Annotated in this window: 50 protein-coding genes and 1 tRNA gene (2 of these 51 cut by a window edge); 26 read left to right on the top strand and 25 right to left on the bottom strand. The window is 35.2% G+C overall.

Features of this window, described 5'->3' with window-relative positions; translation table 11 throughout:
* Positions 1-95 carry the 3' portion of an FKBP-type peptidyl-prolyl cis-trans isomerase gene (locus tag FHR29_RS10360; protein WP_132771371.1) on the top strand. It extends 613 nt beyond the left edge of the window, so the window shows 95 of its 708 coding nt (coding positions 614-708); the start codon falls outside the window, past its left edge; its stop codon occupies positions 93-95.
* Positions 85-990, top strand: a complete 906-nt coding sequence (locus FHR29_RS10355; RefSeq protein WP_132771372.1) for an aldo/keto reductase — start codon at positions 85-87, stop codon at positions 988-990. Before FHR29_RS10360 ends, FHR29_RS10355 begins: the two co-directional genes overlap by 11 nt.
* Before the next feature lies 1 nt (position 991).
* On the opposite strand, the gene kdsB is transcribed toward FHR29_RS10355, so the two are convergent.
* The 7 genes from kdsB to hutH form a co-directional block, all read right to left on the bottom strand.
* Positions 992-1,735, bottom strand: coding sequence for a 3-deoxy-manno-octulosonate cytidylyltransferase (gene kdsB / locus FHR29_RS10350; protein ID WP_183914415.1), 744 nt, complete (start codon positions 1,733-1,735; stop codon positions 992-994).
* 68 nt (positions 1,736-1,803) lie between these two features.
* The gene (locus tag FHR29_RS10345) at positions 1,804-2,418 is read right to left on the bottom strand and encodes a deoxynucleoside kinase (protein ID WP_021188747.1); all 615 of its coding nucleotides are present in this window, start codon (positions 2,416-2,418) and stop codon (positions 1,804-1,806) included.
* Between the two features lie 18 nt (positions 2,419-2,436).
* Complete coding sequence (trpS, locus tag FHR29_RS10340; RefSeq protein WP_132771374.1) at positions 2,437-3,435, bottom strand: tryptophan--tRNA ligase; 999 nt, start codon at positions 3,433-3,435, stop codon at positions 2,437-2,439.
* A gap of 113 nt (positions 3,436-3,548) precedes the next feature.
* Positions 3,549-4,508 (bottom strand): formimidoylglutamase, encoded by a 960-nt coding sequence (gene hutG / locus FHR29_RS10335; protein ID WP_183914413.1) that lies wholly within the window; start codon positions 4,506-4,508, stop codon positions 3,549-3,551.
* Positions 4,498-6,513 carry a urocanate hydratase gene (locus tag FHR29_RS10330; protein ID WP_183914411.1) on the bottom strand — a complete coding sequence of 672 codons (2,016 nt, stop codon included), beginning with the start codon at positions 6,511-6,513 and terminating at the stop codon, positions 4,498-4,500. Before FHR29_RS10330 ends, hutG begins: the two co-directional genes overlap by 11 nt.
* The gene (hutI, locus tag FHR29_RS10325; protein ID WP_183914409.1) at positions 6,510-7,763 is read right to left on the bottom strand and encodes an imidazolonepropionase; all 1,254 of its coding nucleotides are present in this window, start codon (positions 7,761-7,763) and stop codon (positions 6,510-6,512) included. The genes FHR29_RS10330 and hutI overlap by 4 nt, the downstream gene beginning before the upstream one ends.
* 3 nt (positions 7,764-7,766) lie before the next feature.
* Positions 7,767-9,347: a histidine ammonia-lyase gene (gene hutH, locus FHR29_RS10320; protein ID WP_021188751.1), complete on the bottom strand. Its 1,581-nt coding sequence runs from the start codon at positions 9,345-9,347 to the stop codon at positions 7,767-7,769.
* A 283-nt stretch (positions 9,348-9,630) separates the two neighbouring features.
* Between hutH and FHR29_RS10315 the strand changes: the two genes are divergently transcribed.
* Entirely contained in the window at positions 9,631-10,539 is a 909-nt protein-coding gene (locus FHR29_RS10315; protein WP_021188752.1) for a LysR family transcriptional regulator, read from the top strand.
* 70 nt (positions 10,540-10,609) lie between these two features.
* On the opposite strand, the gene FHR29_RS10310 is transcribed toward FHR29_RS10315, so the two are convergent.
* Positions 10,610-12,154 carry a SulP family inorganic anion transporter gene (locus tag FHR29_RS10310; protein WP_183914407.1) on the bottom strand — a complete coding sequence of 515 codons (1,545 nt, stop codon included), beginning with the start codon at positions 12,152-12,154 and terminating at the stop codon, positions 10,610-10,612.
* Between the two features lie 389 nt (positions 12,155-12,543).
* Between FHR29_RS10310 and metA the strand changes: the two genes are divergently transcribed.
* The gene (metA, locus tag FHR29_RS10305) at positions 12,544-13,488 is read left to right on the top strand and encodes a homoserine O-succinyltransferase (RefSeq protein WP_132841624.1); all 945 of its coding nucleotides are present in this window, start codon (positions 12,544-12,546) and stop codon (positions 13,486-13,488) included.
* A gap of 130 nt (positions 13,489-13,618) precedes the next feature.
* On the opposite strand, the gene mazG is transcribed toward metA, so the two are convergent.
* The 4 genes from mazG to gltS form a co-directional block, all read right to left on the bottom strand.
* On the bottom strand, positions 13,619-14,425 hold the full coding sequence (mazG, locus tag FHR29_RS10300) for a nucleoside triphosphate pyrophosphohydrolase (protein ID WP_183914405.1): 807 nt from the start codon (positions 14,423-14,425) through the stop codon (positions 13,619-13,621).
* Positions 14,426-14,478: 53 nt separating this feature from the next.
* Entirely contained in the window at positions 14,479-15,966 is a 1,488-nt protein-coding gene (locus tag FHR29_RS10295) for a PLP-dependent aminotransferase family protein (RefSeq protein ID WP_183914403.1), read from the bottom strand.
* A gap of 53 nt (positions 15,967-16,019) precedes the next feature.
* On the bottom strand, positions 16,020-16,643 hold the full coding sequence (locus FHR29_RS10290; protein ID WP_183914401.1) for a hypothetical protein: 624 nt from the start codon (positions 16,641-16,643) through the stop codon (positions 16,020-16,022).
* A gap of 68 nt (positions 16,644-16,711) precedes the next feature.
* Positions 16,712-17,911 (bottom strand): sodium/glutamate symporter, encoded by a 1,200-nt coding sequence (gene gltS / locus FHR29_RS10285; protein WP_132841632.1) that lies wholly within the window; start codon positions 17,909-17,911, stop codon positions 16,712-16,714.
* Between the two features lie 461 nt (positions 17,912-18,372).
* On the opposite strand from gltS, the gene acnA reads away from it, so the two are divergent.
* Complete coding sequence (gene acnA, locus FHR29_RS10280; protein WP_183914399.1) at positions 18,373-21,147, top strand: aconitate hydratase AcnA; 2,775 nt, start codon at positions 18,373-18,375, stop codon at positions 21,145-21,147.
* A gap of 108 nt (positions 21,148-21,255) precedes the next feature.
* On the opposite strand, the gene FHR29_RS10275 is transcribed toward acnA, so the two are convergent.
* A complete protein-coding gene (locus FHR29_RS10275; protein WP_183914397.1) occupies positions 21,256-21,918 on the bottom strand; it encodes an ankyrin repeat domain-containing protein in 663 nt (220 codons plus the stop codon).
* Positions 21,919-22,325: 407 nt separating this feature from the next.
* Between FHR29_RS10275 and FHR29_RS10270 the strand changes: the two genes are divergently transcribed.
* Together FHR29_RS10270 and pepF are read left to right on the top strand one after the other, a co-directional pair.
* Entirely contained in the window at positions 22,326-22,718 is a 393-nt protein-coding gene (locus tag FHR29_RS10270) for a response regulator (protein ID WP_183914394.1), read from the top strand.
* 248 nt (positions 22,719-22,966) lie between these two features.
* Positions 22,967-24,877, top strand: a complete 1,911-nt coding sequence (gene pepF / locus FHR29_RS10265) for an oligoendopeptidase F (RefSeq protein WP_183914393.1) — start codon at positions 22,967-22,969, stop codon at positions 24,875-24,877.
* A 117-nt stretch (positions 24,878-24,994) separates the two neighbouring features.
* On the opposite strand, the gene FHR29_RS10260 is transcribed toward pepF, so the two are convergent.
* On the bottom strand, positions 24,995-27,250 hold the full coding sequence (locus tag FHR29_RS10260) for an excinuclease ABC subunit UvrA (protein ID WP_183914392.1): 2,256 nt from the start codon (positions 27,248-27,250) through the stop codon (positions 24,995-24,997).
* A 51-nt stretch (positions 27,251-27,301) separates the two neighbouring features.
* On the opposite strand from FHR29_RS10260, the gene FHR29_RS10255 reads away from it, so the two are divergent.
* From FHR29_RS10255 to FHR29_RS10245, 3 genes are all read left to right on the top strand, one after another.
* Positions 27,302-27,721, top strand: coding sequence for a MarR family winged helix-turn-helix transcriptional regulator (locus FHR29_RS10255; RefSeq protein WP_132771389.1), 420 nt, complete (start codon positions 27,302-27,304; stop codon positions 27,719-27,721).
* 486 nt (positions 27,722-28,207) lie between these two features.
* Complete coding sequence (locus tag FHR29_RS10250; RefSeq protein ID WP_132771390.1) at positions 28,208-28,696, top strand: GNAT family N-acetyltransferase; 489 nt, start codon at positions 28,208-28,210, stop codon at positions 28,694-28,696.
* 495 nt (positions 28,697-29,191) lie between these two features.
* A complete protein-coding gene (locus FHR29_RS10245) occupies positions 29,192-29,914 on the top strand; it encodes a phytanoyl-CoA dioxygenase family protein (protein WP_132771481.1) in 723 nt (240 codons plus the stop codon).
* 23 nt (positions 29,915-29,937) lie between these two features.
* Here the strand turns inward: FHR29_RS10245 and FHR29_RS10240 are convergent, their stop codons facing one another.
* Entirely contained in the window at positions 29,938-30,489 is a 552-nt protein-coding gene (locus FHR29_RS10240; RefSeq protein ID WP_132841645.1) for a 5' nucleotidase, NT5C type, read from the bottom strand.
* A gap of 97 nt (positions 30,490-30,586) precedes the next feature.
* On the opposite strand from FHR29_RS10240, the gene FHR29_RS10235 reads away from it, so the two are divergent.
* Positions 30,587-31,336 carry a DeoR/GlpR family DNA-binding transcription regulator gene (locus FHR29_RS10235; RefSeq protein WP_132771392.1) on the top strand — a complete coding sequence of 250 codons (750 nt, stop codon included), beginning with the start codon at positions 30,587-30,589 and terminating at the stop codon, positions 31,334-31,336.
* A gap of 92 nt (positions 31,337-31,428) precedes the next feature.
* Here the strand turns inward: FHR29_RS10235 and FHR29_RS10230 are convergent, their stop codons facing one another.
* Positions 31,429-31,902, bottom strand: a complete 474-nt coding sequence (locus FHR29_RS10230; RefSeq protein ID WP_132841647.1) for an Lrp/AsnC family transcriptional regulator — start codon at positions 31,900-31,902, stop codon at positions 31,429-31,431.
* A 143-nt stretch (positions 31,903-32,045) separates the two neighbouring features.
* Here FHR29_RS10230 and FHR29_RS10225 point away from each other — a divergent pair, with 143 nt between their 5' ends.
* Positions 32,046-33,458: an MFS transporter gene (locus FHR29_RS10225; RefSeq protein ID WP_132771393.1), complete on the top strand. Its 1,413-nt coding sequence runs from the start codon at positions 32,046-32,048 to the stop codon at positions 33,456-33,458.
* Between the two features lie 211 nt (positions 33,459-33,669).
* Here the strand turns inward: FHR29_RS10225 and FHR29_RS10220 are convergent.
* The 4 genes from FHR29_RS10220 to FHR29_RS10205 form a co-directional block, all read right to left on the bottom strand.
* Positions 33,670-33,743, bottom strand: a tRNA-Ile gene (locus FHR29_RS10220).
* Between the two features lie 292 nt (positions 33,744-34,035).
* Positions 34,036-34,704 carry a hypothetical protein gene (locus tag FHR29_RS10215; RefSeq protein ID WP_183914391.1) on the bottom strand — a complete coding sequence of 223 codons (669 nt, stop codon included), beginning with the start codon at positions 34,702-34,704 and terminating at the stop codon, positions 34,036-34,038.
* A gap of 149 nt (positions 34,705-34,853) precedes the next feature.
* The gene (locus tag FHR29_RS10210) at positions 34,854-35,480 is read right to left on the bottom strand and encodes a YIP1 family protein (RefSeq protein ID WP_183914390.1); all 627 of its coding nucleotides are present in this window, start codon (positions 35,478-35,480) and stop codon (positions 34,854-34,856) included.
* A gap of 191 nt (positions 35,481-35,671) precedes the next feature.
* Positions 35,672-36,448 (bottom strand): NIPSNAP family protein, encoded by a 777-nt coding sequence (locus FHR29_RS10205; protein WP_132841651.1) that lies wholly within the window; start codon positions 36,446-36,448, stop codon positions 35,672-35,674.
* A 530-nt stretch (positions 36,449-36,978) separates the two neighbouring features.
* Between FHR29_RS10205 and FHR29_RS10200 the strand changes: the two genes are divergently transcribed.
* Positions 36,979-38,718, top strand: coding sequence for an alpha-L-rhamnosidase C-terminal domain-containing protein (locus FHR29_RS10200; protein WP_243655448.1), 1,740 nt, complete (start codon positions 36,979-36,981; stop codon positions 38,716-38,718).
* 306 nt (positions 38,719-39,024) lie between these two features.
* Here the strand turns inward: FHR29_RS10200 and FHR29_RS10195 are convergent, their stop codons facing one another.
* Positions 39,025-40,089, bottom strand: a complete 1,065-nt coding sequence (locus FHR29_RS10195; protein ID WP_183914389.1) for a S41 family peptidase — start codon at positions 40,087-40,089, stop codon at positions 39,025-39,027.
* Between the two features lie 913 nt (positions 40,090-41,002).
* On the opposite strand from FHR29_RS10195, the gene FHR29_RS10190 reads away from it, so the two are divergent.
* The 9 genes from FHR29_RS10190 (at position 41,003) to FHR29_RS10150 (ending at position 48,542) form a co-directional block, all read left to right on the top strand.
* The gene (locus FHR29_RS10190; RefSeq protein WP_183914388.1) at positions 41,003-42,388 is read left to right on the top strand and encodes a hypothetical protein; all 1,386 of its coding nucleotides are present in this window, start codon (positions 41,003-41,005) and stop codon (positions 42,386-42,388) included.
* A 3-nt stretch (positions 42,389-42,391) separates the two neighbouring features.
* Positions 42,392-43,396 carry an SPFH domain-containing protein gene (locus FHR29_RS10185; protein ID WP_183914387.1) on the top strand — a complete coding sequence of 335 codons (1,005 nt, stop codon included), beginning with the start codon at positions 42,392-42,394 and terminating at the stop codon, positions 43,394-43,396.
* Between the two features lie 3 nt (positions 43,397-43,399).
* Complete coding sequence (locus tag FHR29_RS10180) at positions 43,400-43,621, top strand: hypothetical protein (protein WP_132771399.1); 222 nt, start codon at positions 43,400-43,402, stop codon at positions 43,619-43,621.
* Positions 43,622-44,163: 542 nt separating this feature from the next.
* The gene (locus tag FHR29_RS10175) at positions 44,164-45,321 is read left to right on the top strand and encodes a TlpA disulfide reductase family protein (RefSeq protein ID WP_183914386.1); all 1,158 of its coding nucleotides are present in this window, start codon (positions 44,164-44,166) and stop codon (positions 45,319-45,321) included.
* A gap of 336 nt (positions 45,322-45,657) precedes the next feature.
* On the top strand, positions 45,658-46,581 hold the full coding sequence (locus FHR29_RS10170) for a Dyp-type peroxidase (RefSeq protein ID WP_168126056.1): 924 nt from the start codon (positions 45,658-45,660) through the stop codon (positions 46,579-46,581).
* A 339-nt stretch (positions 46,582-46,920) separates the two neighbouring features.
* Positions 46,921-47,109 (top strand): hypothetical protein, encoded by a 189-nt coding sequence (locus FHR29_RS10165; protein ID WP_183914385.1) that lies wholly within the window; start codon positions 46,921-46,923, stop codon positions 47,107-47,109.
* Positions 47,110-47,249: 140 nt separating this feature from the next.
* A complete protein-coding gene (locus FHR29_RS10160; RefSeq protein ID WP_183914383.1) occupies positions 47,250-47,699 on the top strand; it encodes a lysozyme in 450 nt (149 codons plus the stop codon).
* A 5-nt stretch (positions 47,700-47,704) separates the two neighbouring features.
* The gene (locus FHR29_RS10155) at positions 47,705-48,085 is read left to right on the top strand and encodes a hypothetical protein (RefSeq protein WP_183914381.1); all 381 of its coding nucleotides are present in this window, start codon (positions 47,705-47,707) and stop codon (positions 48,083-48,085) included.
* Positions 48,039-48,542 (top strand): hypothetical protein, encoded by a 504-nt coding sequence (locus FHR29_RS10150; RefSeq protein ID WP_168126057.1) that lies wholly within the window; start codon positions 48,039-48,041, stop codon positions 48,540-48,542. Before FHR29_RS10155 ends, FHR29_RS10150 begins: the two co-directional genes overlap by 47 nt.
* Positions 48,543-48,754: 212 nt before the next feature.
* Here FHR29_RS10150 and FHR29_RS10145 read toward each other — a convergent pair whose 3' ends face one another.
* Positions 48,755-49,192: a hypothetical protein gene (locus FHR29_RS10145; protein WP_168126058.1), complete on the bottom strand. Its 438-nt coding sequence runs from the start codon at positions 49,190-49,192 to the stop codon at positions 48,755-48,757.
* 447 nt (positions 49,193-49,639) lie between these two features.
* Between FHR29_RS10145 and FHR29_RS10140 the strand changes: the two genes are divergently transcribed.
* Entirely contained in the window at positions 49,640-50,446 is an 807-nt protein-coding gene (locus tag FHR29_RS10140; RefSeq protein ID WP_132771406.1) for a helix-turn-helix domain-containing protein, read from the top strand.
* Between the two features lie 345 nt (positions 50,447-50,791).
* Here FHR29_RS10140 and FHR29_RS10135 read toward each other — a convergent pair whose 3' ends face one another.
* Positions 50,792-52,048, bottom strand: a complete 1,257-nt coding sequence (locus tag FHR29_RS10135; RefSeq protein WP_183914379.1) for a hypothetical protein — start codon at positions 52,046-52,048, stop codon at positions 50,792-50,794.
* 567 nt (positions 52,049-52,615) lie between these two features.
* On the opposite strand from FHR29_RS10135, the gene FHR29_RS10130 reads away from it, so the two are divergent.
* Positions 52,616-53,074 carry a DoxX family membrane protein gene (locus FHR29_RS10130; RefSeq protein ID WP_183914376.1) on the top strand — a complete coding sequence of 153 codons (459 nt, stop codon included), beginning with the start codon at positions 52,616-52,618 and terminating at the stop codon, positions 53,072-53,074.
* 345 nt (positions 53,075-53,419) lie between these two features.
* On the opposite strand, the gene FHR29_RS10125 is transcribed toward FHR29_RS10130, so the two are convergent.
* Both FHR29_RS10125 and FHR29_RS10120 read right to left on the bottom strand, forming a co-directional pair.
* Positions 53,420-54,115 (bottom strand): LytTR family DNA-binding domain-containing protein, encoded by a 696-nt coding sequence (locus FHR29_RS10125; RefSeq protein WP_183914374.1) that lies wholly within the window; start codon positions 54,113-54,115, stop codon positions 53,420-53,422.
* Positions 54,116-54,117: 2 nt separating this feature from the next.
* Complete coding sequence (locus FHR29_RS10120; RefSeq protein WP_183914372.1) at positions 54,118-55,128, bottom strand: sensor histidine kinase; 1,011 nt, start codon at positions 55,126-55,128, stop codon at positions 54,118-54,120.
* Positions 55,129-55,300: 172 nt separating this feature from the next.
* Between FHR29_RS10120 and FHR29_RS10115 the strand changes: the two genes are divergently transcribed.
* Positions 55,301-56,689 (top strand): TolC family protein, encoded by a 1,389-nt coding sequence (locus FHR29_RS10115; protein WP_183914370.1) that lies wholly within the window; start codon positions 55,301-55,303, stop codon positions 56,687-56,689.
* Between the two features lie 10 nt (positions 56,690-56,699).
* Positions 56,700-57,671 carry the start of an efflux RND transporter permease subunit gene (locus FHR29_RS10110; protein WP_183914368.1) on the top strand. 2,319 nt of this gene lie beyond the right edge of the window, so 972 of the gene's 3,291 nt are visible here — the first part of the coding sequence; the start codon lies at positions 56,700-56,702; its stop codon lies off the right edge, out of view.

Below are 57,671 nucleotides of genomic sequence, written 5' to 3'. Positions count from 1 at the left end.
TAGGATATGGAAGTCAAAACATGGGTGTTATTCCTCCCAATAGCATTTTAATATTTGATATTGAGTTATTGGATTTCGTGAAGGATGCAGTATAATAAGTTAGGTAAATCAGCAATCGAGGTTTCCAGTATCGGCTTGGGGTGCATGTCTTTGAAAGGTAGTAAACACAAGCAGGGGGTTGAAATTATTCGTAAAGCTTTTGACAGCGGTATCAATTTTTTTGATACTGCTGACTTATATGAAAAAGGATTTAACGAGATGCTGGTAGGGGAAGCGGTACAGGACTTTAGAAAACGCATTGTTTTATCTACAAAAGTTGGAAATAGCTGGCGAGCCGATGGAAATGGATGGGATTGGAAAGCATCAAAAAGTTATATCGTGAAAACTGTTGAGTCATCTTTGTCTCGATTAAAAACAGATTATGTTGATCTTTACCAGCTTCATGGTGGTACCATTGAAGATCCTATTGATGAAATTATCGAAGCTTTCGAATTACTGGTTAGTGCGGGCAAAATTCGAACTTACGGTTTGTCTTCGATTCGTTCTAATGTTATTCGCGAGTACGTAGCAAAATCTAATATCAGTGCCGTTATGATGCAGTACAGTTTATTGGATAGACGTTTAGAGGAAGAAATGGGAGCTTATTTATTGCATCATCGTATTTCTGTTCTAGCAAGAGGTGCAGTAGCAAAAGGGATGCTGATCAATAAACAAGCTGAGAATTTTTTGCAATATAGCTCAAGTGAAGTACAGCATATCATTCGCAATCTACATGCATTTGCAAAAAAACACCATGTTAATAATCTGACTGTGGCACTTTCTTTTGTTCTTTCGAATGAGGCGGTTACTGCTGCTTTACTGGGTATAAATACACCCTTGCAATTAACGGAATTGATACAGATTAAAGAGCAAGTCCGTTCCTTAACAGGAGCAGAGAAAATAGAGTTACTAAGCGGTGTTCGTGCATTGTATTTTACAGAACACCGTTGATCTAGGATGTGAAGTACATATGTATAATACGTTCTAAATCTTCTTGTGTGTCTACAGCGATTGTTTCATGCTCTGTTTCTGCTGTTTGAATAGTGTATCCGTGCTCTATCCAGCGCAGTTGTTCAAGAGCTTCTGTCTCTTCTAAAATACTGATAGGCAATTGCGTTAACTCTTTTAAAACATCAGTTCTATAGCCATAGATTCCGATATGTTTAAAATAGTTATGTTTTGATAACCAATTCTTCTGTTCGATTCCTCTTAGATAGGGGATGGTCTGTCTTGAAAAATAGATTGCTTGTCCGGCAATATTGCGAACCACTTTTGGTATATTTACATTAAACAGTTCGTCTTCTGTATGGATTTTTTTGACGAGTGTGGCAATCTGTGTTTCTTCCTTATCGAAGCAGGATGCTAGCAACTCGATCTGTAACGGATTGATGAAGGGTTCATCACCCTGTATGTTGATGACGATATCAAATCCACTTACCTTGGCTATAACTTCTGCACAGCGGTCTGTTCCTGACTGATGCGAAGAGGCGGTCATGATGACATTTCCTGCGAAGCTCTTTACATGTTCAGCTATTCTGTCATCATCTGTCGCAACGATTACTTCATGTAAACAGCTCGTATTTTTAACTTGTTCATAGACACGCTGAATCATGGATTTACCACCAATATCAACTAATGGTTTACCAGGGAATCTGGAAGAGGCATAGCGTGCTGGAATAATACCGATTACTTTCATTTTTTCAGTTTTAAAAGTAAAGCCAGTCTTGCATTAAAACTGGCCTTTCAATGATCTAAATTTTTTGATTAAAACAAACCAAATAATTGCGATTCAATTTTTTCAACGATAGTACCTAAATCTTCCGGGTTTTTCGTGAAATCTAAATTATCTTTATCAAGAACCATTAATTTACCATCCTTATAATTATCAATCCATTTATCGTATTTTTCATTCAATTTAGATAAATAATCCAATCGAATTCCGGATTCATAATCACGACCACGCACTTGAATATTATTAACAAGTGTTGGAACGGAAGCCTTCAAGTAAATTAATAGATCTGGAGGTTTGATATAATGGATGATACTCTGGAAAATATTGCTATAATTTTCAAAATCTCGCGCACTCATTAAGCCCATATCGTACAAGTTTTCGGCAAAGATGTATGCATCTTCATAAATTGTACGATCTTGGATCATATCAATATTTGTTTTTTGCAATTCAACAATTTGTCGAAAACGACTATTTAAGAAAAAGATCTGCAAATTGAATGACCAACGTTTCATATCAGCATAAAAATCCTCTAAATAAGGATTGTTATCTACCGCTTCAAATTGAGGTTCATATTTGAAATGATCCGCTAATAGTTTTGTTAAGGTTGTTTTTCCGGCACCAATATTTCCGACAATAGCAATATGCATATTTTTGGGTTTTAAATCTTAATAAAATCTTTTAATGCCAATGATTTCACGTACTTCTTTCAATGTTTTACGTGCTGATTCACTCGCTTTTTCAGCGCCTAATTTCGCTACTTTAGCAATATACGCATCATCATTTGAAATATCTTCAATGCGTGAGCGTACAGGCTCTGTTGCAATGACCATATCTTCTGCTAACTGTTTTTTAAAATCACCGTAACGAATAGCGCAATTGTTATATAGATCGTTAAAATGTTCTAATGTATCGGGTGCTGACACAACTTTCATTAAATCAAAAAGATTTTGAACAGCTTCTGGTTTAGGTTGGTTCATTTCCGTTGGACCAGAGTCAGATACAGCACGCATTACTTTTTTACGAATTACATCCGCACTATCGGACAAGTAAATACAATCTGCCTCACCATTGGATTTACCCATTTTTCCTTGTCCCGCTAAACCAGGGATTTTAACTAATTTATCTGAATAGGTAAAAGCAAATGCCTCTTTGAAATAATCGACATCGTATAAACGATTAAAACGGTTACCAAATGTTCTGGTCATTTCTAAATGTTGCTCTTGATCTTTACCAACAGGAACTTTTGTGCCATGGTGAATTAAGATGTCGCAAGCCATCAAAACAGGGTATGTTAACAGTCCTGCATTCACATTATCAGGATTGCTGCGCACTTTATCTTTAAAAGCAGTAGCGCGCTCCAGCTCTCCCAGATATGCGTTCATATTCATATACAAATAAAGTTCTGCTACTTCAGGTACGTCAGACTGGACATATATCGTTGATTTTTCAGGGTCTATACCTGCAGCAAGATATTCAACAATCACTTGACGTACGGTGCTTTGCAGACCGTGAGGAGTTGGGTGCGTAGTTAAAGAGTGTAAATCGGCTATGAAGAAATAACAATTATATTCATTTTGCATTTTCACAAAATTGCTCAATGCGCCGTAATAGTTTCCTAAATGTAATTTTCCGGTACTTCTAATACCACTGACAACAGTTTCCATATTGCTTGCGAATTTACGGATAAATTCCCTAAATATAGTTCTAGGAATTTTTTCTTTTGCTTTTTTTTGCGATTAAAAAATGGATTGCTAGCAATTAAATTATAGCAAAAGATTTAACGGTTAACAATATGAAAGAGTAGGTCCGCTGCTAATTTAGCAGTACGATTGTCAATATCGTACGCCGGATTAAATTCTGCGATATCTATACTTATTAATTTTTCTGAAGAAATGATTAGTTGAAAAATTTCTAAGAAAAAAGCATCAGGCTGGATTCCGTTATGGGCCAATGCACTAACTCCTGGTGCACAGCTTGCAGCAAAAACATCTAAATCGACGGTTAGGTAGAGGTAATCTATTCCTGCTATAAGTGACTCAACTTGTTGGATAATTGCCTCGCTATTTGCCTTGTGAAAATGTTGAGCTTCTATCCAGTTTATCTGATAATCTTTTACCGCATCAAATAAAGCTTGTGTATTGCTGATTTTTTGTATTCCGATAGGGAGGTAATTGATTTTTTCTTCTTGCTGTGCAATTTGGTAAAAACCTGTACCGGAAGTTGCAATTTCCTGTTCTGGTTTTCGGATATCAAAATGGGCGTCAAAATTAATGATCCCGAGTTTATTGCGGGAATACGACTTGAGTCCTAGATAATGACCAAAAGTAACTTCATGACCACCCCCTAATACCATTGGAAAGCCTCCGCGTTGCAGTATAAGTTGGATAAAATAGGCAAGAGATTCTTGCGCATTTTCCAGTTGATGGTCGGAACAATAAACGGTCCCGGCATCAACGAGTTTCGTTTTTTTATCTCGAAATACTGGCAGGTTTGACAATGCTTTTATTAAAACTTCTGGTCCTTTTGCCGCACCTGTTCTTCCTAGGTTTCTTCTAACACCTTCATCGCAAGCAAAACCCAGTATGACATAGCAATCCGTAAGATCCTGTTCATTATTAAGATCGATACATGTGATTACCTGATGCCAACGCAGATGTTCTTCGCTTGTCCCATCTATACGTCCTGTCCACATTTTTCTATCTGCCGGAGTATAATGTTTCTGGTTTTTAGTTTTCATAATCCTTGAAAATTTGGTTCATCGTGTCTGTATCAACAAGATTTGCTAGGGTTACTTTCAACGTAGTAGTACGTTTTAATTCTACTTCTATAGCCTGTCTTGCGGTGTCATTTTGAGCCCATGCTCTGCGGGCAATACCATTATTAACATCGTAAAAAAGCATATTTTCAAGTTTTCTGTCTGCATCTTCGGAACCGTCAAGTAATAAGCCGAAACCACCGTTAATCACCTCGCCCCAACCAACTCCACCACCATTATGGATAGAAACCCAAGTAGCGCCTCTAAAGCTGTCACCGATTACATTATGAATGGCCATATCGGCTGTGAATTTACTGCCGTCATAAATGTTACTTGTTTCCCGGTATGGTGAGTCTGTTCCACTTACATCATGATGATCTCTGCCCAAAATAATCGGACCCTTTAGTTGACCATTTCTTACCGCAAGATTAAATGCTTTAGCAATTCGAATTCTACCAATAGCATCAGCATATAGAATCCGGGCCTGTGAACCGACAACCAGTTTATTTTGATCTGCTTGTTCAATCCACTTGATATTGTCAGCTAATTGCTGTTTAATCTCAGGGTATGCTGTCTTTTTTAATTCCTGAAGTGCCTCAAGTGCGATATGGTCTGTTGTCTTTAAATCTTCTGGATCTGCTGTCGAACATACCCAGCGAAATGGACCAAATCCATAGTCAAAACACATGGGACCTAAAATATCCTGTACGTAAGATGGATATCGGAAGTCAATACCATTACTCGCCAATACAGCGGCTCCTGCGCGACTACTTTCAAGTAAGAATGCATTTCCATAATCGAAGAAATAAGTACCACGCGCGACATGGGCATTAATAGCGTCGACGTGACGGACTAAGGATGCCTGAACTTGTGCCTTAAATACATCGGGCTGTTCTGCCATTAGCTTATTTGATTGTTCAAAACTTAGTCCGATCGGGTAGTAACCTCCGGCCCAAGGGTTGTGTAATGAGGTTTGGTCAGATCCAACTGAAATATAAATATTAGCATCTAGGAATGCTTCCCATATTTCTATTATATTGCCTATGTAGGCTATGGCGATAATTTCTTTATTTTTAATAGCTTGTTGAACGCGTTCTATGAGATCGTCCATGTTCTCCATTAAGATGTCCACCCATCCTTGTTTATGCCGTTTGCGAGCAGCGGCAGGATTAACCTCTGCACATACCGTGATGCACCCTGCAATATTTCCCGCTTTAGGTTGTGCACCACTCATGCCTCCAAGACCTGATGTTAAAAAGACTTTCCCGTGGATTGTATCTTCTTTTGACAAATGTTTTCGGAAGGCATTCATAACTGTGATCGTGGTACCATGTACGATTCCCTGTGGTCCGATGTACATATATGAGCCCGCCGTCATTTGGCCATATTGTGTAACCCCCATTGCATTAAAACGTTCCCAGTCATCGGGTTTGGAATAATTGGGAATCATCATGCCGTTTGTAATGACAACCCTTGGAGCATCTTTTGAAGATGGGAATAACCCCATTGGATGGCCACTGTACATATGTAGGGTTTGTTCGTCATTCATTTGGGCCAAGTATTGCATTGTAATTAAATACTGTGCCCAGTTCTGAAAAACAGCTCCGTTTCCACCATAGGTAATGAGTTCGTGAGGATGTTGCGCTATTTGTGGATCTAGGTTATTTTGTATCATTAACATGATGCTACGCGCCTGTAGGCTGTTTCCAGGATACGCTTCAATTGGTCTAGCATACATTTCGTAGGTAGGGCGGAAGCGGTACATGTAGATTCTGCCAAATAGCATCAATTCCTCTAAAAATTCTTTTCCAAGTTCTACATGCCACTGCTCTGGAAAATAGCGTAATGCATTTTTAATGGCTAATTTTTTTTCATCTTCCGATAGAATATCCTTTCGCTTAGGAGCATGACTTATGTTTTTATCATAAGAAACTTTAGGTGGTAGACTAGTTGGTATTCCTTGTAGAATTTCTTCTTTAAATATCATGATTCTTTTCCTTTCGTATAGATATTAATTCCCTTTTTCCATACCTGATCAGGTTTTAGTGTTCCTTGCATGTATGTAATATTTTGATAATTATTGGTTTTGTAAATAGCAAAATCTGCAAGTTCACCTGGCTGTAGACGACCACGGTCCGTCAGATTTAAAGCTAATGCAGCCCTAAATGTTATTGCAGCGAATACTTCAGCATTGGATAATTTTTCTGTAGTAGCTAAAATCGTCGCTTGGGTCATTAATTGTCCCATTGGAGCAGATCCGGGATTCCAGTCAGTGGCAATGGCTAAGCTAGCGCCTTGATCAAGAAGTTTTCTGGCAGGGGTAAATGCACATCCAATTCCGATTGATGCACCTGGTAAGGCGACGGCAACGGTATTGCTATCGGCCAGAAGTTTAATTTCTGTTTCATGTGATGCCTCTAGGTGATCTGCACTAATTGCATTATACTGAACCGCAACTTTCGATCCTGACGTGGAAAATTGATCTGCATGTACCGTGATATCAAAACCCATTTTCTGCGCCTTAGTAAAGTAATTTTGAATATCGTCGGCAGAAAAGGCGCTTTGTTCGATAAAAGCATCAATTCTATTGGAAAGCTGCTCTTCTTTTAATATAGGGAATAGTTCAGATGCTATTTCTTCAAGATAGTCTACTGCAGTGCCTTCATAGTCTTTGGGCTTCATATGTGCTGCTAAGCAAGTTGGAATGAGATCAACGGCTATGGATTCTTGTGCTTTTTTTATAGCTCGCAGTATTTTTAACTCTTCTTTAACAGATAAACCATAGCCACTTTTCACTTCAATGGTGGTGATACCTTGTTTTATAAGTGCCTTTGAACAGTTGATAATATTTTTGATCAGTTCAGCTTCACTTGCATTTCGGGTATGTTGTACTGTGCTCCAGATACCTCCACCAGCTTTTGCAATTTCGAGGTAACTGACACCGGCATTACGCAGGGCAAAATCATTAGCTCGATTCCCTGCAAAAGCAATATGTGTGTGACAATCGATATAGCCGGGAACACAAACAGTCTCCTCTTCTATGATTACTAAAGTTGCATCATGAGCATGATTCTCCCTTAAACCATCGTAATTACCAATAGCTGTTATTTTTCCATTTTCCGTTAGTATACCAGCGTGTTCTTTAATTACGAGTTGCTGGTCTGAAAGCGCTCCTTTAACCGGAACATTTGCCAATGATAACAATTGTGAGAAAGGACCTATTAATTTTTTACCCATAGTTTAATAGTTGTTGAAATATTCCTGATGAACACCGTGATAAGGTATACCTTGCTTATGTGCAATTTGTTTTGCTTCTGTAATCAAAGTTCCCGAAGAAATAAGCTGTTGAGCAGCTTGAAGTATCTCTTCCATAATTTGATCTTCTTTGATATGTGGAATCGATTTTCTGATCTTTTGGTGTACAGCCTCAATGATAGGCGTTGACTGTAGCGGTCTGTGAAAATCAAAAGCCTGGGCCGCACAAATAAGTTCTATACTTAATATTTTACTAACATTATTGATGACCTGCAATAATTTTCGGGCACCGATGGATCCCATACTCACATGATCTTCCTGACCTAAAGAAGTAGGTATGCTATCTGCACTGGATGGAAAACAAAGCCCTTTATTTTCACTTGCTAATGCTGCTGTACTATATTGTAAGATCATAAATCCAGAGTTCAGGCCTGTTTCTTTGAGGAGTAGTTTTGGTACATTGGGCGTATCGCCTTCTAGTGACAGATATACACGTCTATCGGAAACATTGCCGATTTCTGATATCGCCAATGTTGCATAATCAATAGGAAGTGCAATTGGCTGTCCATGGAAACTACCGCCACTAATGGTTAGTTCGCTGTCGATGATGATCGGATTATCGGTTACGGCATTAATTTCAACTTCTATGGTTTCTTTTAAATGAAGCCATGCATTGCGAGAAGCTCCATGTATTTGTGGAATGCAGCGTAAAGAATATGGATCTTGAACACGAGAACAGTTTTTATGTGATGTAACAATTTCTGAGGTCTCTAATAAGTTGAAGATCGTACTTGCTACATATTTATTTCCTTTGTATGGTCTCAGTTCATGCAATTGTGGAAAGAAAGGTTTAATGGATCCATTTAGCCCTTCAATCATCAATGTGGCAACCAAATCTGCATTATCTAAGAGATTTTGCATTTCCACGACCGCTTTTACGGCATGAGCTGCCATAAACTGGGTTCCGTTAATGAGTGCTAATCCTTCTTTGGCTCCTAACGTAATCGGGCTGGTGTCAAATCGTGTTAATATTTGAGCTGTTGGAAGAATTTCACCTTTATACCAGACTTTTCCTAATCCTATTAAAGGTAAAAATAAGTGCGAAAGAGGGGCTAGGTCTCCAGAGGCACCCACTGATCCTTGTTTAGGAACCACTGGAACGATATCCTGATCAATAAACCATAGAATGCGCTCTAACGTGCTTAGTTGAATACCTGAATATCCTTTTGCTAAGGCATGCGCTTTTAAAATTAACATTAATTTAGACAATTGCTGATCGATGGGCTCTCCTATACCTACTGCATGGCTTTTTAGAATATTTTCTTGTAGTTTTTTAGTATCTGCAGGATTTATCAGCGTAGTACAAAGTGGACCAAAACCTGTGTTTATACCATATACTATTTTACCGGAATCAACAATTTCTTGAACATATTGTGCACTTTGAACAACTTTTTTTACTGTTTGTTCAGTTAATTGACCTTTAATATTTCCATTCGCTATCTGAATTGCTAGCGAGCTGGTCATGGTATCTTCGCCGTACTGAAATTTTTTAGTTTTATTTACCATTAGAATAAATTATTATGTTGATTAAGGATCGTCAAAATCTGTCTATCCTTTCCATTTGATTTATACGTTGCTTTTTAAGAGGGAGTGACCATTATTACACTTTTGCATTTTGAACTATTTATACATGAATCGTACTTAATTATTTAGAAAAAGTTGCCTGTGTATTGGTTTTGTTTCCTAAACGTTCTATCGTGCGTATAGCTGTTAATCTCATTCCGTTATTTCAAATTTAACTCCTATATTTAATAATTATAAATACCAATTTTGGCAAGTATTGATTACTATGAGTTATCAAATAGAATTAAGGCATCTGTATTATTTTAAAGTTTTGGCAGAGGAGTTACATTTTAGAAAAGCGGCAGAAAGGCTTTATATTTCTCAACCTGGCTTATCTCGTCAGATTAAACAGATGGAAGATATTTATAGAGCAACTTTATTTGATAGAGGGAAACGGTATGTTCGACTTACAGCAGCAGGCTTTTACCTAAAAAAGGAGGTTGATATTTTATTTAATCAAATGGATAAAATAGCTCGTGAGCTTCGTGTTATGGGATCAGACGATATCACTGAACTTCGTCTTGGGTTTATCGGTTCAGCAGTACAATCTATTCTTGCTAAAGTACTGGTTCGATTAAAACAAGATTTTCCTGCAGTTGAGGTGGACTTACAGGAGCTTTCTAATGAGATGCAGATTACCAAGGTGTTGAAGGAAGAACTTGATTTTGGACTCGTGCGTTTGGATAATTTTCCAAATGGGATTCGTCATATCGCAATCATCAAAGAACACTTTTCGTTGGTTATTCCTCACGATTATCCCATTCAGACGGCAAATTTTAAAACATTAAATGATTTTAAAAATGAACTGTTTATTCTGTTTTCCAAAGATTATAGTCATTCTTATTATGATCTGGTGATGAGTATTTTTAGAGATGCTTCATTTGAACCGCATGTTGCTTTGCGGACGGTAAATGCTTTGACAATTTTCAATCTTGTAGAGCAGGGTTTGGGTATTGCAATTGTACCGGCATCTTTAAAAAAAGGATATACTTCTAAAGTAAATTTTATTGATTTAAACCATATTGAACAGCGAACCACTTTATCATTAATCTATAATGCGAATGTAAATCATGCAGGAATTGATCTGTTTTTAAATGTTATTCAGAAGGAATTGAATTTATCGGATGAAGATTAAACTATAAAAGTCCATACTAAATCAGTATGGACTTTTATAGTTTAATCGTGTATGGCTATTCAGCGGTGTTTTAATGAGCACTACCAACTAATACATATCCGAAGAATTCTCTAAACGAGTCGGGGTTGTCCACTGTTCCTCGTTCGGAAATAAGTTTTATGTTGATATTGTTGTTTTTTGCTTTTACTTTAAATTCATCTAAATACTCAATGATATCGTAATCTAATATTTTGGTTTTGCGCACGTCTAATTCTAAGTAAGAACCAGGCTGTAATCCATCTAATTCTTTTACGATCGCTCCTCTATTGACAAAAGTTACCTCTTCTGCAAAATTCATATGAAAAACGTTTCCTTCCTTGACCAGCATAACATGGGAATTATTATAGGATTTGATAAGTGACACAACTACTGCTACAACTAAACCGACAATAATACCTTTAAGGAGATCTGTAGTGAGTATACCAACTACTGTGACTACAAATGGAATTAATTGATCTTTTCCTAATTTTTTCATGTCCAAGAATTGTTTTGGGTTGCCTAATTTGTAACCGATAACCAATAGGATTGCTGCTAAAACTGCATTAGGGATTAAATTAAGGAATGCAGGAATGGAGATGACACTGAGTACAAGCAAGAGACCATGAACAATAGTTGATAGTTTTGACACTCCACCACTCATCGCATTAGCTGATGAGCGAACGATAACTTGTGTAATAGGAAGCCCACCTATTAAACCTGAAAATGAATTACCTATTCCTTGTGCTATTAGCTCTCTGTTGGTTGGTGTCTGACGTTTTAGTGGATCTAATTTATCGGTAGCTTCTACGGATAATAAGGATTCTAAAGAGGCTACAATGGCGATGGTAAATGCAATTTGCCATACCATTGGATTTGCTATTCCATTTGCGAAATCGGGTAGTGTAAATTGTCCCAGGAAGTCGGTTACTGTTTCAGGTACAGGTACTTTGACCAGGAGGTCCTGATCAATAGAAAATACTTCATGGTTTGTATCTCCAATCGTGATCTGGTAAATAATACCAACAATTACAGCAATAAGGGAGCCTGGTAACAATTTGAAGAAGTTGGATTTTTTACCAAGAAAATTATCCCATATAATAAGTATGGTTAAGGAAATAATTGTCATGATTATAGCTCCGGTAGTAATATCAGATGCATCAAAATTTTTGAACGAAAATTTCTCTGTGTATCCGAATGCCAACGGAATCTGTTTTAGGAAAATAGATATACCGATAGCGCATAACATACCCTTAATAACGGATGAAGGGAAGTAATATCCAATTACGCCTGCTTTTAATAATCCAAGAACAATCTGTATTAAACCGGCTATAACCACTGCGACTAAAAAGATATTGTATGCCCCTAGGTCTGTGATAGCGGTATAGACGATGACCACTAGGCCTGCCGCTGGTCCTGATACTCCTATGGTAGATTTTGATAGCAGTCCTACAAGGATACCGCCTATAATTCCCGCGATAATTCCGGAGAAAACAGGCGCCCCACTCGCCAGAGCGACTCCTAAACAGAGTGGTAGAGCAACAAAAAACACAACAATACTCGCCGGGATATCTTTTTTCCAATTTTGTAATAGGTTCATAATTAAGAGTGTTTAATGTATTCTTATCATACAACTATCGTTCCTGAGAAAGGTTTTAAAAAGCAATAAAATTTATGTCGGGAGGTATTATGATTTATAAAGAGTGGGGGGCAGATTTTCATTCCTGTGTCAAGTTTTTTTTTCTGGTAGATGTGTTTTTAATATTCGATGGTAGCTCTTAAATCGCCTAAAGAGTTGTGTTTTATCGTAATATTAGTGGTTTTAAGTGTTTTTGAGCAATGGACATCATAATTTTAAGGATGTATCGGTCTGTTTTAAAATCAGTTCTAATTCTATTTATTATAGCTATTATCAACGATGGGTGAGATAACTCATTTAAATTTTTTTATCTTTATGCTCAAACTAAACCAAGGTGAGGGAGGAAGCATATGCCAGTCAAAATACCAGATAATTTGCCAGCTATTGAGCTATTAAAAAAAGAAAATATTTTTGTGATGAGTGATCTTAGAGCCAACGAACAGGATATCCGTCCGATGAAGGTTCTAATTTTGAATTTAATGCCTTTGAAAATTACAACAGAAACTGATTTTATCCGGTTGCTGTCTAATAATCCTTTGCAAGTAGAAGTGGAGTTTTTGAGATTAGATACTCACATGTCTAAAAACACACCTCAAGAACACTTGGAAATGTTCTATAAATCGTTTTCTGCAGTGGAAGATCAGTACTATGATGGGATGATCATTACAGGTGCTCCAGTAGAGATGATGCCATTTGAAGAGGTTAACTACTGGGATGAAGTGACTCGTATTTTTGATTGGGCAAAAAAGCACGTGACGTCTACACTTTATATTTGTTGGGCATCGCAAGCGGCACTTTATCATTTTTACGGCGTTGAAAAAACACCATTAGCGGAGAAACTGTTTGGAGTATACAAACATACTACTTTAGATAAAGCTAATCCTCTATTTAGAGGTTTTGATGATGAGTATTTTATCCCGCACAGTAGACATACGACAATTTTAAAATCTGAAATTGAAGATAAACCAGAAATTGAGCTTTTGTCTGAATCTCCTGAAGCAGGTCTTGCGATACTATCATCACGAGGTGGACGTGAATTTTATTTAACTGGTCATTCAGAATATGCTCCACTTACTTTACATACTGAATATATGCGTGATGTGGAGAAAGGATTAGAAATTGAGGTGCCAGATAATTATTATTTAAATAATGATCCAGCACAGTCACCATTAGTAAGGTGGTCTGGTCATGCGAATTTGCTATTTAATAACTGGTTGAATTACTATGTTTATCAAGAGACTCCTTTTGATTTAAATGAACTTGAATCTTTGGAAGAAATTAAGAGACAAAATTAATATTAGCTTTTAAGCTATCATGAGCAAGCTCGATCTTGTACTGTATAATAGTGCGGTACAAGATCGAGCTTTAATTTCTTTATAGCAGGATGTTTCGGATCTGTTATGAAAAATAAACTTCTATTTACAGTTAGCTTAATTTTTTAGCTTCATTCCAATAAATATCCATTTCTTCCAGTGTCATGTCTTGGAGATTTTGTCCATTTTGATTAGCTCTTTGCTCAAGGTAGGTGAAGCGGCTAATGAATTTTTTATTGGTTCGTTCCAGTGCATTTTCAGGATTGATACCAATGTGACGTGCATAATTTATTAATGAAAAAAGCAAATCACCAAATTCGGCCTCAGCCTTATTTAAATCTGACTCTTCGGGTTTATCAATGTCATATTCAGCTTTGAACTCCGCTAGTTCTTCTTCTACTTTTGCCCATACTTCTTTTTTATCTTCCCAATCAAACCCTACACCACGTACCTTATCCTGTATACGATAGGCTTTAACTAAAGCAGGCAGACCTTTAGGTACGCCGGATAAAACAGATTTGTTTCCTTCTTTTAATTTGAGGGTCTCCCAATTCTGTTTAACCTGTTCTTCATTTTCTACATCAATATCGCCATAGACATGGGGATGACGGCTGATTAATTTATCGCAAATGCTATTGAGTACATCTACTATCGTAAAATGGTTTTCCTCTTCTGCTATACGTGCATAAAAGACCAGGTGCATCATAACATCTCCTAGTTCTTTTTTGATTTCGGGATAATCTTCATCTAAGATAGCGTCTGTAAGTTCATACAACTCTTCGATGGTTAGATGACGTAAGGACTGCATGGTCTGTTTCTTATCCCACGGGCAAGCTACGCGAAGTGTATATAAAACATCCAATAAACGTTGAAAAGCCGTAGCAGGAGTAAACTCAATTGCAGGAATGGGGTGACTCATATTGAAAAATTTAGATCAAAATTAGGGATTTAAAGATGAAAAATAGCATGCTTCTATTTTATTGTCATTAATGAGTCTCGAAGAATGGTCACACTATTTTCCATTTCCGATTCAGTAAGATTGCCGAAACCAATTCGGATTGCGGTCATATCTTTAGCTTGATATAAGAGTGTTTTTGGAAGAAATAGATTTGCTTTTGCGCATTGCTTCTGTAAATGAATTAAGTTGATATCTTTTTTCCAGTTGGTCCAAAGAGCAAGACCGCCGGCAGGAATATCGAAGTCGACATATTCATGTAATTCACGGGCGAGTAAATAACTCATATAATTGCGTCTTTCTTTATACAGTTTGACTGATTTTTTTAAATAGCGATGTATTTCACCTTCTTCAATTAGATCACTTAATACTTGCTCCATGACAAAGTCACCTTGATGATCCATGATATTTAATAACTTTTGTAATTCTTTGATTAGGTTTTCAGGTGCGACGATAAAACCTGTACGGAAACCAGGCGCTAATGATTTACCAAAGCTTCCTGTATAAATAACCATCCCATCATAATCCACAGTTGCCATAGGGAGAAGGGGGGCATCATCATAATGGAAGTCATAATCGTAATCGTCCTCAATGACGGCAAAACCATATTTTGAAGCGAGTGCTAATACGATCGTTCTTCTTTGCTGACTAAGTGTCACTGTCGTGGGATAGTGATGATGCGGTGTCAGATAAAGCAATCTGATCTTTTGTGTAAGACAGATCTGTTCAAGAGATTCGACAACAATTCCTTCATGATCTACTGGAATGGATTTAATTCTAGCCCCGGCCTGTTGGAAGATCATGTTTATTGCAAAATAACTTGGTTGTCCTACAATGACTAAATCGTTTGCCTGTAGTAAAGTTTGAGCAATGATATAGGTACTCATCTCAACAGACCGTGTGATCAATAGATTTTTAGGTTGGATATGCAGACCTCTACTTTGATTTAAAAAATTGCACAACTGTTCTCGAAATGTGGCTGGTCTTTTTTGATCTGAATATCCTAGGTATTTAGTGTTCTTTTTTCGTTTTAGATTTGCGGTATAAAACTTAGAAAGCTGTTGCAAAGGAGATAGTCTACTATCAGGAATGCCGTCATCAAATTTTAAGATACATGTAGAGGTTTCAAAAGGATTTTCTAATATGGTACTTTTTTCAAAATCATAACCAGTTTGGTCTGCATACTGATTCTGGATTATTGTTTGCGAAAATTCACTATTTTTCCTTGCTTTGGACGTATTTCGAAGTACAAATGATCCTACATTTGGTTTGGTTTCAATCCAACCCTGTGATTCGAGCTCCTGTAATGTAGCAACTACTGTATTGCGATGTATAGATAGTGTTTGCGCTAGCTGCCTACTTCCGGGCAGTTTTGTTCCGATAGGTATAAAACCGCGCTGAATGGCATGAATGACTTGTTGTGCCAGTTGTACATAAATGGAGGTTTCATCCAGTCTATTCAGGCTGATAAAGCTGTTGAAAGGAATTTGACCCGGACTATTCATATGTTGGATAAATTGAAATTATTAAATAGTCCGGAAAGTTAAGTATTATTAGATTACTCTTGGAGTTTTTTGATTATTTTTCTAATTCTTGTTTTTTTGGATTCCTTTTCGACACCGTCTAAGCGCTTTGTGAGCATTTTGCTTAGGTCAGTTTTATATTGTCTTGGAACAACTTTTAAAGCCTGTTCCGCGTACATTGGAAGCTGATTGGGCGGGCATTTTAGTAACTGTTCATGTAATAACGGAAATACATCTTCATGCTCCAATGATAAGTATTTGATTAATATAGCAATACATTTATCCCTTGTAATAACAGAACCTTGTTCAGCAATAGCAATTAGTTGTGGTAGGAGCGGGAAAATAGCTTCATGTTGTAATAGAAGAATAGCATCCAGTGCTGTCATAGCTCCCCACTGTAAGCGGTTATCCTTACTTGTTAACAGCGTGATAAAATCCAAATAGTATGCCGCTATCATAATAGGGGATAAGTACCCAATTTCGTAAAGAACTTTGATGCAATCGTGTTGGATCCTTTTGTTTTTGCTTTGTAATAATTGAATTAATTCTTTAATAGCTTCATTGTCCTCTGCGCTGACGATTTGTTTTGCCAATGAAATATTGGCTGACTCATCTGTTTTCCCTAAACTGGAAGATAAATAATTGAAAACATGGATCATGTGCAATTACGTTTTTATTATTATTTAATGTTGCTTCGAATGGAATTGTTAGATTATTAATAAAATTTTTAGGATAGGTAACTTACAAATAATTTAATAAACAAGTTATTTAATATATCAACAAAGAATGCACCTACCATGGGTACGATTAGAAACGCTTTGTGGGACGGCCCATATTTGTCTGTGATCGATTGCATATTCGCAACAGCCGTCGGCGTTGCGCCTAGTCCAAAACCACAATGTCCAGCACTGAGCACTATAGCGTCATAATCGCTTCCCATTACTCTGAAAGTAATGAACATTGCAAATAGTACCATAAGTACTGTTTGTAAGATCAATATAACTAAAACTTGTGAAGCAAGGCCCTGTAATTGCCAAAGCTGTAAGGACATTAGTGCAATGGTCAAAAATAGATATAAACCGGTATTGCCAAGCACATCTACAGCATGATCATTTACAATATAACTGGACGATCTGCTAATGGTATTGCGAATAATAACACCTACAAAAAGGCACCATACAAAATTTGGAAGTTCCAACCATGAACCTTTGCAATATTCATACAATAAATGTCCCAATGCTAGACAAATTGCAAACATAGTCAGGGTTTCAATCATATTGCGAACATTGATTCTTCGGTTTGAATCAGGGTTTTCGAACATTTCAATTGGCACTCCTCTTTCTTGAATAATTTTTGTAGGTTGGATATTCTTCTTTTTTAAAAGCACTTTTGCTACGGGGCCACCGATGAGACCACCCATGACCAGACCATAGGTAGCACATGCCATTGCGAGCTCCATCGCTCCATTTATTTGGAATATATCGGTGAGATTTTGGGCCCATGCCGCACCAGTACCATGTCCCCCTGTTAAGGTAATAGATCCGGCAATAAGTCCATAACTAGGATCAATGCCTAGCAGAGATGCCACGGATATCCCAAAAACATTTTGAACGATCATGAAAGATCCTGTTAGAAAAACGAATATCAAAAGTGGTTTTCCTCCTTTTTTTAATTTATCGAATTCTGCACTTAAACCAATTGAAGTAAAAAAGAAAAGCATCATGGTGGTCTGAAGCGAACCTTCAAAGGTAAAATTGATACCCATTGTCGCATGCAAGATGTAAAGGACAATTGCAACGACAAACCCTCCTACAACAGGTTCTGGTATATTGTAGTTTCTCAGGAAATTTATTTTTTTAACAATAAAAAATCCTAAAATCAAAACAAGACAGGCAAAAGCTAGGGTTTCAAATAGTCCAAATGTCATATAGCTATCTATAAGTGGGTTGTCATTCAAATAAAACGGAAAGTTAAGAATAAAATAATAACTTGTATTTGACTTCTCTGTAGGTGTAAGGTTAATTAAAATATTTTCACTGTTTTTAGTCCTACATCTAACGGTTTATTCGCGTGCATTTTCCTTTCATAGTTGTAATCATGTTTAAAGCATTGATGTCTTGATTTCGAATAGGATAGATTATTGGTTCTTATTATCCCCAACGATGTACAGTTTTAGTATGTAACATACATTATCGTTAGTTTTTCACTACTCGGCTAGATCTTATATTTTTCTCATTCATTTTGAAAATGCGACTGTGGGTTTAAATAATGAGTGTAACATTTCTACTCTTTAGTAATCTATTAAAACTTAATATTCTATTCGTTGTTATTTGTTTTGCTTCTCAATAGTTAATTAGGTAAATTTATGTACCAACAAAACGTGTCAATATGAGTACAACGAACGCCAAATCTTTAAAGTCAATAAGTATAAACGGGAAAAGCTATCATTATTGTTCGCTTAAAAATCTTCCTGAAGGCTCTGTAAGTCATCTTCCTTTTAGTATCCGCATTTTGCTTGAAAATGTGCTGCGAAATTACGATGGTTTTAGCATTACCGACGAACATATTCATACACTCATCAACTGGACACCAGCTCCTGTCGATAAGGACATTCCTTTTAAGCCAGCTCGTATTCTGATGCAAGATTTTACTGGTGTTCCTGCTGTAGTGGATATGGCCTCGCTCCGGGCTGAATATGTACGTCATGGAAAAGATGGTCAAAAGATCAACCCTGCAATTCCAGTTGACTTGGTGATTGACCACTCTGTGCAGGTGGATTATTATGGAACAGATTATTCTTACGGAAAAAATGTTGAACTGGAATACCAACGTAATCAGGAACGTTATGAATTGCTCAAATGGGCACAGCATGGATTGAAAAACTTTACCGTAGTTCCTCCGGGGATGGGAATTTGTCATCAGGTCAATCTTGAATATCTTGCTAAGGGGATTATTGAACGCGAGGGATGGTTGTTTCCGGACACCTTGGTTGGTACGGATTCGCACACGCCTATGGTGAATGGTCTGGGTGTAGTAGGATGGGGAGCCGGCGGTATAGAAGCGGAGGCTGCTATGCTGGGACAGCCTATATTTTTTACTTGCCCGGAAGTGATTGGATTAAAATTGACCGGGAAAATACCGGATATCTGTACGGCTACCGATATGGTATTATCGATTACTAAAGTACTTCGTGATAAAGGTGTAGTAGGAAAGTTTGTTGAACTTTTTGGAGATGGTCTGGACCATTTAACAGTTACGGATAGAGCGACTATTGCTAATATGTCTCCAGAATTCGGGTGTACGATTACTTATTTTCCTATCGACGAACGGACGTTGGAGTACATGCAAACAACCAATCGTACAGCAGAACACATCAGGATCGTAGAAGAATACAGCAAAGAAAACCTATTGTGGAGAACTGGTCACGAAGAAATTAATTTTTCTTCAATTGTTGAATTTGATTTATCGACATTAGAACCAACGGTTTCGGGTCCAAAGCGGCCGCAGGATAAAATCTTGGCTAAGGATCTTGGTAGCCAGTTTGCTAATCTGTTGCAACAGGAATACCAGCGTAATTATAGTCTTCCGAATCAGAGAAAAGAATCGGCATGGTTAGCTGACGGCGGTTCTGGAACAGAATTTACTTTTGGTAAAGTTCCAAAAAATACAGATTCTACAATGGAGGTTGTTCAGGATACAATGCAGGCTGTTCGAATTAAATATAAAAACCAGGAATTTATTTTGAGCGATGGTAGTATTGTTATTGCCGCTATTACGAGCTGTACCAATACTTCTAATCCAGCTGTTATGATCGGCGCTGGATTGTTGGCAAGAAATGCCATAGAAAAAGGATTGCGTACGAAATCATGGGTAAAAACTTCACTAGCACCAGGATCAAAAGTCGTGACACAGTACTTAGAGCGTTCAGGTTTGAGTACTGATCTGGAAGCTCTTCGCTTTCATACTGTGGGATATGGATGTACTTCTTGTATTGGAAATTCTGGTCCATTACCTCCGCATATTGCGGAAGCCGTAGATAAAGGAGAATTGGTGGTGGCCTCTGTACTTTCGGGTAACCGAAATTTTGAAGCTAGGGTACACCCTCAGGTAAAAATGAATTTTCTCATGTCGCCAATGCTAGTGGTTGCATACGCTTTAGTAGGGAGGGTCGATGTTGATCTGATAAATGATCCACTGTCGTACGATCCAAACGGAAATCCCGTGTATCTGAAAGATATATGGCCAAGCCGTGAGGAAATCGTCCAGACAGTCAATGACTGTGTCAAACAAAGCGATTTTCAGGAAGTCTATGATGTGATCTTTGATGGCTCTGAAGACTGGAAAAATTTAGAAGTAAATCTAGCCGAGCGTTTTGAATGGAATAAAAGTTCGACTTATATTAAAGAAGCTCCTTTTTTTGAAAACCTTCAGGTAAATCCTGATCCAGTGGCTAATATTACAGGTGCTCGTGTATTACTGTATTTAGGTGATTCGGTTACAACTGACCATATTTCGCCAGCAGGCTCTTTCCGTGAAGATAGTGCCGCAGGAAAATATTTAGCAGAACATGGTGTGAATAAAGCTGATTTCAATTCTTACGGTTCCCGTCGTGGTAATCATGAAGTCATGATGCGCGGAACCTTTGCCAATGTGCGTATGAAAAATAAAATTGTAGATCAAGAAGGCGGTTTCAGTATATACTTTCCAAGTGGTGAGGTAAAGACAGTTTATGAAACGGCTATGGAATATCAGAAAACGCATACACCACTGATTGTATTGGCTGGAAAGGAGTACGGGTCTGGCTCATCTCGTGACTGGGCGGCAAAAGGTGCTTATTTATTAGGTGTAAAAGCTGTTATTGCAGAGAGTTTTGAAAGGATACACCGCAGCAATCTTGTTGGTATGGGGGTTGCCCCATTAGTTTTCATTGATGGACAAAATACCGCCACTTTAGGTTTGGATGGTACTGAAGTTTTTGATATTACAGGAATTGCGGATAATCTAAAACCTCATAAGCTTTTGGATGTGAAAGCAATACATCGGAATGGGAAAATAACCGAATTTAAGGTTCAGGCCCGGATGGATTCAGCTATTGAAATTGAATATTACAAAAATAATGGTATTTTACAATACGTCTTAAGGGATTATTTAAAAAACAGTTAATGCGTATTTTTTCAATTTATATATGTAAAATATAAGAAGGGTTTGGCTATTTATAAAGTCAAACCCTTCTTTGTTTTAATATTCAGTAAACTTGATATAAGCTGATTTTTATTTTTTGGACGTTTTCTCTAGTAGCTGAACAATGTCCGAATACCCCTTGGCTTTAGCATGTGCTAATGGGGTTTTTTTATCATGATCAGCAATATTTATATTGCAACCTGCATCAATCAGTGTTTGGATTACGTTGACAAATTTTTGAGTGCCATCACCTAGGATTACTGCTTCCATTAATGCGGTCCAACCTAACCTATTGACGTGATTAATAGGAAATCCTTTTGTGTTGGCCAGTAATTTCACAACCTCCAGATGTCCGCGTTCGCTGGCAGGTATTAGGGCTGTTCCATTATACCTGTTGAATACATCAAATCGAGCTCCATGAGATAGATAGAGCTGTACAAGTTTTAGGTGTCCTGCCGCTCCTGCATATAAAAAAGGACTATCTTGAATTTTATCTTGTTGATTCACATCTGCTTTGTAAGATACCAATAACTTTGCCATCTCAAAGTTATTATTATGTGTTGCGATCAGTAATAAGGATTTTCCATTTTTATCAGTTAAATTAACGTTTGCACCCTTTTTCAATTCCTCTTCAACGAATAGCAATTGATTTTTCTGGACTACCTCCAGTAAGTTCGTTTGTGGATGAGTATTCATATCGTTATTACAGGAGTTTAGGAAAATGAATGAAAAAAGTAAGATAAGATGTTGCATAGGTATTAAATAAGTGATGATAAGTGTTGAAAATCAATTGTTTCATGAGCAAATTTAGTCAAATAAGTTCTGAGTAAAATGTACCATTTATGCGAAAACTTGTACATTTTATAATTGATATCCCAGTTGGCAGAGGTAAGGAAAGTTGGTCTTTAAAAAAGGTCAAAAGAATATTTTTTAGTTAAAAACTATGCTGCCCCTCTTTGTTTAAGATACAGATAAAGTAGGATCACTTTTTTAAATCTCAATATTTTATACTGAAAAGATGATATGAAAACACAAGCTTTTTAATATCAATCCATTTAAAATTGGTCTTCATGTGATAATTTAAGAAGATATAATGGTATTGTCGCTGGAGGAACGTTGGTAATTTTGTCGTGAATAAGTTAATAGAAATAAAAACAAACATGAGGAATCATCCAATTAAACTCGCTTTTACAGATGATAGTATATTTCAACAAAATATGATACAATTACTCATCGAAAGAGATACTGTTTTTGATCTTTTCTTTATCTGCGGTGATGGACTAGATTTGATTAAAAGATTGGAATTCGAGGATGAGTTACCTGAAGTTTGTATCATTGACTTTCATATGCCAAATATGGGAGGCGTAGCTGCTGCTAGTGAAATATCGGCAAGATTTCCATCAATTAAGCTTTTTGGATATACAGCTACTACAGATTTTTGCGAGATTAAAGAATTTAAACGAAATGGTGGTGTGCACGTATTTCCTAAAACTAATCCCACTTCTATGTTAGAAAAAATAAATTCGTGGACTTACAATGATGATTTGTGTTAAGTCTGAAATTATACTGCTTTTAATTAAATAATCTACTGCCATATTGATGATAATCAGGTTTAATAAAATTTATCTGTTTATTTTATTGAAATCTAGGTAATGAAGTCGATTTTGAAAAAACTGTGCTGGAGTAAACGGTTTCCAATTATTATTCGTCTTCTAATGTTATGTGTCTTTATTTATAATCTGATATGGTTTACACTATAAAATTATGGACTGATCTTGTTGGTGCTATAAAAATCTAAAAGATGTTTTGTAAATTGGGAACACTATTTACATACATTATGCGTAAAAAAACACAATTGATCACAACGGTGATGCTGTTCTCAACAACAATTGCAGTAAGTCAGATGAAAGTTCGCGAAGAATTACCTGAAAAATATAAATGGGATTTGTCTCATCTTTATGCTACAGATGACGTTTGGAAAACAGAAAAGGAACGTTTACAACAAAAGATGAAAGAAGTGGCTTTATACAAAGGTAAGCTTACACAATCTGCGAACGTTTTATTGCAAGCATTAGAGCTGAATAGTTCGCTTATCAAGGATATGGCTCGTCTCTCATCTTATGCTTCGATGAAAGCTGATCAAGATACCCGAGTAACTAAGTATGCAGGGATGAATCAAGAATTGCAACAGCTTTTTTCAGAATATGGCGCTTTGACTTCATACCTGGAACCGGAATTGCTGACTTTAAAAGAAAATCAGCTTAGCGCATTTTTGGCAAAAGAAAAAGCGTTGGTAACTTATAAGTTTTACCTGACAGATTTACTTCGCAAACGCGCCCATAGAGGTTCTGAAGAAGTTGAAAAAGTATTGGCATATTCTTCTTTAATGTCCGGTAATGCAGCCAATATCTATAGCACCTTTATAAATGCTGAGTTTCCATATCCAGAGGTCGATTTGAACGGTGAACGCGTAAAGCTTAACGCTGCTAATTTTGCATTATATAGAGCGAGTGAAGACCGTGGAGTTCGGAGTAAAGCATTTGCCACTTATTTTGGTAAACTGAATGAGTTTCAAAGAACATTTGGAGCGCAGTTATATGGAAATATCAATGCGGCATTGTTTGCAACAAAAGCCCGAAACTACGACAGTACCTTAAAAATGGCATTAGATGGCGGTAATATTCCGACAGATGTTTTTCATAATCTTATAAAAAATGTAAATGGAAATTTGAAGACCTTTCATCGTTATTTAAACCTCCGTAAACGCATGATGGGAGTGGATACACTGCATTATTATGATCTTTATGCTCCTTTGGTTGCGAAAGTCGATTTATCTTATACGGTAGAAGAAGCTGAAGAGAATATTTTGAAATCTTTGAAGCCTTTAGGGACTGATTATATAGAAGTTTCCAAAAAAGCATTCGAAGAAAGATGGATTGACATGTATCCTAACGAAGGAAAAAGGTCAGGTGCATATTCTAATGGTTCTGGGTACGATGTACATCCGTATATCCTCATGAATTATAACGGCAAGTACAATGATATGTCTACGCTGACTCATGAATTGGGACATACCATGCATAGTTATTTGACCAATAAGAAGCAACATTATGCTAACTCAGATTATTCAATTTTTGTTGCAGAAGTGGCTTCGACTTTAAATGAAGAGTTATTGAATGATTATATGCTGAAGCAGATAAAGGACGATGAAACAAGACTTGCTATTCTTGGAAATTATCTTGAAGGCGCAAAAGGAACATTGTTCCGTCAGACTCAGTTTGCTGAGTTCGAATATATGATCCATGATAAAGTAGCAAAGGGGGAGGCACTCACTGGAGAAGACTTTGATACGATGTATCTTGCTCTAACGAAAAAGTATTATGGTCATGATCAAAATATTTGTGTCGTTGATGACAATGTGAAATCAGAATGGTCTTACATTCCACATTTTTATTATAACTTTTACGTTTATCAGTATGCGACATCTTTTACTGCATCAACAGCTCTTTCCGAAAAAGTCCTGCGTGGGACGGATGCAGATCGTCAGAAATACCTGAATTTCTTAGCTTCGGGAAGTACCAAATATCCTGTTGATCTTCTTGTCGATGCAGGTGTGGATATGAATACTTCTGAACCTTTTGATTTGACGATTGCAAAAATTAATAAAGTCATGGCTGAGATGGAATCTATTCTAAGCAGACAGGGGAAATAAGGATTAAATTTTAACAAAAAATAAAAGCCGTATTATTGCGGCTTTTATTTTTTCTATTTCACCGGGTTTTTAACGAATACAAAGAGTTAAATAAAAGGGAATTATAGTCGATTATTTTTATTTCCATTTTAAATGTTTTTTGAGATATTCGGCAGTGTACGATTTTTTATTTTTTAAAAGTTGTTCTACGGTACCTTCAAAAATAACATTACCTCCATATTTACCAGCACCCGGACCGATATCGATAATCCAATCTGCCTGAGCAATAATTTCCAAATTATGTTCTACTATAATTAATGTGTTATTTCTTTCAATTAATTCCTCAAAAAGAGATAGTAACTTTTCCGTATCACTTGGATGTAGTCCTGTACTGGGTTCATCCATAATGATGATTTTATTTGTGTTGTTTAATTCTTTCGTGAGTTTTAAACGTTGTCTTTCTCCCCCAGAAAAGCTATCCATACGTTGTCCGAGTGTGAGATAATCTAAGCCTAATTTTAAAAGTATTTCAAACTTTTCAAGGTATATCTGATCATCAAAAAATTGTATAGCTTCCGGTATAGTAAAGTTCAGTACATCAAATATATTTTTACCCTTGTATTTATATTCCAATACTTGGGGATTAAATCCTGAACCACAGCAAACTTCACAGACTTGCTCAATGTCATCCATAAATGCTAAGTCTATCCGCTCCATGCCCAGTCCTTTACAGTTTTCACAGGCGCCCTCACTGTTCCTACTGAATTTTTTATCAGAAACTTGATTGGCTCGAGCAAATGATTTTCTGACCTTATCAGATAGATTCAAGTAAGTGAGTAAATTTGACCGGGGACTAGCTGTAAATAAGGACTGGTCGATAATTGTAGCATCTTTATAGTAATCCGGCAAAACTTTGCTGATTAATGTACTTTTTCCTGAGCCTGCAACGCCAGTGACTACTGTCATAATATTTTTAGGGATTTTTAAATCAATACCCTTCAAGTTATGTAAGGTCGCTTGCTTAATTTCTAGATATTCTTTTCCAATTTTTGGATCAGTTTTAATTTTGGTTTTCTTTGCAAAATATAAGCCCGTTTTTCCTAATGAATTTTTAAGTTCTTTAAAAGTTCCTTTATAGATAACTTCACCGCCATTTTTTCCTGATCCGGGTCCCATATCAATGATCAAATCTGCGATCTTGATTAAATCTGGATCATGCTCAACAATCAGAATGGTATTACCTTTATCTCTAATTTGTTCAATAATGGAAGTAATATTTTGTAAATCTTTTGGATGAAGCCCAATGCTCGGTTCATCAAAAATATACAGTAGATCCACTAAACTATTGCCTAGACTTTTTACCATTTTAATCCGTTGGGATTCTCCTCCCGAAAGCGTATCTGTTTTTCTATCGAGGGTTAAGTACTGCAGGCCTATGTTAATCATATTATTTAATTTCTTAATAAGCTCTTTTACAATAATATCATAGGTGTTTGAGTTTATCGATTGAATAAATTCCATTAAATCGTCAACTGAAAGAGCAGTACAATCGGCTATGTTTTTACCATTTATTTTACAGGAGAGTACCTTTTTATTTAATCTTTTACCTTTGCATACTGCGCATATTCTGCTTGTGGTAATGTGTTGAAGGTCATTTTTTCGGGTTGTATTTTCTTTTGAATCTTTTTTTAAAAATGCTTTTTCAATACGTGGTATGAGCCCTTCATATTTCACTGTTTTTCCCCAATCTTTATTTGGGTTTTTAGGTTTATGTTCTTTTGAATAAAGTAATATTTCCCATTCTTTATCTGAATAATCTTTTATTTTCTTGTCGTTATCAAAATATCCTGACAAAGTATATCTAGTTAACCTCCATCCTCCAGGTTGAAAAGTGGGAAACTGAATTCCGCCTTCATTTAGGGATTTTTCTTTATTGATGAAAGTATTAATATTAATAGTTTGCTCATAACCCAAACCTTCGCAGTTAAGGCACATGCCGAGTGGATTGTTAAATGAAAAAACATTAGAATAACCTACAAATGGCGAACCTAATCTAGAAAATAGCAATCGTAAAGACGCGTAGATATCAGTTATGGTACCAACTGTTGAACGCGCATTTCCGCCTATTCTCTTTTGATTGATAATAATGGGGACATTCAGATTTTCAATCTTATCGACATCCGGTATACCATAATGTTGCATTCGTGTACGTATAAAACTATTCTGTGTTTCATTTATCTGACGTTGTGCCTCTGCGCCAATTGTTTCAAATACGAGTGATGATTTTCCTGAACCCGAGATACCCGTAAATACCGTTATTTTATGCTTCGGGATTTGAAGAGAAACATTTTTGAGATTATTCTGCCTAGCATTTGTTATAATAATATTATTCATAACTAATTTACTTAACTTTGCAACTACTTAACTAAGTTAAGTGTTTTTTTTATGAAAAAGATTGAAAAAGAATTTTTTACTGTATTTACAGACTTCCAATGTTTCATTTTGGCGAACATGAATAAGGGCGATTATATTGGTATTACAGCAACCCATTATAACATCATAGAGTTTGTGTATCGAAAAAAAGATGCTACTGCTAAACAGATTGCAGTAGCATTGAATGTTAGTCAAGCCGCTATTTCTAAGCAGTTGAAGTTTTTAATTCAAAATGAGTTGCTAAAACAAATACAGAGTGAGGTAGACAGGCGAAATTATATTTTAACTGCAACTGATAACGGGAAATTCATTGTTGACAATTCTGAAACCTTTAGAAAAAATTTAACTAAGCAATTTTCGTCAAATCTTTCAGCCAATGAACTTATAACATTTACCTCATTGTTGAAGAAAGCTTTGGAAGACCATAAATAGGAAATTAAAAAATGTTGCTCCTACTTTTTTAGCTCGTTATCCTTTTTTTAATAATTGATTTAGCTTATGCTTTTCATTACCATACAATATAAACGCTATACAAAATCAAGGATTATTTTTCGGATAAAAAAAATTGGATCAAGTGGTACTTATTATAGTCCATAATCTCTTCAGTATTTCGTAAAATAGATTCTTTACTATTCATCGACAAATGGTCGATCCCGCAGAAAGTCTGGTGATTTCTCAAATTTATCTGCGAGTTTTTTCGCATTATTTAAGAAGTTCGCTTCTAAAATTTTTTAGTCCATTTCAAATTTTAATATTGGTATTCAAAGCGATATTGATTACTAATTTCTCACCACTAAAGTCTCAGGAAACGCCTATTAATTCTTTAAAAATAAGTGCTTTAATTTTTATTGAATGGATTTTTAAAGTTTTTAGTGTCAAATTTAGTTAAGATCATGTATATTTTACGAAAAAACTGCAATGAATATAACACTTGTTAAGTATACATCGGATGATTTTGATCTATTTAAACCGCTACTCCTTGATGATGAGATTATGAAATATATTACTGGAAAAGGCTGGACAGAAGTTCAGGTTAAGGAAAAGTTTGAGGCGATACTTGAAGTCAATCGTAATGAAGATGATCTGGGTTATTTTAAAGTATTTGACAACGGAAATCTGTATATCGGATATTGTAAGTTAGCATATAGCAGTAATGATTGTAACGTCCTTGAAATCGGGTATGTCATAAATAAGGAGTTTTGGGGGAAGGGTTATGGATGTGCTGTTGGTCAAGCGGTAATAGATACAGCAAATAGATTATTTCCCCAATTAGATATTATTGGAATTATTGATCCTCATAATCTGGCTTCAAAAAAAATATTAGAAAAGTTAGGATTTAAGACCTATTTTAAAGGTTTCGAAGAAGGATTGCCGACAGAAAAACTCATGTTAAAAAGACTGCACTGAAATTAAGCAATCACCTCTTTCTCTTTATGCCAACAGTGACAATCTAATGGATTATAGCATTTTTTAGCTTAACTTATGCGTAGTAGTTTCCGTAGATTTTTAAATAAATAACGACGTTTCATTAAAATGATCATTATTTAATCATCCCTATAGGAATGGAATTAATGCTTTAGAGTTTGAGCTTATAGTAAAAAGAATGTTGGATTTTACAAGTTTTGCTAGCAAGATTTAAATAAAAGCTTTACTACAATTGAACTTATTACTCCCTGTGATTGTGACTAAAAAAATAGTAATTTGATGTAGTGCATTATTTAATAATTAAGATATGATATCGAAAAGTTTCTTATTAGCTTTCATTGTATAAGGTCAAAATTCGAAAGACCCAGAATAGAAAGCTTTGATATTGTTTTTTATTATCTTTAGTAAATTGTATTTGGCAAAATTTTTTATGCGTTTATGTAATCTCAAAGTTCAATAATGAAAAATGCTAGTAATATGGAAGATCTTGAAAAAAATAGGCAAGATCTTTTAGATCATGGTTTCAATGTGATTGACAATATCTATTCTAAAGAAGAAATAAATAGTATTATTGATGCAATTAATAAAGTTGACACTTCAAAAGACACATTCAGAAAAACTAAGGACTTATTTGCCATTAGACAGTTTCTGAAAGAAATTCCAGAAACCATTTCACTAATATTTACTGATAATTTTAGGTCACTTTTGCAAAAAATGATCGGCAATAATTTTTTCGTAGTAAAGAGCATTTATTTTGATAAACCTGAGACTTCTAACTGGTACGTATCTTATCATCAAGATTTAACTATTTCCGTGGATAAGAAAATAGAAATTGAAAATTTTGGACCTTGGACAACCAAACACAATCAATATGCAGTGCAACCGACAATTGACATATTAGAAAATATTACAGCTATAAGAATTCATCTTGATGATACCGATGAAAATAATGGCGCTTTAAAGGTTATCCCTAAATCACATGTCAAGGGAATTTATCGACCTGAAAAAATAAATTGGGATATTGAGACTGAAACGACTTGTTCTGTTAAGCAAGGTGGAGTAATGTTAATGAAGCCATTGTTGCTACATAGCTCGAAGAGAACAGTCAATAATAAGAAAAGGCGTGTAATACACATTGAATTTTCAAATGTAGTATTGCCAACCTCATTAAAATGGGCTGAGCGCTTAAATTTTAATTGATATTCAAAAACTGAAAATATACTTTACAGTATATTTTCAGTACTATAAGTGAGTGTTTTAAGCAGTTTAGGCACTTCATCCCAATGATTGATCCTGATATGATGATTGATATGTGCATTGTGGTAGGCGTTAAACATTAGCGCTTTTCCCTTGCAGAAATCAAGATTTTTGCAATAATCATCGATCATATAATCTGTATCGATGATACTTTTATCACCACAGAAGATAATATTCTTCCAGCTAATAAAAGGGAAATGTTCTTGTAGCCATTCTCTCTTTTCATACAAAGACAAGGGAAATTCCATAGCTGCAGAAACAATAAAAATCTCATAATCTTCCATTAATAATGTGACATTTTCTACTGCTTTGTCCATTACAGGTACTGTTCTAAAGAATGATTGGGTATGAAGTACTTTGTGCAGTGCTGTTTTATCAGCAAAAGCAGCATCTTCTCCTAATTCATTTATGAGTTGAGGGGTCAAAGAAATGCCCGTTTCATTTTTGTACCATTCAATAAGATGGGGTTCCGTGTCGGCGATGACGCCGTCCATATCAATAGCTATTGATTTTCTCATATTTAATAAGTTTTGCAATAAAGATACTAAATATTGCAATACTTTGCAATATATTGCAAAGTATTATTTTATATATTTGCATATAATATAAAGAGATATGGTAAGAGAAGAACGTTTACAGCTCATATTAAAGCAGCTTTCTAAGGAGAATAAAGTTCGCCTCGAACAGCTTAGTATACTATTAAACGTATCCGAAGATACTGTACGTCGCGATATTAAGGTGTTGGGATCTCAGGGTCTTCTAAAAGAGGTAAGAGGAGGGGCATTGGCTAATTCTCCTAGTCCACATCATTATAGGGATCGTGAAAAATACGATTTGGGACAAAAGCAGGCTGTTGCTTTAAAGGCCTTAAGCTTTTTAAGGGATGGGCATGTGGTATTTTTTGATGGTGGGACCTCTGTTGTGGCATTAGCAGCCTGTCTGCCTAAAAATTTAAAAATAACGGTCGTTACCAATAGTTTTCCGGTAGTTAGTGTACTGGAAGATCATCCCAACGTTGAAGTGATATTTGCCGGAGGCCGCCTCTGTAAAGTTTCTTTTACCGCAATCGGTGAAGATGCAATTAATACATTGAAATCAGTTCGAGCTGATATTTGTTTCCTTGGCGTATGTAGTATCCACCATGTCATTGGGATAACAGCTAAAGATTATGAAGATGCACAAATTAAAAAAATAATGATTGCACAGGCTCTTAAAACAGTTGCATTGTCTACCATAGAAAAAACCAGCACAGCGGAAGCTTTTTGTATAGGGCCTGTGACTGATCTGGATACTATTCTTACTGAGGCAGATCCTCATCATACTGCGCTTCAGGTATACCGAGAACTTGGAATTGAGATTTTATAGAACTGCTAAATATTTTTGGTATGACCTTATCGCATATGGCACACGATATTTTAAAGATTTTTATCTAAAATTAGTGCGTATGCAAATGACTTTTAATAGATAATCTGAGTACGCTCTTTAATACTATTCATAACAAAAATACTTTTTGTTTGTCCGATACCATCTATTTCAGATAGCTTATTAACGAAAAAATCATGAAATTCATCCATATTTGGAGCCAATATTTTTAGCATAAAATCAAAATCACCACTGATGTTGTAAAATTCGACAACTTCATTCAATTTACATACTTCTTCTATAAATTTCGTTGCTGTTTTTTTATTGTGGGCATTTAGTGCAATCATACAGATGACCATCATTCCTTTATTAACTTTTTTGCGATCTAATACTGCGGTGTATTCTTTTATAATCCCCAATTTTTCCATGCGCTTAATTCGTTCATGTGTTGGAGTAGAGCTAAGATTGATCTGTGCTGAAAGATCACGCACACTAAGCTTGGCATCTTTTTGTAATAAGCGCAGAATAGCAAGATCTTTTTCATCTAGAGTATAATTTTCTGAGGGCATTTGTTCTAATATTTGGTGGTTAAATAGTTTTTAAAGTTTATTTGTTCTTTGTAATTTATCTAAATTAATTAATTGTTCCAAATTTAAGAAGTAATTTTATAGTATGTTCCAATAATTTTAATTTTGCAGGAAATTTGAATGGTATGGGAACAAGGAGAAATTTAATATTAATACTGGCATCGATAGGAACTTTTGTTGAAGCGTTGGATATCGCAATTATTAATCTCACTATTCCCTCTATTCAAGAGCAATTTAATATCGGAGCAGAAAAGGTTCAGTGGTTACAGACCCTGTATGTGTTGTTTTTTGGAGGCTTTCTGATTATTGGAGGTAAACTTTCTGATGAGATAGGACGTAAAAAATTATTTCTTTTAGGGGGAATGATTTTTATGTTAGCCTCACTAGGAGCAGGGCTTTCACCTAATTTTGAGGTACTGGCTTTATTCCGAGCTTTGCAAGGGCTTGGCGCTGCTTTTATTATGCCGTCATCCTTATCAATTGTCACCAATACTTTTACCGAAAACCAAGAAAGGAACCGTGCGTTGGGAGTTTTTAGTTCTTTTGCAGCAATAGGATCGGGAAGTGGATTATCAGTGGGAGGGCTCATCAGTACCTACTTAAGCTGGCACTGGGTTTTTCTGATTAATGTACCGATTCTTTTGATCACATTAATTCTAGCATATTATTATTTACCTACAGATGAAAAGGCTCAAAATGTTCAGAAGACAGACGGTATTTCCGGATTACTGCTTGTCTTAGGACTCTTAAGTTTAACCTATGGGACACATGAACTCATACACATCAAAGAGAGTCCAATATTGATAGTTGGTTCATTGCTATTGGCTATTCTTTTACTGAGTGTTGTGATCCATCGTTTAAGAACAGTATCACAGCCATTAATTGATCTCAAATTATTCAGGTATAAATCATTAATGGCTTCAAATCTTGCGTTTTTTACACTAGGCGCATTCTTTATAGGATTTTTATTTTTGATTTCTTTGATGCTTCAGAAAGATATGCATCACAGCGCCGCTTCTGCAGGTTTAATGCTGGTTCCTTTCAGTATTATGTCTGCATTGGTAGCTAAATTTATATTGCCTTATATTTGCCGAAAATTTTATCCTGCGCAAATGGGTATCCTGGGCTGGTCTTTTATGCTATTAGGTGCTTTATCTTTACTAGTATCCATTTATTTAGATCATCCCCTACAAACTGTTTTATTTGGGGCAGCATGTATTTCAGGGATTGGAATGACGATTTGTTTTACAAGTTTATCAATTTTAGGTATTCGTGATGTAGAGGCCGTTCATTATGGTGTTGCTTCAAGTTTAACCAGTACAAGCTATTTTTTGGGAGCGGGAATCGGATTGTCATTTATGACTTTAATGAGTCAGCTTTTCCCCTCAACACTGGCAGTGGATCATTTAAGTTTAGCCATCTTGGCGGGTTATGCTATTGTTGCTATGGGTATATTGAGGTATTTAATGGTTAAAGAATTAAAAGACGAAAAAACTGAGGTTGTCGCTATTACTTCATGTGAAATCGCTTCTGAATGATGAAAACTTGATTACCGTCTCTCTGCGACAGTTTATTTTTGGAAATTGGTCACTGCTTAAAGGTGAAAGTATTTAAATAATTAACCATGAGAAGACCTGTATTATTCTAAATATCGCAGAGTTTAATGGAGATAATTTTTAGGATTATTTACTTATTACGCTTTATAAAAAAGAAAAATCCTCATTTTTTGATGAGGATTTTTTTAAGTAGTGCTCCCAACTGGGCTCGAACCAGTGACCTGCAGATTATGAGTCTGACGCTCTAACCGACTGAGCTATAGGAGCGGGTTATTAATATTTATAGCTTATTTTTATCAGCTTTCCACAAAGATAACAAATTCCATTTTTATTATAAAACAATAATTGAAAGAACTATCAAAATATGGTATAGCATTTCTGTTTTTGCATCAAAGTTTAGCTTACCATTTTATCATCAATACTTATTCAAAGTATCAGAAGAAAGACAAGTTCGTGATAAAAGTTTAATGGAGTAAGGATATTTTTGAGAACCAATTTTATTTTTATAAAGCATACTTCGCTTAAGAGTAGCTTGATAAAGAAATTTCAGAATTCGTTATTACTTAAATTTTGCCCAATTATTGTCGGTATTATTTAATTTAAGCACATCTTTTAAGCTTTCCTTGTTACAGACAAATAGTATGGTTTTAGGTCTTTCATTAACAATTTTTGAATCCTGATCCGGGATTTTAGCGTTTATTTTTTCAAGATTTTCAGAACTTCTCGGATCAAAAATAGAAATCAATTTAATTATTCTGTCTTTAACGTCCCAGGTGTAGGTGTATATATGCACATATTTATTATAATCACTAGAATCAGTTTTTGTTTCTTTGCCATATACACCTTTGATATTCAGATATAGTTTATTTAATCTTTCAGGTTTTAGATATGTCTCCGCATTAATTATTTTCAATTTCCCGTCTTTTGAAGCAATTGCATTAAGGGTTGAAAAATTAATACTGTCAAATTTAGCTACTATATTATTATTTGATGATTTTTTTATTTGAAATTCAACCCAGCCATTGTCAAAATCACTAATTTCTACATATTGATTATTATTTGAAATTTTTAAATTTTCGTCTTTATTTGAATTTCTATAAAAATCTTCCGTATTGAAGGTGTTAAAATCAAGTTTTTTTAGATCAATTATATTTTTTTGATATTCTTGATTATTCGTTAGACAGGAACAGAAAAAGATCATGTAAAAATACACAGCGAGATATTTCATAATAAATATATTTTAAATCGTTATTTTAATCGTTTTGCATATGTTTCTGGGTTTAGTTGGATTTGAAATTTGGATCATGCATTTTCCATGATCATTTTTGGATATTATCTCTTTCTTAGTGTTTGCGAAGAATTAAGTGATTGATTTTGTTAAAACAAGGATGCTATTACAGCAAAAACAACTACCAATATGATCACGGGTAAAATCATGCTTAGAATAGCTTTCCATATACTGAAGTTATTAACTGTAGCTATTCCTAAGACCATAAATATGGCGATATTTATGCCAACAAATCCATTTATTGTCATCAAAAATATTTTAAAGATTGTTTGGGACCAACTTTCATTATTTACCCAGAATGATATACTGAAAAAGGAAATACCATATATCAGAGATCCGATGATATACAATAGTAATACGATTATCCCTGGTATGGATGAATAGGCAATAACGCGGAGAATATCTGCTGCACTTGCTATACCTTTTAGCCATCTTGCAGTACCAGCTAAGATGTAAGCAAACATTATGTAAAAAAGTAAGCTAATGCCCGACCCAAAAATTATAACTTTGAAGAAAAGTTCTGTCCAACTTTCAATATTGAGTTTACCCGAGGATATTCTTCCAAATTGACTTCCTAATAGCGCTAGGTAAAGTAGAAGCCAAGCATACTTATTATACCAGTGCTCTTGTGTAAATCTAAAGAACCACTTAGGTCTTGTATATAAATTCGTGATAATAAATTTAAAATCTTGATTTTCGGGAAGGTCTATATTCATGTTGTCATATATGGTTGATCAAATTTAATTATTTAATTAATCCATGCAAATTTATTTTTCGTTTGTTTAAAAATTTGGTTGATTCCGTATTTACATATGCTTATTCCTGGAAATTTTTCATGTATGTGCGGATGGGGATAGTAATGTGGTAGAATCAAATTATTGAATTTTAGAAAGATAAGATTTTGCTTTTAAACCTGAGAGTAAGTTGTGGGTATTAAAAATGTATTGTTAATTTTAGAAATAGTATTTGCATATTGAGGATCGGACACTAATTTTTTCCATTCAGGATCAGCAATGAAATCAACCCATCCCTTATTACGTTCCTCCATATTCTTACAGGTGATCAAATAGGTGAGACGAGGTAACCTGTCGCCTGCAATCACTTCACCACAGAATACCGGATTTAATTTTGCTCTTTTGAAGATAGGAAATTCGCCATCATGAAACATTTTAATTTTTCTTTTTACAGCATCTTCACTGTAGCCTTCATATGTTCTTAGCTCAAATATCCGCGATTTATCGGATGGAATAGTGATTTTAGGCCAACCTTCGAAGGCAATCATTAAGGAAGATTTAAAACGATCATATAGCGCTTTGTCTTCGGGAATACTGTTATATGTAGCGCTATTTTCAATGTAATCTGCATCCATTTTTACTTTTGTATTGACGGATAGGTAATTGTCAAGAGAAGAGTAAGGGGTTAATAAGTAAAATTTGGCAGGCTCAGATGGAACCAATTCTTTGAATACACCAACTGCTTTTACACCATATTTATTCAGTGCGGGAATAAGGGCAGATTTAAAATAATTGTCCAGTTGTTGCTGGTCAGAACCGAATCGTATTTCGTATTCACGCCATTCATATATTTCCTGCTCAGTTGCATTATTATCGGCTCCTATTACTGGAATTATAGTTGTTGCTAAACCTGCAGTTAGTGAAGATTGAAGAAATTTTCTGCGTTTCATACTGGTCAATGGTTTTATAATAAATGATTTAGATAGAATAAATATATAAATTTAATCCTATTTTCTATAAGGCCGTTCTAATAAATAATCAGAAGTTTAGTGTGTGGAAACTTTTTTTGAAGATAGTTTTTACCTCAAACAGAAATCTTATTTATGAAAATAAGCTCATCATAGAGATATAAGCCAATTATGGTTAATATATTTTTAATAACTGCTTTTACGAGAGAATGAGAATAAATATGTTGGGTAAGTTACAGGTCTTTGGCAAGCATTCCTATAGACACTTATTTTTGCTTATGCTTGAAGCTAATAATGTCTTGGCAATATTCCATAGTGGTGAGACCTACAAGTGAAGGATGCCTTTATGCTTTAATTAGAGTTTATAAAGCTTTGGTTTTGTGCTAAAGATTCTCCAATACAGAAAAAAACTTTTTGGTCTTAAGTAGTTGAAATTTATGTGTCCATCATGAAAGTACAGGATAGTAGCCTCTTATTTATTTAATACATTTAATACTTATAAGTATCCAATTATGAATTCAAACCGTGCTATTTTAAGTTTCTTAATGCTTATTTTTTGCTTTTGTGAGATCAATGCGCAAAATAAATTAAGTGATAAGTTTAATCAAGTGAGCCCATTAACATCTGCATATGTTTATCCTACTCGTATCGTATGGAAAGAGGGAAATGTGATACATGCTACAAATTTATTAAAAAGAGGTAATGGTCAGGCAAATTTATACAACCCCAATACTGTTGTATTTAAAAATGAAAATAATCAAATAGGGACTAGCATACTATTAGACTTTGGTATTCAGATGAATGCATCTGTTGAAATCATCACAGGCATGTGGGGGGGCAATAATTTACCGAAAAATGTTCGTATACGTTTCGGGGAATCGGTTAGTGAAGCAATGTCCGAAATTGGCGTTATAGGTGCTACTAATGACCATGCAATACGAGATTTTATGATGCAAGTACCGTGGCTTGGTCGCAATCGATCTGGTGAATCTGGTTTCAGATTTGTACGTATTGATTTTTTAGAACCTAATGCTGAATTACATTTGCGAGAAGTAAGGGCTGTAGCTACCTTTCGAGATGTTCCCTATCTAGGGAGCTTTCAAAGCAGTGATGAAAGACTTAATAAAATATGGGAAGTAGGTGCATACACTGTACACGTTAACATGCAAGACTATTTATGGGATGGTATAAAAAGGGATCGTTTAGTTTGGGTAGGAGATCTTCACCCTGAAGTATCTACTGTCAATACCGTATTTGGGTATAACGAAGTTGTCCCCAGAAGTTTAGATCTTGCGAGAGAATCGACACCGCTACCCAATTGGATGTCTGGACATAGTAGTTATTCGATGTGGTGGATTATCTTGCAATATGATTGGTATATGAATTATGGGAATTTAGGATATTTAAAGGAGCAGCAACCTTATTTACAAGGATTGGTTGAGCAAATTACTGGGAAGGTTGTTAATGGAAAAGAACGGATGGATGGCGCTCGATTTTTAGATTGGCCATCAAGTGAGGATAGTGCAGCTGTACATGCAGGTCTTCAAGCACTAACTATAAGATCATTGGAGAATGCATCGGCTCTCTTTCAGATATTAGGTGATGATAGTTCAAAAAATAGATGTGACGAAACAGTTGCGCAGATGCGAAAATATATTCCGCCACTCCATCATTCAAAACAAGCCGCTGCATTGATGTCATTAGTCGGATTAATCGATGCAAAAAAAGCGTATACGGAGGTATTATCTATAGGAGGGGCGAAAAATTTTTCAACCTTTTACGGTTATTACATGCTCGAAGCAATGGCGAAAGCAGGAAAGTATCAAGAGGCTATGGAAATTATCTCGACCTATTGGGGTGCTATGCTGGATCTAGGAGCGACAACATTCTGGGAAGATTTTAATATGGATTGGTTGCCCAATGCCAGTCGTATTGATGAGCTTGTACCAGAAGGAAAATCGGATATACATGCAGATTTTGGAGCTTACTGTTATAAAGGTTTTCGTCATAGCTTAGCACATGGCTGGGCTTCAGGACCAACAGCGTGGTTATCTGAGCATGTATTAGGAATTAAAGTAGCGCAACCAGGTGGAAGGGCATATACTGTTAAACCTAATTTAGGCGATCTTAATTGGGCAGAAGGAACATTTCCAACACCTTATGGGCAGATATATGTTAAGCATGTGAAAGAACATGGACGTATCAAAACAGTGATCAAAGCACCTAAAGAAGTTAAAATAATACAAACATGAAGCAAAAAAAGAATTGTATTTTATTAAATAATACGATGTACTTGTTTCTTGAAGTGTAGAAATGCGTACAGCAATCAGAATATGATCATCACCCTGCTCAATTACTTTGGGGATACCTGGAGTGGTGAATCCACCTTAAGATTTAGGCAATCAAAATTGTGGATGTTTTATAGTAACACAACTTTTATCCAAAACCGCAATAAAAGTTGTGTGCTATAGATTATCAATTAAGGTATAAAAAAGCGATCTATGAATTTTGTTTTTCAACCCAACTGATAAAAAGAACCTTTGTTCTCAATATTCATCTTATTCATTAATATAATTCAGCGCAAATTTCAACCAATCTCCAACTGTATCATCTAAATACACATCAGGCTGAATTCCTATGTTGTCAATTGGATATTGAGGAAGTCTTGCTGAACGATAAGTTGGTAGGTATAGTGTATAATTCTCGCAACCAAACTTAAACTCTCTTATCGAACCATAATCCAACACTCCCATTGAAGGTGTTCCCAAAATTTTCACCTTTTTACTTTGACGTGCTGAAAATAAAAAATTCTCTCCGGCACTTGCTACATTTTTATTTGCTAAAATAATTATTTGTTTAGGTGCTTCTGATTTTAATGCTATCGTATCAATCGTCACTTTTTTACCATCATATAATATAAATTTGCCCAAATTATCTTTATATTCTTTTAGTCCATCTTCAATTTGGCTAATTGCTTTTAAAGAGTCTTTATGGACGTTTTGCATCGCATAATCTCGCAAGCCATTAATAAGTGTATTCGTAGACAAAAATTCGACATTCATTATTCGCAAAGGATTTGTTAAAATATACGGTAGTAGTGGTTGATAAACATCTTCAGTACCACCAAAATTATCTCTTATATCAATAATCAGTGCCTTAGATTTTTCAATTTTCTTTTGATTTAGTTTTATGAGCTCCTGTACAGGGGTAATATTGTCATATTTAAAACTTTGGATTTTTATATAAAAAACATTTGATGCTAACAACTTTCCATCTACCTCTTTTTCTTTCGGTTTTGATTCTCCCAAATTTTCGTTTTCATTTTTGTTTTTTATACTTGTTTCGATGTAAATATGCTCGTCTTTAAAAAAAGACACATAGTCATTTAACACCTTGATACAGTTGATATTAGTGGTAGTGTCGGATTTTGCAATAACTAAAGCTTTATGATTATTGTATAAATCGAATTTTCCATCAGTTTTTTGCTTAAAACCTGGATAATCAACTTCTATTTTAGTTATTAAACGTTCTAATGCCATTTGACAATTGCATTCATTTTGAGCAAAAGATATATTTATAATACAAATTATAAAATAGGAAATTAATGGTATTCTTTTCTTCATGCGATATTAATTATTTAGTTTGTTGATGTCATTTTTTTTATTGAGGTTATAATCGATACTGCTAACGTCCGTCTTTCTAAAAATTTTAATTTATATAATCAAATGTACAAAATTATGAAAATCATAGCAGCTACTTAATCGGATTGATTTGTATCTTTTGATTTACGGATTTGCAGATCCAGTGTCGTTATTAAAGATTCTTAAATCCCTTGATTGCAGTATTTGTCACAACAGATTTTTAAATCGGAGGTCCCGTCAACTATGTTCTGTATATGATAGTCCTGAAGCGCCTTAAATGCTCCAAATCGCGCATACCATTATTCGGATCTTCTTTTAACGTTGTTCGTACCTTCTTTTAACACGCTTTTAATTTCTCCCATAGTTGCACAGTACCTGTACCGCAGGTGCACCGTCCTTTTCCTTGTGTATGGACGGTGCAAGGGTGGTGCAAGTACGGCGCAGTTACGACTTTTGTTAAAAGCGGGATACTAGCATGTAGCCTTATGGTACAAAAGAGGTATTTATATCTTGCGGTAAATCTAAGTTGTTTTATTGTCTGATGGTGCTTAACTTCAAATGTTGCACTTATATAAACCGATATCAGGCTATATTTAACGTTATCATGACACGTTGCTTCTGTATTTCCAGCAAATTAAAACAACCTATTTTAAGGAATTAACATTCTGGCACCAGCGAATGGAAACAAAAGCCAAGTAAGAACGCATAAAAACCGCATATGTAAACTGGTTTAAACTTTAAACTGTAATGATAAGGAAGAAACTATCAAAAATCAGAAAGGATTTAATCGCTCTACTGTTCTGGTTATTTTGATAGCTAATCTTTAATTTGAATAATTATTTCACAGACATGAGATATTATTTATATTTTTAGTATTATAATCTGTAAAGAGAACATGGCAAAACAAATTAAGGCGTTAAAATGTCCACATTGTGGTAGTGTTAAGAAGCAGAATATTAAAGAAGACCATTATATCTGCAACAATTGTGGCACTGAGTACTTTTTGGATAATGACGATATTAACGTTAATGTAAAGCATCAATACGGCGACGGAAGATTTAATGGACTAGATCCGAAAACCAAAAAGTATCTATTTTTTGTTGTAGCTGGCATTTTGTTTTTTGTAATTTTTAGCAGTATCATCAGAACCTGTGGAAACAAAAGTGGAGGTATTTCGACTTTAGTCTCTTCCGACGATTCACCTAAGAAAAAGGAATATGTAGATCGAATCAAGGAATATTTAGCATTTACAGCATATAATAGTAAAAATCCGATGTTTCTTTTTATTATTAATCGTAGCAAAGATGCTTTTTCTCGGGAAGGTGCTGAATATTTTGCACGTTTTTATGATCCATTAAAAGAGAAAATAGTTAATGATATCCCACTTCCAGGATGGAAAGATGATTTTTATATACAAACTAGGGTTTTTAGCGATGGTGGATTTTATATCTGTGCTGATAAGAGCAATAAGGTATATAAAATTGATCCGGCAAAAAATGAAGTCATAGATGTAACGAATACCTTTTTTGGTGATGTTCCTGAATTTTCTTCTGGTATAGCTACTTTAAAATTTACACAAGATCGGGAAGGAGATGGTTTTAATATCATGACCAACGATGGGAAGGAATACTACTATTACCCTTTAGTTCGAAAAATCTATAAAGATCATATGCAGAGACGTGAGGCCGGTACAGGGCTTTCCAGCCTGTTGCCAGGTGCTAGAACGTCTGTTTATTATGCATTTTCCGAAAAAAGCAGTGATTATCCAGAAGAGAAAATCCAATTGATAAAATATTGGTATAAAAACAATTCCGGTTATCCGATCATGCTTCCTTATAGTTATCAAGTGAGTTGGCAGAAGGTGTATCAATATCCAAAGAAGTCTGGTATTTATTACGGTTCATTTCCATATACAAAGAAATTGGTGAAAGAACCTCGGATTACAAAATTTGTTGATCTCACACCAGATCGTCTTTATTTTAAAGCTGATATCGGATACCAAGATAGTACGAGTTTGTATATTACAGGATTGCCAGATGCCAATCCTGAAGGTCATACCTATATTCAGAAAATCGATACCGAAAGTGGGAAAATCATTTGGACCTATGCACCCAAAAGTGATAATTACGCTGTTGAAAGTGATATGTACGGTTATACTGGAGGAGTTGTTTTTAGCTATTACGATAGATCGGGGACTTCCAGTTCCAATCGGATCATTATTATAGCTAATGATGGTACAGTACTGAAAGATATAGACAGAGACGAAATATTTAAAAGATAGAACATGGGACTATTTAATTTTTTTAAGAGGCAAATAGCCACGGTTATAGAATGGCAACCACAGGATCAAAACGTATTGATATGGCGGTATCGGGCAGCTACAGACGAAATAAAAAATGCAAGTAAATTGATTATTTCTCCGGGACAGGGATGTGTTCTTGTTTATGAAGGCAGGATTACAGATGTGATCGACGAGGACGGGGTATACAACATCCGCACAGATAATCATCCATTTATCACTTCTCTGCTCAAAGTCGCACAGTTGTTTGAAAGTGAGCATAAAATGGGACTTTACTATTATCGTAAAGCTGAAGTTCTGAATCAGGGCTGGGGTACAGCTTCACCGATCAAGTATTTTGACGACTATTATAAGATTCCTATTCAGCTCTCAGCTTATGGTAATTTTTCGTATCGACTCAAAGATCCGGCGAAGTTTTTTTCCAACTATATCGGTTCACAGGATAACTATACTACCGAGTCTTTTCGTGAAGTCGTGCAGTCTCGAATTCTTCAAGTCTTAACTTCTAGTTTTGCGAAAGAAAAATTAGCTTTTACGGAGATAGATGCAGAGATTGATCGCTTGTCTAGAGGTATGAAAGAACAGCTCCTACAGGATCTAGAAACATTCGGCGTTCAGCTACATGATTTCAGGATTGAGGGTAATTCTTTTGATCAGGATACTCAAGATCGTATTGGAAAGATTGCTGATATTACTGCTGACAGCCAAGCGGCGACTGAAGGTGGTCTTAGCTATGTTGAGTTGGAAAAACTCCGTGCGTTGCGTGACGCTGCTAAAAACGAAGGCGGTTTAGCGGGTGCAGGAGTGGGATTGGGAGCAGGTATGAGCTTAGGAAAAGTATTTAGTAATTCAATTGATGAAGTTACACAGCCTGTGGCGGGTGTAGATCCTATGGAGCAATTAAGGAAGTTAAAACTGCTGCTCGACGAAAATATCATTACGCAGGAAGAATTTGATCAGAAGAAAAAAGAGTATTTAAATAAATTTTAGCCGATGAAACACCTCATTACATTTCTATTTGTAGCGTCATTACTCGTATTGGGATTTGTCGCCCTGAATTATATCTGGAAGTGGTTCCCGATAGATTATACTGGACTCGTAAAAGTGTTTATATCTATATTGGTGGTTATTTTCATTGGGACAGGGCTTGCAATGGTCTTTAGTGCTGGATATGCAAGAAAAGATAATCAGCGGGATGTAGGAAAAAAAGATTAATCTTATTTCATAGAAATGAACTTAAGTGTTGATCATAAAGATGCTTAGATGAGCTTCATCTTCAAAATTATTTTAATCAAAGTAAGAATGCTCAATAATAGTAAGATTTCCGTGTGATACAAAAAACGTATAACAGTCGTTTATTATTGTAAAATAAAAATCAAAGTGGGATTAAAGAACGCGAGGACGTAAAAGAAATTACTGCGCAATGCCAAATTGGAAATAATACCACCATTCAACTGCTTAAGAAAATGAATTTTGCAGAAGTCAATAGTAAATATTCGATGTTTCTCTAGGTTTTTCCTACGTGTGGTGTTTAGTGATCTTGTGTAAACTAATTCCGATTATTGGCAATATATTCCATATAGATAACACCTGTGTTAGATGTTATCATAAAAGACCCTCTATAAATCAACGCACTATACAAATACTTGTAGCGAATCATATCCTTTACTTCACGTGTAATTATTTGTTAATTAAAGCAGTAATAATTATCTTGGTGAAGGGTATTTTATGTTGCCTTAGATATTAAGCATTAGATTATGATTTTTAAAAGAGCAGTGAAAATTCTTGCTATTATATTTGTTTTCATCACTATCGTCACACCATTATTTTCACAACGAAAATTTGATATACAGGGTACTGGAAAACAAATACTGGATGGAGAAATAATATATTTAAGCTATAGAAATGAAGGGCGATATATGTTGGATTCCACATTTGTTAAGAATAATAGTTTTAAGTTTGAAGGAATTATAGGAAATATACCTATTCGGGCTTCTTTATATCGGAATCAGAATCCTACGCACAATTATGATTTTATTTACGATCGGTTAAGCTTATACCTCGAAGAGGGAATAATTTCTGTTCAAAGTATGGATTCGTTAAATAATGCGCGTATAAGTGGAACTGCTGTCAATAATACGTTTCAACTATTACAGGAAAGATTAGCTCTTTTGGAAAAAGAACGACTTTCAATAAAAGATCCAGATTACTTTAGCGAAGAAGAAAGGAAAGATACTGCTTTAGTAAATAAGAATAGGAGTTTACTGGAAGCTAATTATTATAAACAATTTGATGTTCAACTAGCATTTGCCAAAGAATTTTCTAACTCCTATGTCAGCCTAGATCTTGTGAACAACATAGCCAGGAATAATAAATACAATCATTTAGCGGAAGAGGTATTTAATTTATTATCTGATAGTCTACTGCAATTGCCAAAGGCTGCAGTAACAAAAGAGTCTTTTTTAAATAAAAACAAGGTTCGCATTGGATCTATTGCCCCTGAATTTGAAATGAACGATAGGTTTGGAAGAAATATTAAATTGTCAAATTACAAAGGTAAGTATTTATTGTTAGATTTTTGGGCATCGTGGTGTTTACCCTGTAGGCAAGAACATCCTAACTTACTAGTGCTGTGTGATGATTTTAAGGGAGCTAATTTTGATATTTTGAGCGTTTCTATAGATAGTAAAAAAGATAAGTGGCTAAATGCTATTATTGAAGATGGTTTAATATGGAGTCAGATTTCTGATCTTAAAGCTAGTAACGGCGAGGTTTACTTGAACTACGGTATAAGTACTATACCGTGCAACTTTTTACTTGATCCCCAGGGAAAAGTGATTGCTAAGGATTTAAAAGGTCAAGATTTGAGAGATAAAATAAAAGAAGTGGTGAATATACAAGCGAATATGCACTAATTATGTTTATAAATATAATTTTGCTTTTTGAAATTGTTTACAGGATCGAGTGTCTCACTGTTTTTGTTTTCCATATTATTCATACAAGTAGATCTATTTAATTCATAGTTTAATGAAATCCATCTCAATAGGTCTTGCTTTTTACTTCCTTCTCTAGAAAATGATTATCTTTAAACTTGATATAACTCCAAAATTGAATATAGGGGAATAAGCAGGGCGGGGGTTACCGTATATTTGCATAAAGCAATAGCTCTGTCAAAAATGAACCATGTGATTACTTCTATGAGCGCTTAGGTCAAGAACGCTTAATGATAAAATTGATAAAGACTTTAATTTATGGATACTAATCCACAAAATGTATTAGATTATACAAATAACAACACCATTTTTATGGTATGGAATATTAAGAGTGGTATTGAGGTAAAAGAAACCTTCAAACAGCTCTGTGCTCTTATCATTAATCTTAATAATTCTGGAAATGTTCGCTTTCCAAATTCCGGAGCTAGCGTGGTCATGGGTATCAGTTTGGAAGCTTGGATTAAATTAGATTTACCTTTGCCGTTACCTAAGGAGTTTGAAGTTTTTGAACAAATTACGGGGAGCAAACATACAGCGGTATCCACAAGAGGAGATCTTCATTTTCACGTCAGAGCTAGTGAAAATAGTTATTGTATCGATACGGCAGCAGTTATTTCCACACTACTGCAAAATATAGCAGTTTGCGTAGAAGAAGTGCATGGTTTTAGATATTGGGACAGTCGCAGTATTCTTGGATTCGTAGACGGTACCGAAAATCCGCATGGCCAAGAAAGGGCCACTTTTGGAATTATAGGTGATGAAGATCCCGCTTATAAAGGATGTAGTTATTTGTTTGTACAGCAATATTTACATAATATGTCCGCATGGAAATCTTTGCCCGTGAGTGAACAGGAAAAAGTTATTGGTAGGTCGAAATCTGATGATATCGAGATGCCTGATGGTGTAAAACCCTCAAATTCACATTCAGCACTTGCAAATGTGGGTGATGATCTTAAAATTGTTCGAGACAATATGCCTTTTGGTAAAGTAGGGACCAATGAAATGGGGACTTATTTTATTGCTTACGCCAGCTCTTTTATTACGATAAAAAAGATGCTAAACAATATGTTTATCGGCGTGCCTGTAGGTAATTATGATCGAATATTAGATTTTAGCACTGCAAAAACGGGTACTTTATTTTTTGTTCCAACATTCGATATGCTGGATGCATTTTCGGACTAGGATATCGCTATCGATTAAATATAGCAAGACATAGTGTAAATTTTAGAAGACTTAAAATCTGCGGTAAACGAATAAAGCCATTCTATAAGGAATGGCTTTATTCGTTTACATAAACTTACGGTATTAAGTGTATTGATTAAAACCAGTCTTATTGCAGCTTGGGCTCTCTATATTGCTGTTAGGGAAGTAGTTATTGTGTATCAGCATGATCTATGAAGACCGTGTTTTATTATTTTCGGTATCTTGTCTATACCGCTTACATACTCCATATTTCTAGTCTTTTTATACTGTATGCCCATTACTTTTGTAGTAAGATAAATCAAATTAGATAAGGCAAACATGAAAGAGAAGTTTTTAATCGCCCTCACAGCACAATATAAAGATTTGGGATTTGAGGCAAATGCAATTGTAAAAGTAGCTCACTATTTAGCAAAAAAAGTACTTTATGAAGAAGATATTGATGGGGTTTTCCAAAATGTAGAAGGGTTGTTAAATACTTTTCAAACTGATGGAGATATAGGTGGTTAGCTTATGGTTGAGAAAGTTAAAGTGTTCATCATGAATTCTTGGCTATTGTTGCCAATAACTTTTGATTTATTTCTGTTTTGAAAAATAGAATCTATGAGCTCTCCTGTTGGAGGGCTTTTTTTAACATAAATACTTGAATTATGAAAATAGGACAAAAAGGATTACAACTAATAAAAGATTTTGAAGGTTGGTATAGCACTCCCTATAGGGATCCCATAGGTATTGCGACTATTGGCTACGGATTTACCTATTACTTACCTAACCGTCGAAAAGTGAAGATGGATGATCCACAATTAACCAGGATAGAAGGAGAAGCTATGCTTTTAGAAATTCTATCCAATTATGAGAATGACGTTAAACGATTGTTAATGAAAAAATTAAATCAAAATCAATTCGATGCATTAGTGTCTTTTACTTACAATCTTGGCGCAACTAATTTAGGAAGGTCAACATTGCTAAAGAAGATTAATACCAATCCTGAAGACACTCGTATTGTTGAAGAATTTCTAAAATGGAATAAGGCTGGAGGGAAGATTTTACCTGGTCTTATTCGCAGAAGACAGGCAGAATCAGATTTATATTTTAGTTAGTGTATATGGAATTGGTAGAATTATTAGAGCGGTTTGGAGCTCCGTTGATTACTGGAATCTGCGGTTATCTCGTTGGACGTCCAAAACAAAAAGCAGAGGTGGAAGCCACCAATGTTGAAAATGCAGGTAAAGTCATAGATAAATGGGCCAGTTATGCAGATCATCTGGAGAAAAACATCGAACAGTTGCGTGCTGCAATTGAAGAATTGAATGAAGCACTGGAGCTAGTTAATGATGAAAAAGCTTTTTGTGCAAAGACATTAACGAAGTTACAGATCGAATACGATGACCTCAAAAAGCTTTATAACGAGTTACAGATTGAATTAAGGAGGATGAAAAATGAAAAAAATATTAAAATTGACCGCCATCATGTTACTGGTGAGTAGCTGCGGTCTCTTAAAGAAAAAATCGAAGGTAGTAGAATCACAAAAGTATGAAGCCGGCACAACAATGCAGGGAGATTTCCGGTATAATCACCAAACTCAAATAAAAAGGAAAGCGAATGTACAATCATTTGCTAAGTTAGATGGTGAGTCTAAAACAGAATTTGAAGGAGAAGATATTACGCTGGAAAAAAATGGAAACGTTCGAATGGGTAAAGGAAAAGTCATTATTCATGAAATCGAGCGATCCAATACAATGCAATTAGTAAATCGGACAGAAGATATAAATTACTCTGAAAAAAAACAAGCATCCCATGCGGCAAAGCAAAGAGTTGCTTTTAAAAAAGTTTCGTCAAAGCAGGTAAGTAAACCGGAATACCACTTCTTTATCTGGTTTTTCGCAGCCTTAATTATTATGATATTTCTTTGGTTCCGCTGGCTAAAGAAAAAGATTAAATAATTATGCTTCATAAATAAAAAGACCACTTACAGTTTGATAAGATGGTCTTTTATTATTTCTTGAAGGCGGTTTCCTGTATGGGCAGTGTAAATGGTTTTTCTGATTAAATTCCTGGTTATTTTTAGAAATAAATACATATTAGACTTTCTATATGAGGCGTGCTGTTATAATCAATTTCTGATTAGGTAATTCCACATAACGATATTACTTATTTAGTTACTATTAGATCGGCTATGAATGAGATAATAATTTGCGATCTGTTTGATTTCTTTTTTAAAATCACTGTAGAGATCGTATTGATTACATGCGCAGATAATAGATTTTTGTAAAGTATCGTTGCTGATATTTAAATAAGGTAAAGTTTCCTTATAAATGGAGCTTTTAACCTTGGTTTTTAATAATACTAATTTTTCAGGTTGAAAGATTCTTAATACAACCGATATGGCTTTATAGCGATGTTGGATATCTTTATAGTTGATATATTCACCTCTGATCTGCACAGGATTGATACCCACAAAAGCACAGTAGCAGTCAAGTACCGCATGAATTTTGGACAAATCAGGTTCATACATCTTATTGATCGTTTTTAGTACTTCCGGATGATTTTCTGTTAAAAAGTTCATAATAAAAGAATGATATAATGTGTTCATGTTTTTAATTGTTAATCGTTTTATAATTCAGTTAGCGGAATACAAAGCTGTCATAATCGGACACTTGATGATGATCTGGACTGGAATTGTGATCCATGATGCCGGATGAGCAGATTATTAGGTCGTGTGGCTAATGCTAGTGGTGCTGATTTTATTTTCATAATCTTATTTTTGACTTATATATTGCTATAATATTTAAATGGAATTTCAAATGTTAAACAAAGTTAAACATTAAAGTTAAACTTGCAAGATTTTTTGCAATTAATATTAGGCTGTTATAACACTAATATTGAAAATTATAAACTTTTTTGTTTACAATTAAATTATTGAAATAGAGTATTTTACGTGTTTTTTATTGCAAATTATTTGTTAAGGTTAACTAGATTGTGTAACTTAGTCTCAGGTTGTTATGTTATTGTGTAACAATTGTTAAATACTATGAAAATCATGGAATTATACCTAAGTAATAATTTTGAGGTATTACGCTTGGAAATGAAGGTGACCAATCGTGAATTTGCAGCTATTTTAGGTGTAAGAGAGCAAGTCTATTCACGTATTAAAAAAGGCGAATATCCAATTGGTCTTACGATGAAGACGCGCATAGAAAATGCCTTTCCGAAGGTCAATTATGATTGGTTGGTGCATAATAGTGGAGAACGTGAGAAGCGTGAATTTGCTGTTCAGTCAGGTTCTGTTTCTATGATGCATGTGGGCAACGGTAAATCCATCGGTTATTTTTCGGATGAAGTGAAATTCATGGATGAAAATAAAAATAATATCTTTTTTGAAGTTTCCCCTGGTCGCTATTTGATGCAAACCAAATTAGTGACGGAGAAGGCAAAAGCGGGTTATTTATCAGGTTTTTCCGATTCTGAATATATGGATGATTTACCTGCACATTTTATTACGGTCAATGAGTTCCACCGTGGTATATATCGTTCTTTTGAAGTCAGTGGCGACAGTATGACAGATGGAACGGATGCAAGTGTTTTGGATGGCGATATCGTTACTGGACGTTTGATAAAAAGAGAATTGTGGCAATCTAAATTTCATACCCATAAATATCGCTATTGGGTTATTGTCCACCGCTACGAAGGTGTCATTATCAAAGAAATTATCGATCATGATGTTGAGAAAGGAATACTTACCTTACATTCTCTAAATACCGATAAGGATAGATATCCAGATTTTACGATTATTCTCGATGATGTCGATCAGATATTCAATGTCGTGGATATCAGTCGGTCGCTATAATCTGCTCAAATAAAAGCTGATGCTCGCACAGTTTATTTTATGATGTGAGAAATCTCTTATTATAACCTGTCGATTAAAGCCAGCTTATTATTAATAAAGTCTGCGTTTTGATTAAATTTTAGAAATTGAAATATTTGGTTCTAACACATACTTAGTCAAAATGATCTGAAGGACAGTTATATAAAGAGGAGCGAGGTCTAGCGAAAATTGCTATTATGTCCTTTTCAAGTACCTTCATGTTGGGTAAAACTGTTTGCTGTCTGAACTTTTTTGAAAAGCAATTTGTTGTGTGATTTTGCAATCATATTTCAAGGAATTTCTTCAACTGTAAAATTTCAATCTCGATTAGCAATTGTAATAAGGCTCAGGTGTTAGCACTTCAATGCCCAAAAGCTCTTGTAAAGGTTGCACATAGGCATCCAATGCATTTTGTTCGCCGTAATAAATTGCCACTAAATCATCAGATTTTAATCGAACAAAAAATTCGACATAACCACCACCTTTTGCAGGTAACACATTTTGTACAATAATTTGACTTATATCAGTACGATTAAACTGAATAGCATATTGATCTCCCGTAAAACCAAATGTGTGATCATTTGCTAGCCACACGGCATTGTGATATTGGGTATTTTCATTCAATAATTGTGGTACGGCGATAACATTAGCATTATTTTTATAATCGGGCTGAAAATCTAGCCAGGTTTCAAACGATAGAATTTTTGTCGTTTCTGGGTTTAATTCAATTGTGTCACGTGCAATTACTTCCGAATAATCCCTATAATTATTAATCGATAATGATGTTCCGCCGTCATCATATTGACTATCTACATCATAAGTATAACAGATCGACAAACCTATGCCATCTAAATCAAATGTTAGGTATTTTTGATCGTCCCGTTCGTATCCCGCATTTTCGATGTCAGTAGGAATTTCTTCCAGCCAAAGTTTACGCAATTCGTAATAACTTTTATCGCTATTCGAGTCGGCATATAATGTTGTGAAATAAGATTGAACAGCAATATTTTGACGATCGTTTTCATCGTAATAAAACTCCAGATTATTTATAACTAAAGAACCTATTCGAACAGGATAATCGATTTTAAAGTAGCTCGTTTCAAACTCTGATTCGTACAAATGACCAATATTCAGTTTTAAGAATTCTTCGTATGATGTATCCCAAGAAACAAATAGAGGGGGAGTTGTTTGTACTTCAAGTCCATCAATATAGTCGCTGTGTCGTTCTGTAAGTATTTGATAATTTGTTTCCTTTTTATCAATCCAAATACGGTGTTTCTGTTCCTTTTTGCTATTTATGATTTTAAAGAATAATGCATTGTCAAAGCCAAAACGTTCAGATAGTTGTGGATAGATTTTAGAAAAACCATTTTGCAGAATGGGAATGTAGTGTTGTCTGTAGTCGAACAAAAATAGGTATGGATCCTCACCCAAAATTTCGACGTAGGCATATTTTAATATAGATAAATTAACACGCTCTTCATTGGTATGATCTTCATAAAAAAGATGATCATCTTGGATATGGATATTTCCCGGTTCTGTTTCTTTCGGATAAGAATTTTTCTTTTTGAATAGATTGAGCATACGTGTCTGTTTTATATTTGACTGTAATTGAAAAGATTCTCTATATCAAAGATAAGTAGTTTTCTCTTTTGTAGCATTAGCTGAAAATGGGGGTTTTTGACTGTCAGGTCAATTCTATATGAAAATATCCAATCGGAAATTTCAGATCTCAATTGGCCAAATTTAAAAAATCACCATTCTCGTTTTAAGCTGCCAATCTAAATAAAAATACATTGTATCCATTTGGACGTCACACGTTTTGTAATACAGAAATATAAGTCGCAATTTTTAGTGAGAGCCACGTCGTAAGATGTGGTTTTTTTTTATATTTTTATTTAGGCCAATGATATGTGGATCTTATCTCTTTTTTAATCATAAGTTGGATGTTTTTTAGAAAAAGAGAATGCATTTATTTTATTCAATTTCATGTATTTTAAGTTGTCTTTCTGTTCATGGTTAGTACATTAAAAATGTTCTTATCCTACTATTGATGATATAAAAAAAGAAAAAGTAATCTCATTTCTTAAACTGGTTTAATTACATTAATTTCTGTAAGATATAATTTTGACCAATAAAATTCTTAAAAAAATGAATCAGAAGTATTTTCAATTATTTGTTCGCATCACTGTGGCGATTGCATTTTTATCGGCTGTAGCAGACCGGTTTGGCATTTGGGGAAATCCAGGAAGTAAGAATGTCTCCTGGGGAGATTGGGGACATTTTGTAGATTACTCCAATAGACTTAATTTCTTTGTATCTCCTGCAATCGGAGAGGTTTTAGCGATTATAGCCACGGGTTTAGAAATTGTTTTTTCCTTGCTACTGCTTATTGGATACAAAACAAAAATGATCAGTTTTGCATCTGGTCTTTTATTAACAATTTTTGCTGTATCCATGACAATATCTGTGGGAATTAAACCTACTTTTGATTATTCAGTATGGATAAGTGCCTCCGCATGTTTCCTTTTGGGAACTTTAAATGGATATTCATATAGTTTAGATGCATACTTGATTAATAAATCTTTTAAAACGAAATGTTTGGATTGATTAACTCCTAATTTTAACAGCATTTAGCATTGTTAATTCATTTCTTCAGCATATCATAGCAAGAACTACGAATATAAATACTGGAGTGAAAATCACAGAACGTCCCGTCGTCGTGAAATGAATGGATTTTAGAGGGTTTGTATAGAGCGTTGTCACGTGCTATTTTTTCGGGATGTATTAAAGTAATTAACTTTATTACATCCTTTTATAAGGAATTGGTTCTGGTCATTTATGGTGTTTTGAGCATCTATTATTGAAAAATAATCATTTTTGAACTTCCGCCAATTTCATATTAAAAAAGACAGATTGCAATAATCGATTAAGTATTAGTAATAAGGGAAGGAATTATGTGTTTTCCAATTTTTCTTGTAGTTCCCTTCTAAAAGTGATTCCAACGGGAAGGTTCATATTATTGATCTGCACCAGACCATGCTCATATTTGCTGACCTTATTGATAGAAGCAATATACGATTTATGGATGCGGACAAATTTAGAGGCAGGCAATTGTTTTAAAATCTGTTGCGTGGTGATGGCGGTGAGGTACGTCTGTGCCGGAGTGACAATTTTTACATAGTTACCAAAACTTTGTATAAAATCAATTTGTGAAAGCTTAATCTCAATAAGCCGACCATCCATACGGATAGTGATTGTTTTAGGTTCATCTTCTGATGGAATAGCACTATTGTTGTAGGATAGAAAACGTTGTAAAGCTTTAAAAAAGCGAGGAAAAGATATAGGTTTCAATAGATAGTCGACCACCCCATAATCATAACTTTCTAAAGCATATTCCGAATATGCTGTTGTCAGTATTATTTTTGGAGGATTATCTAGCATTTTCAAAAACTCCATCCCAGTAATTTCTGGCATATCAATATCCAGAAAGATAAGATCAACCCTATTATTTCTCAGATATTCCAGCGCTTCAAATGCATTGTAGCATTGGGCTACCAACTCCAGATCAGCGCTTCTTTCAATATAATTGACCAATACATAATGTGCAGCTGGTTCGTCGTCAACCACAATGCAGCGATTTTTATCCATTGCTAAAGATTTATGACCAAGGAGATCTCAAACTCTTCCTTATTTGCATTCGTATTCAATTGATAGCGACTAGGGTATAATAACTTCAAGCGCGCTACCGTATTTTCTAAACCTATTTTTGCTGAAAATACATTCCTTTTTTTTATGGGGACTGAATTTTGTACATGCAAATATAAGGTCCCTTTTTCAATTTTTATTGAGATCGCTACGTAACAATCTTCTATACTACAGGTACCATGTTTAAAAGCATTCTCAATAAATGTGATCAGCAGCATCGGTGCAATTTGGTTGTTGATTCCCACTTCTGGTTGATAATCAAAATCAATTTTTGTACGATAACCTAAACGTTCGCGTTCCAATTCGATATAACTTGATATAAAATCAATCTCATCGTCCATTGAGACAAATTCCCTGTCGCTGCTTTCCATTTGATAACGTAGTAATTGTGATACTTTGATAATCAGTTCGGAGGTACGTTCCGGAAATTTAAGGCTGATCCCATAGATTGTATTTAAAGTATTAAACAAAAAGTGAGGATTCAGCTGCTTTTTTAAATTAGACAATTGCGTTTGATTGGAAAGTAGTTCTCTTCTTGTTTTTAATCGCTGGAAACGATAAAATTCGATAAATTGGATACTTCCTAAAATACATACTAGCGATCCTAGCAGTACCCCAACTTGATAATGGAAAGTTTTCTGAGCGAGGTTTTTGTACAGAAAGCAATTCTTATAAATTACATTTTCGGTGATTTCCTTTAGAATAAAAGCAAAAACCAGGAGTATTGCGGTCGAAGACAACGCATAAAGTATGGCTTTATTTTTTTTAATCAGATTTGGCAGCAGAAAAAAACGGTTCACCTGTGCGTGTATGTATAAGATCAGAAAATAGACCAACCCCATTAAAAAGCCTTTCCAGCTTAAGATCAAAATCCAATCATTCAAAGTAAAGAGGATAAACGAGAAAATCAATAATGCGATTTCCTGTATGATCTTATTCTCCAGAATCTTTCTCATAATCCCTTGTTTTTGTTAAAAATCTGTTACAAAGTAAAAGTATTAAGTTTATAACCACCGAAAAATAAATGACGAATTAAATTGGTCACTTTTAAACGCTATAGATCATTTTAAACTAATAGTGCATCGTACTTGGGGCTTATCTTCGTTTCCATAAAATGATATATAACCTATGCTGAAATTGAATTTAGTGTTGTCATTGGCTGTATCACTTGCGACCTCAACCTCATTTGCACAGAAGCTTACCATCCGAGATGCTGTAGACCAAGGTCTTGCAAATTATGGAATGATCAAGGCAAAGAGGTATTATGTCCAATCCTCACTACAGACCAACGAACAAGTAAAACGCGACTTCTGGCCTAATTTGACAGTCGTAGCACAACAAGATTATGGAACCATTAATGGACAAAATGGTCCATTATACGGATTTGGGGGGCTGGGAGTAGCTTCCTCAGGAGCAGCCCTTCCAGAACAGAATTGGAATGCTGCCTTTGGAGCCCTGTATCTAGCAAACATGAATTGGGATATCTACACTTTTGGCCGAAAAAAGGAACGAATAGAATTGAGTAAGGCCGATAGTAAACGACTAGAAATTGATCTCCAACAAGAACAATTTCAACATAAGATCAGGATTGTAGCCGCTTACTTAAATCTTCTGGCGAGTCAGCGTCTCCAAATAAATCAACAGAAAAATCTAGATCGCGCATTAGTCTTTTTTAATATTGCGGCCACTAAAGCCAAGAATGGGATTTTGCCCGGTGTCGATTCAACCTTGGCTTCGGCTGAGGTTTCTCGTGCAAAAATCAGCTTGAATCAAGCTGGAGAAAATGTGAAAGAACAAAATAATAAATTAACGGTATTGATGGGAATCAATGCAACAGACCTTCAAATTGACACGGGGTTAGTGACAAGAACACCAGCTCAGTCGCTTGCAGTAGATGTATCTCTGGTAGGCAATAATCCTATACTTCAATATTACAGAAGTCGAATTGAAGTTGGTGAGCAACAGCTAAAGTTATCAAGCAAAGAATACTTACCAACTCTGTCTGCCTTTGGTGTATTTCAGGCACGCGGTTCTGGATTCAAAAGTGAATATGCGACAGATCTCCAAGCATTCACAAGCAACTATTGGAATGGTATTCGTCCCAATAGGCAAAATTATCTTTTGGGGTTAGGGATCAATTGGAATATTACATCTATTGCACGAGTGAATAAAAAAATCAGTGCGCAGCGCTACACCAACGATGCTTTACGTGAGGAATATCAAACCACGGAAGCGCAATTTTTTGCACAACTGGATGCTGCTGAGGTTAAGATGCGATTAGCACAGCAAAGCGACGCTGAAGCACCTAAACAGGTATCAGCAGCTTTACAAGCTTATAATCAAAAGATGACCATGTACAAAAATGGTCTGGCTACGCTTGTTGATATCACCCAAACGTTATATACACTGAATCGAGCCGAGACAGACCGCGAAATCGTCCATATTAACCTCTGGCAATCATTATTACTGAAAGCCGCCTCCGCTGGAGATTTCGATATTTTTAACAAAGAACTATAAATAACAAAGCATGAATTTAATACGTTTTGCCTTACGTAAGCCAATATCCATCCTTGTGCTGGTAATGGGTCTTATTGTGTTTGGAATAGGTGCAGTACGCACGATTAAGGTTGATATTTTACCCAAAATGAACCTTCCTGTTATTTATATTGCGCACCCTTTTGGAGGCTATTCTCCAGATCAGATGGAGTCTTATTTTGCTAAAAACTACGTTAATATTTTACTTTTTGCCAATGGGGTAAAGTCGATTGAGACCAAAAATATTCAAGGTTTGACTTTAATGAAGATCTCTTATTACGAAGATACCAACATGGCACAAGCAGCGGCGGAATTGAGCGCACTCGCCAACCGGATACAGGCTTCATTTCCTCCTGGTTCACAACCGCCTTTTATTATTCGGTTTGATGCATCTTCACTTCCTGTAGGCCAATTGGTACTTAGTAGTGATAAGCGGTCGAATAACGAATTACAAGATCTAGCCAATGTTTATGTACGGGCTTCATTCACCTCCATACCGGGATTAATTTCCCCACCACCATTTGGGGGTAGTCCGCGGACAATAGAGGTCAATGTTGATCCCGAATTGATGCGTAGCCACAACATTACCCCTGATCAGGTCGTAGAAGCGTTAAAGCTTAATAACCAGACTGCACCAGCGGGAAATGTCCGTATAAAGGATAAAAATTACATTACGTCAACTAATAACACCATTCGTAATGTCAAAGATTTTGAGAAAATTCCCCTTTTTAAAGGTGGTGTTCAAAATCTTTATCTGGGTGATATCGCTAGCGTGAAGGATGGAGCCGATGTTACTGCAGGCTATGCGCTTGTCAATGGAAAACGATCGGTCTATGTCAGTATTGCCAAAGCTGGTGATGCTTCGACTTGGGAAGTTGTACAAAATTTGAAGGCTGCACTTCCAAAAATACAGAATACCTTGCCCGAAGATGTTAAATTATCCTATGAGTTTGACCAATCGGTA

It is taken from the genome of Sphingobacterium sp. JUb56 (genome assembly GCF_014191365.1).
GTDB lineage: Bacteria > Bacteroidota > Bacteroidia > Sphingobacteriales > Sphingobacteriaceae > Sphingobacterium > Sphingobacterium anhuiense.
The sequence above is the reverse complement of the archived record's forward strand: the minus strand, read 5'-3'. Positions and strand labels throughout refer to the sequence as shown.

Excerpts from the sequence above, each read along its gene's own strand:
- FHR29_RS10275 (WP_183914397.1), bottom strand. The coding sequence starts at position 21,918 with ATGCAACATCTTATCTTACTTTTTTCATTCATTTTCCTAAACTCCTGT.
- kdsB (WP_183914415.1), bottom strand. The coding sequence starts at position 1,735 with ATGAAAGTAATCGGTATTATTCCAGCACGCTATGCCTCTTCCAGATTC.
- gltS (WP_132841632.1), bottom strand. The coding sequence starts at position 17,911 with ATGACATTTGGACTATTTGAAACCCTAGCTTTTGCCTGTCTTGTTTTG.
- FHR29_RS10135 (WP_183914379.1), bottom strand. The coding sequence starts at position 52,048 with ATGCTCAATCTATTCAAAAAGAAAAATTCTTATCCGAAAGAAACAGAA.
- FHR29_RS10125 (WP_183914374.1), bottom strand. The coding sequence starts at position 54,115 with ATGGATAAAAATCGCTGCATTGTGGTTGACGACGAACCAGCTGCACAT.
- FHR29_RS10115 (WP_183914370.1), top strand. The coding sequence starts at position 55,301 with ATGCTGAAATTGAATTTAGTGTTGTCATTGGCTGTATCACTTGCGACC.
- pepF (WP_183914393.1), top strand. The coding sequence starts at position 22,967 with ATGTTTTGTAAATTGGGAACACTATTTACATACATTATGCGTAAAAAA.
- FHR29_RS10120 (WP_183914372.1), bottom strand. The coding sequence starts at position 55,128 with ATGAGAAAGATTCTGGAGAATAAGATCATACAGGAAATCGCATTATTG.
- FHR29_RS10245 (WP_132771481.1), top strand. The coding sequence starts at position 29,192 with ATGGAAGATCTTGAAAAAAATAGGCAAGATCTTTTAGATCATGGTTTC.
- FHR29_RS10180 (WP_132771399.1), top strand. The coding sequence starts at position 43,400 with ATGAAACACCTCATTACATTTCTATTTGTAGCGTCATTACTCGTATTG.
- FHR29_RS10160 (WP_183914383.1), top strand. The coding sequence starts at position 47,250 with ATGAAAATAGGACAAAAAGGATTACAACTAATAAAAGATTTTGAAGGT.
- FHR29_RS10200 (WP_243655448.1), top strand. The coding sequence starts at position 36,979 with ATGAATTCAAACCGTGCTATTTTAAGTTTCTTAATGCTTATTTTTTGC.
- metA (WP_132841624.1), top strand. The coding sequence starts at position 12,544 with ATGCCAGTCAAAATACCAGATAATTTGCCAGCTATTGAGCTATTAAAA.
- FHR29_RS10190 (WP_183914388.1), top strand. The coding sequence starts at position 41,003 with ATGGCAAAACAAATTAAGGCGTTAAAATGTCCACATTGTGGTAGTGTT.
- FHR29_RS10185 (WP_183914387.1), top strand. The coding sequence starts at position 42,392 with ATGGGACTATTTAATTTTTTTAAGAGGCAAATAGCCACGGTTATAGAA.
- FHR29_RS10240 (WP_132841645.1), bottom strand. The coding sequence starts at position 30,489 with ATGAGAAAATCAATAGCTATTGATATGGACGGCGTCATCGCCGACACG.
- FHR29_RS10345 (WP_021188747.1), bottom strand. The coding sequence starts at position 2,418 with ATGCATATTGCTATTGTCGGAAATATTGGTGCCGGAAAAACAACCTTA.
- FHR29_RS10295 (WP_183914403.1), bottom strand. The coding sequence starts at position 15,966 with ATGAATAGTCCGGGTCAAATTCCTTTCAACAGCTTTATCAGCCTGAAT.
- trpS (WP_132771374.1), bottom strand. The coding sequence starts at position 3,435 with ATGGAAACTGTTGTCAGTGGTATTAGAAGTACCGGAAAATTACATTTA.
- FHR29_RS10270 (WP_183914394.1), top strand. The coding sequence starts at position 22,326 with ATGAGGAATCATCCAATTAAACTCGCTTTTACAGATGATAGTATATTT.
- FHR29_RS10260 (WP_183914392.1), bottom strand. The coding sequence starts at position 27,250 with ATGAATAATATTATTATAACAAATGCTAGGCAGAATAATCTCAAAAAT.
- FHR29_RS10230 (WP_132841647.1), bottom strand. The coding sequence starts at position 31,902 with ATGCCCTCAGAAAATTATACTCTAGATGAAAAAGATCTTGCTATTCTG.
- FHR29_RS10145 (WP_168126058.1), bottom strand. The coding sequence starts at position 49,192 with ATGAACACATTATATCATTCTTTTATTATGAACTTTTTAACAGAAAAT.
- FHR29_RS10315 (WP_021188752.1), top strand. The coding sequence starts at position 9,631 with ATGAGTTATCAAATAGAATTAAGGCATCTGTATTATTTTAAAGTTTTG.
- FHR29_RS10140 (WP_132771406.1), top strand. The coding sequence starts at position 49,640 with ATGGAATTATACCTAAGTAATAATTTTGAGGTATTACGCTTGGAAATG.
- mazG (WP_183914405.1), bottom strand. The coding sequence starts at position 14,425 with ATGAGTCACCCCATTCCTGCAATTGAGTTTACTCCTGCTACGGCTTTT.
- FHR29_RS10215 (WP_183914391.1), bottom strand. The coding sequence starts at position 34,704 with ATGAAATATCTCGCTGTGTATTTTTACATGATCTTTTTCTGTTCCTGT.
- FHR29_RS10175 (WP_183914386.1), top strand. The coding sequence starts at position 44,164 with ATGATTTTTAAAAGAGCAGTGAAAATTCTTGCTATTATATTTGTTTTC.
- FHR29_RS10355 (WP_132771372.1), top strand. The coding sequence starts at position 85 with ATGCAGTATAATAAGTTAGGTAAATCAGCAATCGAGGTTTCCAGTATC.
- acnA (WP_183914399.1), top strand. The coding sequence starts at position 18,373 with ATGAGTACAACGAACGCCAAATCTTTAAAGTCAATAAGTATAAACGGG.
- FHR29_RS10165 (WP_183914385.1), top strand. The coding sequence starts at position 46,921 with ATGAAAGAGAAGTTTTTAATCGCCCTCACAGCACAATATAAAGATTTG.
- hutI (WP_183914409.1), bottom strand. The coding sequence starts at position 7,763 with ATGGGTAAAAAATTAATAGGTCCTTTCTCACAATTGTTATCATTGGCA.
- FHR29_RS10170 (WP_168126056.1), top strand. The coding sequence starts at position 45,658 with ATGGATACTAATCCACAAAATGTATTAGATTATACAAATAACAACACC.
- hutG (WP_183914413.1), bottom strand. The coding sequence starts at position 4,508 with ATGAAAACTAAAAACCAGAAACATTATACTCCGGCAGATAGAAAAATG.
- FHR29_RS10155 (WP_183914381.1), top strand. The coding sequence starts at position 47,705 with ATGGAATTGGTAGAATTATTAGAGCGGTTTGGAGCTCCGTTGATTACT.
- FHR29_RS10290 (WP_183914401.1), bottom strand. The coding sequence starts at position 16,643 with ATGATCCATGTTTTCAATTATTTATCTTCCAGTTTAGGGAAAACAGAT.
- FHR29_RS10235 (WP_132771392.1), top strand. The coding sequence starts at position 30,587 with ATGGTAAGAGAAGAACGTTTACAGCTCATATTAAAGCAGCTTTCTAAG.
- FHR29_RS10310 (WP_183914407.1), bottom strand. The coding sequence starts at position 12,154 with ATGAACCTATTACAAAATTGGAAAAAAGATATCCCGGCGAGTATTGTT.
- FHR29_RS10210 (WP_183914390.1), bottom strand. The coding sequence starts at position 35,480 with ATGAATATAGACCTTCCCGAAAATCAAGATTTTAAATTTATTATCACG.
- FHR29_RS10195 (WP_183914389.1), bottom strand. The coding sequence starts at position 40,089 with ATGAAGAAAAGAATACCATTAATTTCCTATTTTATAATTTGTATTATA.
- FHR29_RS10150 (WP_168126057.1), top strand. The coding sequence starts at position 48,039 with ATGAAAAAAATATTAAAATTGACCGCCATCATGTTACTGGTGAGTAGC.
- hutH (WP_021188751.1), bottom strand. The coding sequence starts at position 9,347 with ATGGTAAATAAAACTAAAAAATTTCAGTACGGCGAAGATACCATGACC.
- FHR29_RS10225 (WP_132771393.1), top strand. The coding sequence starts at position 32,046 with ATGGGAACAAGGAGAAATTTAATATTAATACTGGCATCGATAGGAACT.
- FHR29_RS10250 (WP_132771390.1), top strand. The coding sequence starts at position 28,208 with ATGAATATAACACTTGTTAAGTATACATCGGATGATTTTGATCTATTT.
- FHR29_RS10330 (WP_183914411.1), bottom strand. The coding sequence starts at position 6,513 with ATGATATTTAAAGAAGAAATTCTACAAGGAATACCAACTAGTCTACCA.
- FHR29_RS10255 (WP_132771389.1), top strand. The coding sequence starts at position 27,302 with ATGAAAAAGATTGAAAAAGAATTTTTTACTGTATTTACAGACTTCCAA.
- FHR29_RS10205 (WP_132841651.1), bottom strand. The coding sequence starts at position 36,448 with ATGAAACGCAGAAAATTTCTTCAATCTTCACTAACTGCAGGTTTAGCA.
- FHR29_RS10130 (WP_183914376.1), top strand. The coding sequence starts at position 52,616 with ATGAATCAGAAGTATTTTCAATTATTTGTTCGCATCACTGTGGCGATT.